The sequence below is a fragment of the Bosea sp. BIWAKO-01 genome (genome assembly GCF_001748145.1).
GTDB lineage: Bacteria > Pseudomonadota > Alphaproteobacteria > Rhizobiales > Beijerinckiaceae > Allobosea.
In genome coordinates this window covers 6506257-6562956 of record NZ_BCQA01000001.1, presented here as the reverse complement: position 1 = coordinate 6562956, position 56700 = coordinate 6506257, and the positions used below count along the sequence as shown (strand labels likewise).

At 65.7% G+C, this 56700-nt stretch carries 50 protein-coding genes and 2 pseudogenes (2 of these 52 cut by a window edge); 20 read left to right on the top strand and 32 right to left on the bottom strand.

Annotated features, from left to right (window positions below; genetic code table 11):
• From ada to BIWAKO_RS30430, 6 genes are all read right to left on the bottom strand, one after another.
• On the bottom strand, positions 1–158 hold the start of the coding sequence (ada, locus tag BIWAKO_RS30455; protein WP_084652038.1) for a bifunctional DNA-binding transcriptional regulator/O6-methylguanine-DNA methyltransferase Ada. The gene continues 949 nt to the left of window position 1, outside the view; the window shows 158 of its 1107 coding nt (coding positions 1–158); the start codon lies at positions 156–158; the stop codon falls past the left edge of the window.
• A 241-nt stretch (positions 159–399) separates the two neighbouring features.
• Entirely contained in the window at positions 400–849 is a 450-nt protein-coding gene (locus BIWAKO_RS30450) for an ester cyclase (RefSeq protein ID WP_069881827.1), read from the bottom strand.
• Positions 850–1222: 373 nt separating this feature from the next.
• Positions 1223–1939 (bottom strand): glutathione S-transferase, encoded by a 717-nt coding sequence (locus BIWAKO_RS30445; protein WP_069881826.1) that lies wholly within the window; start codon positions 1937–1939, stop codon positions 1223–1225.
• A gap of 225 nt (positions 1940–2164) precedes the next feature.
• Positions 2165–3004, bottom strand: a complete 840-nt coding sequence (locus tag BIWAKO_RS30440; protein WP_069881825.1) for an amino acid ABC transporter substrate-binding protein — start codon at positions 3002–3004, stop codon at positions 2165–2167.
• Between the two features lie 315 nt (positions 3005–3319).
• On the bottom strand, positions 3320–4489 hold the full coding sequence (locus BIWAKO_RS30435) for a YbfB/YjiJ family MFS transporter (protein ID WP_069881824.1): 1170 nt from the start codon (positions 4487–4489) through the stop codon (positions 3320–3322).
• Positions 4473–5390 carry a LysR family transcriptional regulator gene (locus BIWAKO_RS30430; protein WP_069881823.1) on the bottom strand — a complete coding sequence of 306 codons (918 nt, stop codon included), beginning with the start codon at positions 5388–5390 and terminating at the stop codon, positions 4473–4475. The genes BIWAKO_RS30435 and BIWAKO_RS30430 overlap by 17 nt, the downstream gene beginning before the upstream one ends.
• A gap of 88 nt (positions 5391–5478) precedes the next feature.
• On the opposite strand from BIWAKO_RS30430, the gene BIWAKO_RS30425 reads away from it, so the two are divergent.
• Together BIWAKO_RS30425 and BIWAKO_RS30420 are read left to right on the top strand one after the other, a co-directional pair.
• On the top strand, positions 5479–6546 hold the full coding sequence (locus BIWAKO_RS30425; protein ID WP_069881822.1) for an NAD(P)H-dependent flavin oxidoreductase: 1068 nt from the start codon (positions 5479–5481) through the stop codon (positions 6544–6546).
• A gap of 167 nt (positions 6547–6713) precedes the next feature.
• Entirely contained in the window at positions 6714–7391 is a 678-nt protein-coding gene (locus tag BIWAKO_RS30420; protein WP_069881821.1) for a formylglycine-generating enzyme family protein, read from the top strand.
• A 185-nt stretch (positions 7392–7576) separates the two neighbouring features.
• Here BIWAKO_RS30420 and BIWAKO_RS30415 read toward each other — a convergent pair whose 3' ends face one another.
• Positions 7577–8122: a cupin domain-containing protein gene (locus tag BIWAKO_RS30415; RefSeq protein ID WP_244523591.1), complete on the bottom strand. Its 546-nt coding sequence runs from the start codon at positions 8120–8122 to the stop codon at positions 7577–7579.
• A gap of 137 nt (positions 8123–8259) precedes the next feature.
• Between BIWAKO_RS30415 and hisD the strand changes: the two genes are divergently transcribed.
• The 5 genes from hisD (at position 8260) to BIWAKO_RS30390 (ending at position 14013) form a co-directional block, all read left to right on the top strand.
• Positions 8260–9567: a histidinol dehydrogenase gene (hisD, locus tag BIWAKO_RS30410; RefSeq protein ID WP_069881819.1), complete on the top strand. Its 1308-nt coding sequence runs from the start codon at positions 8260–8262 to the stop codon at positions 9565–9567.
• 125 nt (positions 9568–9692) lie between these two features.
• Positions 9693–10745, top strand: a complete 1053-nt coding sequence (locus tag BIWAKO_RS30405; protein ID WP_069881818.1) for an ABC transporter substrate-binding protein — start codon at positions 9693–9695, stop codon at positions 10743–10745.
• Between the two features lie 204 nt (positions 10746–10949).
• Entirely contained in the window at positions 10950–12014 is a 1065-nt protein-coding gene (locus BIWAKO_RS30400; RefSeq protein WP_069882938.1) for an ABC transporter ATP-binding protein, read from the top strand.
• Positions 12011–13180, top strand: a complete 1170-nt coding sequence (locus BIWAKO_RS30395; protein ID WP_069881817.1) for an ABC transporter permease — start codon at positions 12011–12013, stop codon at positions 13178–13180. The genes BIWAKO_RS30400 and BIWAKO_RS30395 overlap by 4 nt, the downstream gene beginning before the upstream one ends.
• Entirely contained in the window at positions 13177–14013 is an 837-nt protein-coding gene (locus tag BIWAKO_RS30390) for an ABC transporter permease (protein ID WP_069881816.1), read from the top strand. The genes BIWAKO_RS30395 and BIWAKO_RS30390 overlap by 4 nt, the downstream gene beginning before the upstream one ends.
• Positions 14014–14096: 83 nt before the next feature.
• Here the strand turns inward: BIWAKO_RS30390 and BIWAKO_RS30385 are convergent, their stop codons facing one another.
• Complete coding sequence (locus tag BIWAKO_RS30385) at positions 14097–15020, bottom strand: LysR family transcriptional regulator (protein ID WP_069881815.1); 924 nt, start codon at positions 15018–15020, stop codon at positions 14097–14099.
• A gap of 425 nt (positions 15021–15445) precedes the next feature.
• Here BIWAKO_RS30385 and BIWAKO_RS30375 point away from each other — a divergent pair, with 425 nt between their 5' ends.
• The 5 genes from BIWAKO_RS30375 to BIWAKO_RS30355 all read left to right on the top strand — a co-directional run bounded on the left by BIWAKO_RS30375 (position 15446) and on the right by BIWAKO_RS30355 (position 21591).
• Positions 15446–16900: an NAD(P)H-dependent oxidoreductase gene (locus tag BIWAKO_RS30375; RefSeq protein ID WP_069881813.1), complete on the top strand. Its 1455-nt coding sequence runs from the start codon at positions 15446–15448 to the stop codon at positions 16898–16900.
• On the top strand, positions 16900–17568 hold the full coding sequence (locus BIWAKO_RS30370; RefSeq protein ID WP_069881812.1) for an aspartate/glutamate racemase family protein: 669 nt from the start codon (positions 16900–16902) through the stop codon (positions 17566–17568). The genes BIWAKO_RS30375 and BIWAKO_RS30370 overlap by 1 nt, the downstream gene beginning before the upstream one ends.
• Before the next feature lie 138 nt (positions 17569–17706).
• Entirely contained in the window at positions 17707–18804 is a 1098-nt protein-coding gene (locus tag BIWAKO_RS30365) for an ABC transporter substrate-binding protein (protein ID WP_244523590.1), read from the top strand.
• Between the two features lie 37 nt (positions 18805–18841).
• The gene (locus BIWAKO_RS30360; protein WP_069881810.1) at positions 18842–20524 is read left to right on the top strand and encodes an ABC transporter permease; all 1683 of its coding nucleotides are present in this window, start codon (positions 18842–18844) and stop codon (positions 20522–20524) included.
• Entirely contained in the window at positions 20521–21591 is a 1071-nt protein-coding gene (locus BIWAKO_RS30355; protein ID WP_069881809.1) for an ABC transporter ATP-binding protein, read from the top strand. The genes BIWAKO_RS30360 and BIWAKO_RS30355 overlap by 4 nt, the downstream gene beginning before the upstream one ends.
• A 63-nt stretch (positions 21592–21654) precedes the next feature.
• On the opposite strand, the gene BIWAKO_RS30350 is transcribed toward BIWAKO_RS30355, so the two are convergent.
• The 12 genes and pseudogenes from BIWAKO_RS30350 to BIWAKO_RS30300 form a co-directional block, all read right to left on the bottom strand.
• Positions 21655–22557: a ribokinase gene (locus BIWAKO_RS30350; RefSeq protein WP_069881808.1), complete on the bottom strand. Its 903-nt coding sequence runs from the start codon at positions 22555–22557 to the stop codon at positions 21655–21657.
• A 12-nt stretch (positions 22558–22569) separates the two neighbouring features.
• Positions 22570–23016 carry a ribose 5-phosphate isomerase B gene (gene rpiB, locus BIWAKO_RS30345; protein ID WP_069881807.1) on the bottom strand — a complete coding sequence of 149 codons (447 nt, stop codon included), beginning with the start codon at positions 23014–23016 and terminating at the stop codon, positions 22570–22572.
• Between the two features lie 66 nt (positions 23017–23082).
• Positions 23083–23850 carry a transporter substrate-binding domain-containing protein gene (locus BIWAKO_RS30340; protein ID WP_069882937.1) on the bottom strand — a complete coding sequence of 256 codons (768 nt, stop codon included), beginning with the start codon at positions 23848–23850 and terminating at the stop codon, positions 23083–23085.
• Positions 23851–23901: 51 nt separating this feature from the next.
• The gene (locus tag BIWAKO_RS30335) at positions 23902–24639 is read right to left on the bottom strand and encodes an amino acid ABC transporter ATP-binding protein (protein ID WP_244523589.1); all 738 of its coding nucleotides are present in this window, start codon (positions 24637–24639) and stop codon (positions 23902–23904) included.
• Positions 24640–24656: 17 nt separating this feature from the next.
• The gene (locus tag BIWAKO_RS30330) at positions 24657–25325 is read right to left on the bottom strand and encodes an amino acid ABC transporter permease (RefSeq protein WP_069882936.1); all 669 of its coding nucleotides are present in this window, start codon (positions 25323–25325) and stop codon (positions 24657–24659) included.
• A gap of 5 nt (positions 25326–25330) precedes the next feature.
• The gene (locus BIWAKO_RS30325) at positions 25331–26014 is read right to left on the bottom strand and encodes an amino acid ABC transporter permease (RefSeq protein ID WP_069881805.1); all 684 of its coding nucleotides are present in this window, start codon (positions 26012–26014) and stop codon (positions 25331–25333) included.
• Between the two features lie 14 nt (positions 26015–26028).
• Positions 26029–26922, bottom strand: coding sequence for an NAD(P)-dependent oxidoreductase (locus BIWAKO_RS30320; RefSeq protein WP_069881804.1), 894 nt, complete (start codon positions 26920–26922; stop codon positions 26029–26031).
• A gap of 25 nt (positions 26923–26947) precedes the next feature.
• Positions 26948–27688: a FadR/GntR family transcriptional regulator gene (locus BIWAKO_RS30315; RefSeq protein ID WP_069881803.1), complete on the bottom strand. Its 741-nt coding sequence runs from the start codon at positions 27686–27688 to the stop codon at positions 26948–26950.
• Between the two features lie 531 nt (positions 27689–28219).
• Positions 28220–32107, bottom strand: a complete 3888-nt coding sequence (locus BIWAKO_RS36920; RefSeq protein ID WP_069881802.1) for an autotransporter outer membrane beta-barrel domain-containing protein — start codon at positions 32105–32107, stop codon at positions 28220–28222.
• 1 nt (position 32108) lies between these two features.
• Positions 32109–33146, bottom strand: a pseudogene (locus BIWAKO_RS37590) (autotransporter-associated beta strand repeat-containing protein); the annotation flags it as partial.
• Between the two features lie 2767 nt (positions 33147–35913).
• Positions 35914–37494 carry a DUF6212 domain-containing protein gene (locus BIWAKO_RS30305; RefSeq protein ID WP_069881801.1) on the bottom strand — a complete coding sequence of 527 codons (1581 nt, stop codon included), beginning with the start codon at positions 37492–37494 and terminating at the stop codon, positions 35914–35916.
• Positions 37494–39674 carry a glycosyltransferase family 2 protein gene (locus tag BIWAKO_RS30300; protein ID WP_084652032.1) on the bottom strand — a complete coding sequence of 727 codons (2181 nt, stop codon included), beginning with the start codon at positions 39672–39674 and terminating at the stop codon, positions 37494–37496. The genes BIWAKO_RS30305 and BIWAKO_RS30300 overlap by 1 nt, the downstream gene beginning before the upstream one ends.
• A 533-nt stretch (positions 39675–40207) precedes the next feature.
• Between BIWAKO_RS30300 and BIWAKO_RS30290 the strand changes: the two genes are divergently transcribed.
• From BIWAKO_RS30290 to BIWAKO_RS30280, 3 genes are all read left to right on the top strand, one after another.
• Positions 40208–41182 (top strand): NAD-dependent epimerase/dehydratase family protein, encoded by a 975-nt coding sequence (locus BIWAKO_RS30290; RefSeq protein WP_069881798.1) that lies wholly within the window; start codon positions 40208–40210, stop codon positions 41180–41182.
• Positions 41183–41356: 174 nt separating this feature from the next.
• Positions 41357–42934: a D-alanyl-D-alanine carboxypeptidase/D-alanyl-D-alanine endopeptidase gene (gene dacB, locus BIWAKO_RS30285; RefSeq protein ID WP_069881797.1), complete on the top strand. Its 1578-nt coding sequence runs from the start codon at positions 41357–41359 to the stop codon at positions 42932–42934.
• A gap of 17 nt (positions 42935–42951) precedes the next feature.
• Positions 42952–43911 (top strand): alpha/beta fold hydrolase, encoded by a 960-nt coding sequence (locus tag BIWAKO_RS30280; RefSeq protein WP_069882935.1) that lies wholly within the window; start codon positions 42952–42954, stop codon positions 43909–43911.
• Between the two features lie 298 nt (positions 43912–44209).
• On the opposite strand, the gene BIWAKO_RS30275 is transcribed toward BIWAKO_RS30280, so the two are convergent.
• The 3 genes from BIWAKO_RS30275 to BIWAKO_RS30265 form a co-directional block, all read right to left on the bottom strand.
• Complete coding sequence (locus BIWAKO_RS30275; RefSeq protein ID WP_371332121.1) at positions 44210–44494, bottom strand: acyl carrier protein; 285 nt, start codon at positions 44492–44494, stop codon at positions 44210–44212.
• Positions 44495–44662: 168 nt separating this feature from the next.
• Positions 44663–45673, bottom strand: a complete 1011-nt coding sequence (locus BIWAKO_RS30270) for a thioesterase domain-containing protein (RefSeq protein ID WP_084652028.1) — start codon at positions 45671–45673, stop codon at positions 44663–44665.
• A gap of 296 nt (positions 45674–45969) precedes the next feature.
• The gene (locus tag BIWAKO_RS30265) at positions 45970–46590 is read right to left on the bottom strand and encodes a dihydrofolate reductase family protein (RefSeq protein ID WP_084652026.1); all 621 of its coding nucleotides are present in this window, start codon (positions 46588–46590) and stop codon (positions 45970–45972) included.
• Positions 46591–46638: 48 nt separating this feature from the next.
• On the opposite strand from BIWAKO_RS30265, the gene BIWAKO_RS30260 reads away from it, so the two are divergent.
• Complete coding sequence (locus BIWAKO_RS30260) at positions 46639–47196, top strand: TetR/AcrR family transcriptional regulator (protein WP_069881794.1); 558 nt, start codon at positions 46639–46641, stop codon at positions 47194–47196.
• Between the two features lie 84 nt (positions 47197–47280).
• Here BIWAKO_RS30260 and BIWAKO_RS30255 read toward each other — a convergent pair whose 3' ends face one another.
• The gene (locus tag BIWAKO_RS30255) at positions 47281–47727 is read right to left on the bottom strand and encodes a VOC family protein (protein ID WP_069881793.1); all 447 of its coding nucleotides are present in this window, start codon (positions 47725–47727) and stop codon (positions 47281–47283) included.
• Between the two features lie 198 nt (positions 47728–47925).
• Entirely contained in the window at positions 47926–48579 is a 654-nt protein-coding gene (locus BIWAKO_RS30250; protein WP_069881792.1) for a glutathione S-transferase family protein, read from the bottom strand.
• A 321-nt stretch (positions 48580–48900) separates the two neighbouring features.
• Here BIWAKO_RS30250 and BIWAKO_RS30245 point away from each other — a divergent pair, with 321 nt between their 5' ends.
• Complete coding sequence (locus BIWAKO_RS30245; RefSeq protein WP_069881791.1) at positions 48901–49188, top strand: hypothetical protein; 288 nt, start codon at positions 48901–48903, stop codon at positions 49186–49188.
• Between the two features lie 153 nt (positions 49189–49341).
• Here the strand turns inward: BIWAKO_RS30245 and BIWAKO_RS34565 are convergent, their stop codons facing one another.
• From BIWAKO_RS34565 to BIWAKO_RS30225, 5 genes are all read right to left on the bottom strand, one after another.
• Positions 49342–49563 carry a hypothetical protein gene (locus BIWAKO_RS34565; protein ID WP_074471640.1) on the bottom strand — a complete coding sequence of 74 codons (222 nt, stop codon included), beginning with the start codon at positions 49561–49563 and terminating at the stop codon, positions 49342–49344.
• 87 nt (positions 49564–49650) lie between these two features.
• Positions 49651–50376 carry an outer membrane protein gene (locus BIWAKO_RS30240; RefSeq protein WP_141740295.1) on the bottom strand — a complete coding sequence of 242 codons (726 nt, stop codon included), beginning with the start codon at positions 50374–50376 and terminating at the stop codon, positions 49651–49653.
• Between the two features lie 129 nt (positions 50377–50505).
• A complete protein-coding gene (locus BIWAKO_RS30235) occupies positions 50506–50727 on the bottom strand; it encodes a hypothetical protein (protein ID WP_069881789.1) in 222 nt (73 codons plus the stop codon).
• 170 nt (positions 50728–50897) lie between these two features.
• Complete coding sequence (locus BIWAKO_RS30230) at positions 50898–51254, bottom strand: HdeA/HdeB family chaperone (protein WP_069881788.1); 357 nt, start codon at positions 51252–51254, stop codon at positions 50898–50900.
• Positions 51255–51434: 180 nt separating this feature from the next.
• Positions 51435–52880 (bottom strand): DUF1254 domain-containing protein, encoded by a 1446-nt coding sequence (locus tag BIWAKO_RS30225; RefSeq protein ID WP_069882934.1) that lies wholly within the window; start codon positions 52878–52880, stop codon positions 51435–51437.
• Between the two features lie 156 nt (positions 52881–53036).
• Between BIWAKO_RS30225 and BIWAKO_RS30220 the strand changes: the two genes are divergently transcribed.
• From BIWAKO_RS30220 to BIWAKO_RS36190, 3 genes and pseudogenes are all read left to right on the top strand, one after another.
• The gene (locus BIWAKO_RS30220) at positions 53037–53645 is read left to right on the top strand and encodes an AraC family transcriptional regulator ligand-binding domain-containing protein (RefSeq protein ID WP_069881787.1); all 609 of its coding nucleotides are present in this window, start codon (positions 53037–53039) and stop codon (positions 53643–53645) included.
• 33 nt (positions 53646–53678) lie between these two features.
• A pseudogene (locus BIWAKO_RS30210) lies at positions 53679–54772 on the top strand (IS3 family transposase); the annotation flags it as partial.
• Positions 54764–55255, top strand: coding sequence for an IclR family transcriptional regulator (locus tag BIWAKO_RS36190; RefSeq protein WP_176733481.1), 492 nt, complete (start codon positions 54764–54766; stop codon positions 55253–55255). The pseudogene BIWAKO_RS30210 and the gene BIWAKO_RS36190, both read left to right, overlap by 9 nt.
• A 129-nt stretch (positions 55256–55384) precedes the next feature.
• On the opposite strand, the gene argE is transcribed toward BIWAKO_RS36190, so the two are convergent.
• Positions 55385–56497 (bottom strand): acetylornithine deacetylase, encoded by a 1113-nt coding sequence (argE, locus tag BIWAKO_RS30205; protein ID WP_069881786.1) that lies wholly within the window; start codon positions 56495–56497, stop codon positions 55385–55387.
• 53 nt (positions 56498–56550) lie between these two features.
• Positions 56551–56700, bottom strand: partial view of a DMT family transporter gene (locus tag BIWAKO_RS30200; RefSeq protein ID WP_069881785.1) — the end only. It continues 786 nt past the right edge of the window; 150 of the gene's 936 nt are visible here — the last part of the coding sequence; its start codon lies beyond the right edge, outside the window; the stop codon is at positions 56551–56553.

Sequence of the window (56700 nt, the reverse complement as noted above, 5' to 3'; positions counted from 1 at the left end):
CGGCAATACACCCCTGTCGTCGAGACGCTGTACCAGAGCTGCCCGTCCGCGGTCTTGTCGCGGGCGACGATGCGCGCCCAACGCGGATCGTCGGTGACCGAGCGGGGCAGGGCGCGATGCCTGGGCGTGAGCTTTGCTAATAGGGTCATTGTCGTCATCTCGGAACATCCTGGCCCGACCGTGCTCCTGATCGACCTTCGCGACACTCCGATCCTTGCTCTCAAATCGGGTGTCTCCCACCCGATTCCTGCGATGGCTGCGCCGCGGCCGATCCGGGACCCAAGAAGAAACCCGAGCGTCCAAGGACAAGGCAAGGAGGCCCGCACGGTCATGTGCAGGCCTCCCGGTGGGTGTTGCGGATGACCTGCCGTGCCGCTCGCAGGCACGGCATGATCGCGATCAGGCCGTCTTGATGAGGCCGAGCTGCATCATCGCGGTGAGACCATCGTCCAGGCCGACCTCCTCGACGATCCTGCCGTCGATGACCTTCAGCACCGTGGTGCCGGTGAAGCGCATCGTGCGGCCGGTAGCGGCGGGCAGCCCGCCGAGCAGGAAATCGCTGAATGCAGGGCCGGTGTGCGTGCCGCCCCCTTCCCACTGGCCGACGACATAATCGCCTTCCGCGATCAGGTCCGCAGTGCCCCAGAAGTTGAGGTCCGGAAACGCGGCCCGGAAGTCGGTCATGAACGCCTTGATGTCGGCGCGGCCGCGGCGGGGTTCGTGCAGCGAATACTTCAGAAGCATATCGGGCGCAGCGATCTGATCGATAACCGCGAGATTGACGTCTTTGCCCCAGAATTCGGTGAACCAGCGGCCGACGACGGCCTTGTTGTCATCTTCTTTGCTCATTGGAAAACATCCTTGCATCAGCTTTCTGGCGGTCAGCGATGTCGCTCGTCGACCTGAGCAAAGGGATACGGGGGGCGAGACCGGGCAAAACTCCGATTCATGACGTCGAATCCAAACAACGGAATGAGGGGACTCCAAAGCCTTGCCTGCCGAGGGCATTGCGCGATCACGTCACGACCCCGTCGGGCGCCGGGCAGGCAACCTGACTCAGGGCGCGCAAAATGCCCGGCCTGGAGCCGGCCAGCCTCATCTCGCGTTCGCGTTGCAGGACTGCGCGCTTGTGCCGTTGCCTTTGCCATTCCGGGAATTTGGCGCTCCAGAGAGCTCGCGCGCCTTCCGCTCTTCCGAAGCAGGCGTGACGCTTCAATCCGTGTCAGCGATGCACGGTTTCGCCCGCGACCTTGCGCAGAGCCGCTCCGATCTGACCGCCGCAATAGGTTTCGTCGCCATAGTCCCTGCGGGCCTTTTCGGCCAATGCGGCCAAGGGGGGCAGGGCGGAGACGCGGCGCGCGAGCCCGCTCGTGAGCGGCGCGGTCTCCTCGAAGATCGATGCGATGACGGGGAAGCGATCGGCCAGCGTCGTCCACAAGGTTGCGGTCACGACATCGGCGATCCCCGGTGCCTTGCCGCCGAGGAGAAAACCAGCCTCTGCCGTCAGCCCGTGCCGACGCCCGGTCTCCTCCCAGAATGACATCCATTTCTCCAGCCGCGGCACGAATTCGCGCCAGCGCTCCTGCGTCCACATCGACTGGCCGCCCTGCAACGTGATTTCGTCGATGACGTCATTGGCGTCGTTGACGATCTTCAGGGTCAAAGCCCGCAAGGACGGGGTGTCCGGCATGAGGCCGAGCGTCTCGCCGAGATAGAGAATGATGGCGGGCATCTGCGCGAGGGCGAAGCCGTTCGCGGTGTCGATCAGCAGCGGCGGCCCCATGAACGGGACCGGCATCTGCTCGACCGGTTCGTCCATGAGCCTTGCGATCTCGCCGTCGCCGGCTTCGCGCCAGGTCTTGCCGGCCCATGCCAGCACCGCCCGCACGAACTGCCCGCGGAACGGGACCGACCAGTAATAGAGCGTGTAATCCTGCATCGGGCCGGCCTCCTTCGCTGTGCCTGTCGCATGGCGGACAACGCGCGGGATGCGGCCTCGGTTCGGCCGTGCGGGGGAGCGCTCCGGTATCGCAAGCGATCGCGACGCCGGCACAGCCGGTGATCTGCGCATGGTCCTGGCGTTGTCCCGCCTGTACCCGATTCACCTAAGGGGCAGGATGCCGCCTTTCCTGGGCGCAGGCGCTTTGCCGGTTCGCCCATCCGCTCATTTCGGCACGCCATTGATGACGAAGAGGGCGCGGATGAACTGATCCGGCGGGAAGCTTCCGAAGCTGCGGGCATAGATCTGCTTCACGCGATCGGTGCGGTAGAGTTCCGCCAGCGTGGCATCGACAAGCAGGCGCAGCTTTTCATCGCCGCGCGGCAGGGCCAGGGCATAGGTCTCGAAGGTGAAATACTGGTCGGAGAGCTTCATGCCGGAGCGGTTCTCGCTGTTGAGCAGGTGATAGCTCAGGATACCGCGGTCAGCGAAATAGGCGTCGATCTTTCCCGCCGCCAGGCTGCGGACCCCGTCGGGATGAGCCACCATCGGAACGATCTCGGCCTCGATCCCGAGTTGCGTCAAGGTCGCCCTCAGGACCTCCTCGGTCGTCGTGCCCCGGAGCACGCCGACCTTCTTGCCGCGCAGGTCCTCGAGCCGCGTCAGTTCATTCGTCCGGTGCAGGACGCCGGCGCCATCGATGAAGGTCGGGAGCGAGAAATCGACCATGGCGCGGCGCGACATGGTCATCGATGTCGGATCGCAGAGAATATCGATCTTCCCGTCACGCAACGCTTCCAGCCGAGCCGTGGACGAGACCTCGACATAGTCGATCTTGAGCGCAGGCAGACCCTGCGCCTTCTTCACGCCGGCGGCGACTTCGCGGCAGAGATCGACGATATAGCCGGAGGGTTCGCCGCTGGTCGTACGATAGGAATACGGGGGCGCATCGACGCGGAAGCCGAGCCGCAATGTCCCGGTCTCGCGGGCTCGTGCCAGGGTGTCCGCCGCCAGGCTTGCCGTCGATGTCGCTACGCAGAGAAATGCGATCAGAAAAGCTTGCATAGTCGCGTTCCGCCCTTTGGTCATGGCGCACACTAAGCTGGCCGGATGGATCGAAGAACGTCGTTTCCGGCGGCCGAGGCTTGCGATGCGTGCGTATCGCTCCTCGTATTATTGCCGGGTCTTCTTGCCGATGAGTGCTCCATCGAGGATGCGCCGCGCCTCATGACAATCCAGCAGAACGACCTCGCCGGCATCACCATGTTATGCAGCTTGTCACGCAGCGGCAAGAATGCCTGTTCTCGATCCCCGGGGGGATCGCAAGAGCCGGGTCGGGACCGTGACGCGATCCGAGAGATGATCGCCCCGGCGGCGCAGTCAGACTGGATGCGATCGCGCCTTGTTGCGGGGAAGATCCGCGCACAGAACGGCGCCGGCAACCAGCGATGCGGCGGCGATGCTCAGGGAGATGTCGAACGCCTGCGTCCTGGCATAGATCGCATTGGCCATGAGCGGGCCGACAATCTGCCCGATGCCGAAGGCGGCGGTCATCAGCGCCAGCATATTGAAACGGACCACTGCGGCCACCTTGCGCGCGGCCGGCATGGCGATCGTCGCCGTGCCCATGAAGGTCCCGCCGACGAGCAATGCGCTCAGCAGGTAGGCTGCGGGCGTGTGCAGCACAGGCAGCGCGACGCCGATCGCTTGAACCACCAGATTGCTGGCCAGGCTGCGACGCGTGCCGAAGCGCTCGTGCATGGCATGCCAGAAGAAGCAGGACGGCACGGCGCCAAGCCCGAAGACCGCCCAGATATGCACGGGATCGGTGGCGGTGAGGACCTGTCCGACCAGAAGGGGGAGATAGGTCGCGGTGATGATGTAGCCGAACCCGGCCAGCCCATAGATCACGATCAGCCTCAGGGGCGCGAGCAGCTGCGCGCCATCGGCTTGCCCGCGCACCGAAAGGGGCTGGGGCGCAGGCGCCGATGCCCGGTCGGCGCGCCGCTGCAGGATCACGGCAGCAGCCGCGAGAGCCCCCGCTGCAACGGCAAGGGTGAGCCAGATTGCCCGGCTGGTCAGCGCGTTGAGATGCGCAAGGGCGATCAGCTCCGCCGACAGCACAATGCCGATGCCGACGCCGGCGAAGAGGGCGGGTGCTCCCTGATGATGCTTGCGATCATGGATCAGCCAATGGGAGGCGGCCACCATGGCAAACGCGCTCGAGATGCCGGCAAGGCCGCGCACGCTGACGATCGCCCATTCCGGCAATGGCAGGGCGAGCGCGCCGAGCAGGGCGACGGTCGAAATGACGGCGAGAGCACAAAGCCTCCGGCTCGGGATGCCGGTCACGACCGCGCTCAGCAAGGCGCCGGCCAGATATCCGGCATAATTGGCTGCGGCCGCATAGGAACCGCCCTGCACGGAGATGGCGTGATCGGAAATCATCAGCGGATAGAGGCCGGTGAAGGCGAACCGGCCAAAGCCCATGCCGATCACGAGCACGAGCGCGGCCGCGATCGTGGCCTCTCGTTCATGGGTTCCCGGCATCGGCCCGAACCTCGATGGCCCCAGCCTCGATGTCGGAGAAACCGGCAAGCAGGTCGCGGAATGCGGTGAAGGCGGGCGTCGAAAATCCCGGCCGGCAGGCAAGATAGGTATCGACCCGCATCAGCGCCTTCTCCTCGACGGCACCTGTGTGACGGAGAAGATCGAGCACGGAGCGGGGCATGATGCTGAAACAGGAGCCCGCGGCCGTGCAGGCGAACATGGCGTGATAGGAGCGGACCTCATGGATCGAGAAACGCCCCTTCACCGTGCCGAAGCCGGTCAGCCATTCCTCGGCGAGCATGCGGTAGGTGCAGCCCGGCGCAAAGGCGGCGAGCGCCTTGGGCTTGAGGTCTGCTGCGTGCCGCACCTCGGGATGCCCCGGCGGAAGCACGAGCACGAGGTCCTCGCGGAAGACCGGCACAGTGTCGAGATCCTGCGGGCCGAGCCACCACTCGCCTGATGGGACAGCGATCAGTGCGGCATCGATGCGATGGGCAAGGAGAGAGTCGATCAGCTGCCTGGTCGGCGCCGTCGACAGGTCGATCGTGACCTCGGGCCAGCGTTGGTTGAAGCGGGCCAGCGGCACGGGCAGTCGGCTTGCGACGGTGCATTCCATCGAGCCGATGCGCAGCACGCCGGCAGGCCCCGCCGGATTGACGACCTGAATGGCTTCATCGGCCAGGTTCAGGATCCGGTCCGCATAGTCGAGATAGGTCCGGCCTGCCGCGGTCAGCGTCATGCCCTTCCGCTCGCGCAGGAACAGCGGCACGCCGACCGCCTCCTCGATCTGCTGGATGCGGGTCGTGACATTCGAAGGCACACGCCCAAGCAGCTCGGCGGCCCGGGTCACGCTCTGCTCCTTGGCGACGGTCCGGAAGACCGCGAGCGCGGCGAAATCCATCAAAATTCTCCATTAAGAAATCAATTGACATCAACATTCTCTTTTTGAGAATTTAAGTCAACGATGTTGCGGAGCGCAGGAGGCCGGGATGTTGAGCAAGCTGGGCGTTGAGGTGCCGATCGTGCAGGCGCCGATGGCGGGTGTTTCGACCCCTGCCCTTGCTGCCGCCGTGTCCAATGCGGGAGGGCTCGGCTCGATCGGTGTCGGTGCGACGGATGCCGCAGGCGCCGGCGCGATGATCGCTGATCTGAGAGCGCGGACCGAGCGCGCGTTCAACGTCAATGTCTTCGTGCACGGCCCGGCACAGCCGGATCCGGAGCGTGAGAAGGCATGGCTGCACTGGCTGGCACCGCTCTTTTCGGAGTTTGGCGTCGCGCCTCCGACGACGCTGCGCACGATCTACAAGAGCTTCGCCGATGATGCCGACATGCTCTCGATGCTGGTCGAGGCGAGGCCGCCGGTCGTCAGTTTCCATTTCGGCCTGCCGTCGCAGCAAGCCATTCAGCGCTTGAAGGGCGCGGGCACGACGCTCCTCGCCACGGCGACCAACCTCGAAGAGGCAAGGCAGATCGAGGCGGCCGGGATCGACGCGATCGTCGCACAGGGCATCGAGGCCGGCGGGCATCGCGGCGTGTTCGATCCGGCCGCTCCCGATGATGCGCTGGGAACTGTCGCCCTGACGCGCCTCCTGGTGGCGAACAGCACGCTGCCGGTCATCGCCGCCGGCGGCATCATGGATGGAGCCGGCATTGCTGCCGCACTCACCCTCGGTGCTGTCGCCGCCCAGCTCGGCACGGCTTTCATCGCCTGTCCGGAATCGGCGGCCGATGATGCCTATCGTGCGGCGCTCGCAGGCCCCGGCGCCTATCACACCCGGCTGACAGCGCTGATCTCGGGCCGGCCGGCGCGCTGCCTCGCCAATCGCTTTACGGAGCTTCAGCAAAGCGTCGCAGGCCGGCTGCCGCCGGATTACCCGATCGCCTATGACGCCGGAAAGGCCCTCCATGCCGCCGCAAAGGCCAGGGGCGAACACGGTTTCGGCGCCCAATGGGCCGGGCAGGGCGCTCCGCTCGCCCGTGCCATGCCGGCGGCCGAGCTCGTCGCTACATTGCTGCGCGAGTTGAAGGCGGCGCCCTTCCCACCCCAGGGGCAATGACGGGCCGCTGCCATCTGCCTGAAAAGCGGATTGCGGATATCGGGAAAGCCGCTGCGGCCGCAAGGCCCGAGTGGTTTGCGGAAGATCGGGCCATCAAGCAGATTGTCGCGCGCCGCAATGGCTGACGAGAGATCGTGGACGAGTTTCGGGAATCGCTAAGCCTTCGGATGCTCACGATCCCGGCCGGCATCGTGGCGCTGAGGGACGACCGCACCCAGCGGCGCTGGGATGTCGCGCTGGAATCCTTCAGGATTGGAGCCGCCCCGGTGACGCAGGCCCTCTACGCCGAGGTCACGGGGAGTTGGCCTTCATCCCATGTGGACGCCAGATGCCCTGTAGAAAGCGTCTCCTGGCTCGACGCGGTTGCGTTCTGCAATCAACTGTCCGGAAAACGGGGCCTCACTGCGGCCTATGTCATCCACGACGACGCGCAAGGCGCTGATCTCCTCGCCGATGCCGACGGATATCGCCTTCCCACTGAGGCAGAGTGGGAACACGCCTGCCGTGCGGGAACGCGCGGGCCGCGCTATGGCCACCTCGGCGATATCGCCTGGTTCGCCGATAACTCGGGCGAGCGACCCCAGCCCGTTGGCGGCAAGCAATCCAATGCCTGGGGTCTCTACGATATGCTCGGCAACGTATGGGAGTGGTGCTCCGACCAGTACGACCCTCAGATCTACGGCGCCTACCGCATCTTCCGTGGCGGCGGTTGGGCAGACCGCGAAAGAGGTTGCCTGGCAACCAATCGCCGTCGAAGCCACCCCACCTTCCGGGTCGACGATCTGGGCTTCCGCCTCTGCGCAAACGCTGGAGTGTCGGGAACAGACGGGCGGATGGGCAGCTAAAGCATCGGCCCGAAAAGCGGATTGCGGTTTTCGGGGCAAAGCCGATGCAAAGACAAAACGTTAGATCATCGGACAGGATACGATATCCGGTCCGATGATCCAGGGGCGAGAGCGAAATCTGGCCAGCCCAATGATAACGCCTGCTTTGGGACCATACCCGTCCGTTGCCCGCACGGTTCCGGGGATCAATAGGTTGGGGGCGTGATGGCGCTGACGATCTCGCTCGGTTCGCTCGAGGCGTTCCGGAACCGATGCGGCTCCCGGCTGTCGAAATAATAACCATCGCCGGGCTGCAGGATCGATGACCGGCCCGCGACGGTGACCTCGACCGCGCCGCGGATGACGAGGCCGCCTTCCTGGGCCGAATGGGAGAAGGCCTCGCCCGTATCGGCGCCGGGCGCGTAGGTCTCGTGCAGCATCAGCATCGAGCGGTTGGGAAAGCCGGTTCCGATGACGCGGTAGGAGATCGCGTCGGCCCGGCCGATTTCCGTCATTTCGGCCGCACGGCAGAAGGGATTTGGCGGCGAGATCGCATGAAAATCCAGAAAGAAGCCCGACATGGTCGTGCCGAGCGCGTCGAGCACGGCATGCAGCGTGTCGAGCGAAGGGCTGATCAGGTCGCGCTCGATCAGCGAAATCGACGAGTGGGAAATCCCTGAACGCAAGGCGACGGCCCGGACGCTGAGCTGGCGGCGCAGGCGAAGCTCCCTCAAACGGTCGCCGATCTTCATGGGGAGGCCTCCTTCACGCGGGGGCCGCATCTGAGCCCAGCTGGTGAATATCTTCAACGCCCCTGCTGGCCTCCTTGCCTTGTCGCCGCGTGGCGCAGAAGCTTGCCGCTCTCTCCCGCTCACCGGAAGCAGCCTGCATGTCCAAATCCGATCCCGCCCAGGAAGCCCGGATCACGCGCATCAAGGCGCCGCAGCGCAGCGCCTGGAGCGACAACACCCCGGTCGAGACCACGGTGAAGGCGGTTCTGGAGGCCGTGCGGCGGGATGGCGACGCGGCCCTGCGGCACTATTCCCGCGAATTCGACAAGCTCGAGATCGACGCCTTCGAAGTCACGCCCGCCGAGCGCGCCGCCGCGCTGGACGGGTTGGAGACACAGACCCGCGCCGACACCGAGTTCGCGATCGAGCGCGTGCGGGCCTTTGCCGAGGCGCAGCGCCAGACCCTGCTGCCCCTGGAGATCGAGCCGCTGCCCGGCCTGCATCTCGGCCACCGCATCATCCCCATCGCCCGCGTCGGCGCCTATGTGCCGGGCGGGCGCTATCCGCTGCTCTCGGCGCCGATCATGACGATCGTGCCGGCCAAGGTCGCCGGCTGCGACGAGGTCATCGCCTGCCTGCCGCCCGGTGCCCATCCCGCGATGATCGCCGGCTGTCATCTCTCCGGCGCCGACCGGATCTTTCGCGTCGGCGGTGCGCAGGCGATCGCCGCGATGGCCTTCGGCACGGGGACCATTCCGGCGGTCGACAAGATCGTCGGCCCGGGCAACGCCTATGTGAATGAGGCCAAGCGGCAGGTCTTCGGGCTGGTCGGCATCGACCAGCTCGCCGGGCCGAGCGAGATCTTCGTCGTCGCCGACGAGACCGGCGATGCGGTGACGATCGCGGTCGACCTCCTGGCGCAAGCCGAGCATGACGTGCGCACCCGCGTCGGCCTGATCACCACGGACCGCGCCCTGGCGGACAAGGTGCTCGTCGAGATCGAGCGGCAGCTCGGCAACCTTTCGACCGCGCCGGTCGCCGCCGCCGCCTGGCGCGACTATGGCGAGATCGTCGTCTGCGCCGATGAGGCCGCGATGCTGGCCTATTCCGACCATATCGCCGCGGAGCATCTCGAGGTGCATACCCGCGACCCGCATGCGACGGCGGCGAAGCTGCGCAATTTCGGCTCGATCTTCATCGGAGTCGCAGCCAGCGTGGTCTATTCCGACAAATGCTGCGGCACGAACCACACGCTGCCGACCATGGCGGCCGGGCGCTATACCGGCGGCCTCTGGGTCGGCTCCTATCTCAAGACCTGCACGCATCAATGGCTCGACGAGCGCGGCGTGGCGGCCGTCGCCCCGCCGGCCATGCGCCAGAGCGCCAGCGAAGGCCTGGAAGGGCACCGGCGAGCGGCGGCGCTGCGGCTCGCGCCGGCGCAGCTCCTGAGCGAGATCGGAGCCTGATCGGCGCGAAGTTTTTCGGGAAGCCCCTCTATCGCACCGCGATAAACGGGGCTCCAATAGGGGCAACGACGATCCCAACCGCGAGGGGCGGGGGGATCGCTGCAGCAGAAGCAGGGAGAAGATCCATGACGTTTCTGAAGTCCATACTCGGCAGCACCGCGCTCGCGGCGGGGCTCGTCATCGCCGGCCTCGGCGCGGCGTCGGCCCGCGATCTCACCGTCGTATCCTGGGGCGGCAACTACCAGGACGCGCAGCGCAAGATCTATTTCAAGCCCTTCGCGGAAAAGGCCGGCAAGCCGGTCCTCGACGAATCCTGGGATGGTGGCGTCGGCGTCATCCAGGCCAAGGTGAAGGCGGGTACGCCGAACTGGGACGCCGTGCAGGTCGAGGCCGATGAACTCGCCATCGGCTGCGCCGACGGCCTCTACGAGAAGCTCGACTGGGGCAAGCTCGGCGGCAAGGACAAGTTCCTGCCGAGTGCGGTCAGCGATTGCGGCGTCGGGGCCATCGTCTGGTCGACGCTGCTCTCCTACGATTCCGAGAAGCTGAAGACGGCGCCGACCTCCTGGAAGGACTTCTGGGACACCAAGACCTTTCCGGGCAAGCGCGCCCTGCGCCGGGGCCCGAAATACGCGCTCGAATTCGCGCTGATGGCCGATGGCGTCGCGCCGAAGGACGTCTACAAGACGCTGCGCGAGAAGGGCGGCGTCGACCGCGCCTTCAAGAAGCTCGACGAGATCAAGTCCGATATCGTCTGGTGGGAATCGGGCGCGCAGCCGCTGCAGCTGCTGAAATCCGGCCAGGTCGTGATGACCTCGGCCTATAACGGCCGCATCAGCGGCATCAACAAGACCGAGGGCACCAAGTTCAAGACCGTCTGGCCGGGCTCGATCTACGCCGTCGACAGCTGGGTGATCCTGAAGGGAAGCCCGAACAAGGACCAGGCGATGGACTTCATCGCCTTCGCCAGCCTGCCGGAGAACCAGTCCAAACTGCCGCAGGACATCGCCTATGGCCTGCCCAGCAAGGCTGCCGCAGCCGCCGTCCCGGCCGATCTCGCCGTGGATCTGCCGACCGCGCCGCAAAATCTCGAGAATGCGATCGCGATCGATGTCGACTACTGGAACGACAATATCGAGGACCTGACCAAGCGCTTCAACGCCTGGGTCGGCAAATAGGGCCGGCAAATCGGGCGGTAAGCGAGGGCGGCCACCGGCCGCCTTCGCCTGGCCGCTTGTCATGCGACGCGTCCCGGGCACGCCAGATCGTGTCCGGGGCCGCCCCCGTCATCCGCCCGGCATGGCGCCGTCTCCGACCGGTGCCTCGTCGCGGCCGCGACGGCTTCGCCTCATCCTCACGGGAAGATTGATCATTTGCGAGATCTGGATCCGTTCATTCATTTCGAGGCCATCAGCAAGGTATTCGGCACGGTCACGGTGGTTGACGCCCTCGACTTCCATGTCGCGCGGGGCGAGTTCGTCAGCCTTCTCGGCCCCTCGGGCTCGGGCAAGACGACGCTCCTGATGATGCTCGCCGGTTTCGAGGCGCCGTCCGGGGGGCGCATCCATGTCGACGGGCGGCGCGTCGAGCATCTGCCGCCGCACAAGCGCGAGATGGGCGTCGTCTTCCAGAATTACGCGCTCTTCCCGCATATGACGATCGCCGAGAATGTCGGCTTTCCCCTCAAGATGCGCGGCGTCGCCAGGGCGGAGCGTGAGGCAAGGGTGAAGCGCGCGCTCGATCTGGTGCGCCTGGGCCATCTCGCCGACCGCCGGCCCTCGCAGCTCTCCGGCGGCCAGCAGCAGCGCATCGCGCTCTCGCGGGCCCTGGTCTACGAGCCCAAGGTCGTGCTGATGGACGAGCCGCTGAGCGCGCTCGACAAGCAGTTGCGCGAGCATATGCAGCTCGAGATCCGTGGGCTGCATCGCGAACTCGGGCTGACCGTGATCTTCGTGACCCATGATCAGGGCGAGGCTCTGACCATGTCGGACCGTGTCGCGGTGCTGAACCGCGGCAAGATCGAGCAGTTCGATACGCCCTCGGGTCTCTATGACAGGCCGCAGACACGCTTCGTCGCCGAGTTCATCGGCGAGACCAATCTGCTGGCGGGGCGGGTCTCGCAGCGCCAGGGCGAGGCCGCGACGGTTGCGCTCGCCTCCGGCGGGAGCGTGAGCTGCGACAGGGCAGGGCCGTTTGAACCCGGCAGCGAGGTCATGGTCTCGGTCCGCCCCGAAATGCTGCATCTCGTGCAGGACGCTGCTGCCGCGAACGCCTTGCGGGTGACGGTCGAAGACCATGTCTACCATGGCGACCATATCCGCCTGCATCTCGCCTTCGGGGAGAGCCGCCTCATTGCCCGGGCCGGGCGTCGCGATGCGGCCCCGCCGATCGACAGCACGGCCTTCGCCAGCTTCGCGCCCGGCGATTGTTCGCTGGTGGCGCCATGAGCGCGCGCTTCAAGGCCCTGCTCCTGATCCTGCCGCTGGTGCTCTTCCTCGGCTTCTTCTTTCTCTGGCCGCTCTGGATGATGATCTCTACGGCGGTGCAGGGCGGCACGGTGCGCCTGGCCTTTCCGCAGACGGCGACTGCGATCGCAAGCTGGGATGGCGGGGGCCCGCCGCCGGCGTCCTTGCAGGCGGCGCTCATTCGGGACTTGCGGACGGACACGCCGCAGGAGCGCTTCGGCGATGCGGTCCGCACGCTGAACAGCCAGCAGGCCGGTTTCCGCACGCTGCTGCCCCGGACGGCGCGGGCCGTGCGCGAGGCCGGCGAAACCGATGTGGTCGATCTGGCCGCTGTCGACCCGCGCTGGAACGAGCAGGGCTATTGGCTGGCGCTGAAGCGCAGCATGCCGGCCTATACCGATGCCAATCTGCTGGCGGCGGTCGACCTCAAGCGCAATGACGAGGCGCGGATCGAGCCCGTCGAAGCCGATTTCGCCGTCAACCGCGCGATCATGCTGCGCACCTTCGTCATTGCCGGCCAGGTCACGCTGCTCTGCGCGGCGATCGGCTTGCCCTTCGCGATGCTGGCGGCGAGCGTGTCGGGCTGGAAGCGCAATGCGCTGCTCATCGCCGTGCTGCTGCCGCTCTGGACATCGCTGCTGGTGCGCACGGCAGCCTGGCTGATCCTGCTGCAGGATAACGGGCTCATCAACCAGACGCTGCGTGCGCTCGGGCTGATCGAGACGCCGCTCTCGCTGATCTACAACCGCACCGGCGTGTTGATCGCCATGACGCATGTCCTGCTGCCGCTGATGGTGCTTCCGATCTATGCGAGCCTGATCGCGATCCCGCGCAACCTGATGCCGGCCGCCGCGGCGCTGGGCGCCGCCCCGCTGCAGGCCTTCCGCCATGTCCTGCTGCCGCTCGCGATGCCTGGTCTGCTCTCAGGCTCGCTGCTCGTCTTCATGGTGGCGCTCGGTTACTACATCACGCCTGCCCTGACCGGTGGAGCCGGCGACCAGATGATCAGCTCGGTTATCGCCTTCTACGCCACCGGAACGGCGAACTGGGGCATGGCGGGCGCGCTTGGCCTCTTCCTGCTGGTGCCGACGACCGTGCTCTACATCCTCTACGGCCGGCTTTCGCGCACGCCGCTGGTGCAGACATGAGCGGCGTGACCCGCCCCGGCGGCACGGCTTTCAATGCTGTGCGGCTCGCCTTCGCGGCGCTTGCCGTCGCCTTCCTGCTGCTGCCGCTCGTCGCGATCCTGCCGCTCGCCTTCACCGACAGCGTCTTCCTGGTCTATCCGATCAGCGGCCCCTCGCTGCGCTGGTTCGGCGCGCTGGCCGAAAGCCAGGCCTGGACCCGGGCGATCGTCAATTCGCTGATCATCGGCACGGGCGCGACGGTCGTCGCAACGGTGGTCGGAACGCTGGCGGCGCTTGGGCTCCGGCGCGAGCTCCTGCCGTTCTCAGGCCTGCTGCGCTCGGTCTTCCTGCTGCCGATGGTGGTGCCGGCGGTCGTGCTCGGCGTCGGCATGCAGATCCTCTACGCCCGCATGGGGCTGGCCTCGAGCTATCTCGGCGTCATCATTGCGCATGCGGTGCTGTGCGTGCCCTTCGTTCTCGTCAATGTCGCGAGCGCGCTGGCCAGCATCGACCCGGCACTCGAGCGTGCCGCGGCCAGTCTCGGCGCCTCGCCGGTCAAGGTCTTCCGCGGCGTGACGCTGCCGCTTGCCATGCCCGGCATCCTGACCGGCGCGGTCTTTGCCTTCGCGACCTCGCTCGACGAGGTGGTGATCACGCTCTTCGTCGCGGGCCCCAACCAGACCACGCTCGCCCGTCAGATGTTCTCCTCGCTGCGCGAAAACATCAGTCCGGCGATCGCGGCCGCGGCCTTCATCATCATGATCCTGACCTTCGCCCTGCTGCTGGCCGTGAAGGGCGCCTCGCTCTTCACCGCGCTGCGCAGGAAGCAAAGGGCTGAGCCGAGCGAGGCTTGAGACCCGGCCCCGGCGCCCAGGCGGGCGTCGAGGCCGGGCATCACGGGCAATCGTCCGGCAGCGCCTGGCGGAGTTGCCGCGCGTCACGCATTGCCGTGAAAATCGGTCATCTTGCGGACATCGTGCACGATCTTGTCGGCGAGACTCTGCGCCGCGGGCGACAGCTTCTGCTTGCGCAGCGTGATCAGCGCCATGCTGCGCGTAATGCTCGGTTCTGTCAGTTTCAGCACCGCCGTTGCCTTGAGACTGGCACTATCAAGCCGGGATGCGGGCTGCACGGCGACGCCCAGGCCAGCCTCGGCCATCGCGATGACCGTCTCGGACTGGATGAACTGGTATCGTGTGGGCACCTCCAGTCCGAGATTCTGCATGGCCTCGTCGAGGAGCCTGCGCACCGCGGTCTCCCGGGTCTGCACGAGCATCGGAAGTTGCGACAGTTCGGTCAGGGTGATGCTGTCGCGCGGGCGATCGAGAAAATGGTGCGGCACCAGGGCCTGGAGCGGCTCGACCATGATCGTCGTGAAGTCGAACGTCGTGTCCTCGTCCTCGGGCCCGATCGCGAAGTCGACTTCCTTCTGCCGCAGGGCCTCGTAGAGATCCCGCGATGTCAGCTCCCGGACCGTGACGGCGATGCCGGGGTAAGCCCGCACGAACTCGGTCAGCACCGGGGGCAGGTGAATGGAAGCCATGTGCGAAGAGCAGGCCAGGGATAACTGGCCACGCTTGGCGTCGCTCTCCTCGCGGATCCGGCGCAGGCCGAGATTGATCTCGTAAAAGGCCTTTCGCGTGCTGTCGCGGAGATGACTCCCCTCCACGGTCAGCTTCACGCTGCGCGTCGTCCGCTCGAAAAGGGTCACGCCGAGCTGCGCCTCGATCTGCATGATCTGGGCGCATACGGCCGAGTGCGAGCGGTTGAGCGTCTCCGCGGCGACCCGGAAGCTGCCCTTTTCCGCAACCACCAGGAAGGTCTGAAGCACCTTCATGTTGATGCCGCCGATGACGTCCATTGCGACGCTCTCCTGCTGGTCTGAAATCCTGACCAATCAGTAGGATTTTGCGAATTGTTTTACCAGCGGGGAACGCTACGCTCCTTGGGCTGCGAAGCGATTTTCGGATGAAGCCGGCTTGAAGAAATGGCTCGGCACATCCGGCAGGGAGGACAGGATGGGATCGAGGAAGAACGCGAGGGATCGCCGGGCGCGCGTTGCGCTCGCAGTCCGGCCGGCTGCGGCAAACGCGGTGTTTTCGTACAGGGCCGCGTCGCGCCGCCCATCTTTGCACTGAGCGCCGCCCCTGGCCTGCATTCCCCGGTGGGTGAGCGGGCGCAGCCGGACGCCGTTCAGCACAACCCCCGAACACACCTCAAGGGCCGGCCCCTGATCATCCCTGTGATTGCAGCCGACTTCCCTCAACGCACGCGGATATTGCCCCTATGGTCTATCATCACCTCTATTCGAAATTCGCCAGGGACGGCCAGGTGCGGGCCGGCGTCATCGGCGCCGGCAACTATGGCACCGCCATCGTCACGCAGGATCCCCATACCCCGCGTCTCTCGGTTGTCATCGTTGCGGATATTTCGCTGGACGCAGCCAGGGGCGCGTATCTGAAGGCCGGCTTCGAGCCCGCGACCATTGCCTATGCCGACAGTGTCGAGGCTGCGCAGAGCGCGATCGAGGCCGGCAAGCGGGTCTACACCGACAAGCCCCTGATCGTGGTCGATCTGCCTTCGGTCGACGTGGTCTGCGAAAGCACCGGAATTGCCGAGGCGAGCGTCGTCTATGCGCTGAGAGCGATCGAAAATCGCAAGCACGTCGCCATGATCACCAAGGATTGCGACGTCACCGTCGGCCCGATGCTGAAGAAGCTCGCCCGCGAGGCGGGGGTCGTCTACACGCCGGTGGACGGCGACCAGCACGGCCTGTTCATCCAGTTCTATGAATGGGCCAAATCCGTGGGCCTGACGGTCATCAGTGGGGGCAAGGCCACGGATGGAGAGTTCATCTACGACGATGAAACGGGTGTCGCGCGCGTCGTCACCGACAAGCCGATACATTCACCCTATCAGGCCTCGTTCGTCGTCGACCCCGAAGATCGCCAATATCTGCAGATGATCCCCCAGGGGCTCACGCAGGACTATGTCGCGCGACGCACGGCAATATTGAATAAACTGCCGCAGCCTGGCTCCTACGATCTTTGCGAGATGACGATCGCCGCAAACTATACCGGCCTGTCTCCGGCGGTCGATACGCTCATTCATGCGCCGTTGCGCATCACGGAAATTCCGGTCGCCTATTGCGAGCAGGAGCATGGCGGCCTGTTCGATCGCGCCGGCAAGATCGACCTCGCCACCTGCCTGCGGGCCCCCACGGAGTCGGGCCTCGGCGGCGGCGTCTTTCTGGTCGTGCGCTGCGACAACGCCTATTCGAACCACGTCCTGACGACGAAGGGGCAGATCGCCAATTACGACGACACTGCCGCAGTGATCTACCGGCCCTATCATCTGTGCGGCGTCGAGACGTCGACCTCGATCCTGATGGCCGGCCTGCTTGGCATCGATACCGGCTCGGACGACTACCTGCCGCGCTACGATCTGGTGAAAATCGCCGCGCGCGACATTCAGGCGGGCGAAGTCTTCGGCAACGATCACAGCCCGCAGCTGGTCGCGCGCATTGTGCCCGCACAGCCCGTCGCGCCCGGCAATCTGGCGTGCTCGCATCTGCTCGTCGGGAACCGCGCCTTGGTGGATATCCCGGCCGGGACGGCGATAACCTATGACATGGTCGAGGAGCCCGCAGGCTCGCCGCTCTGGGGCCTGAGGCGGCGGCAGGACCAGACCTTTCTGACGCAGGAACCGGCCGTTGCCGCCCCAAGATTGGAAAAGGTCTGATGGCGGCTTCCCCCCGGATCGTCCTGTTCCACGCGACGCCGGTGGCGATCGAGCCGGTCATGGGGGCAATGGCGCGCCTGTGGCCGGAGGCGGAGCCCGTGAATCTGCTGGACGACAGCCTGACGACCGATCGTGCCAGGGATGGGGCGGATCTGTCTGAAGGGCTGACGGAGCGCTTCGTCGATTTCGGCCGCTATGCCCGCCGCATCGGCGCCGATGGCATCCTTGTCACCTGCTCGGCCTTCGGCCCGGCGATCGAGCGCATGGCGCAGACGCTACCTATTCCGGTGGTGAAGCCCAACGAGGCGATGTTCCGCCAGGCCATCGCCACCGGCGGCCGCATCGGAATGCTGGCGACCTTTGCGCCCGCCGTCTCGACCATGACCCGCGAGTTCGAGGCCTTCGTGTCGGAGGCGCGGGCTGCGGCAACCCTCGATACGATCGTCGTCGACGACGCCATCTCACGTCTCAACAGGGGCGACGCCGACAGCCATAATCGCCTGGTTGCCGAACGCGCGCGCGATCTGGGCGGCCACGACGCGATCATGCTGGCGCATTTTTCGACCTCGCGCGCGGCCGTCGCGGTGCGCGCGGTCGTCGATATTCCCGTGCTGTCGGCCCCTGACGCGGCCGTTGCCCGAATGCGCGCGTTAGTCACAAGGGGCTGATGCCGTTTCGGGCATCCAAGCCTCATTCCGATGAAGACCGAATCCAAGCAGCGCTACCCCGAGACCAAGACCTGATATCCCGCAGATCAATCATGGGGCTCCGATCAACGAGGGCTCCCGACCAAGGAGGAGATGGAGATGCCCGGCTTTTTGAAGACGACCTGTGCCGCGGTGGCCCTGGCTGCTTTCGCGGCAACAGGGGCGCTGGCTCAATCGGCGTCGACGACCTATCCGGCCGCCTATGCGGACATGGTGGCGGCGGCGAAGAAGGAGGGGAAGGTCGTCGTCTACTCGCCGACCGATTCCGGGCAGGCCAACGCGCTGATCAGTGCGTTCCAGAAGAAATATCCGGGCGTCACGATCGACTATAACGACCTCTCGAACACGGCGATCTACAACCGCGTGGTCAGCGAGTTCGCGGCAAGGCAGGTCGGCGGCGACGTGGTCTGGTCGGTCGGCCTCGATCTCCAGGTGCGGCTCGTCGAGGATGGCTTGGCGGAAAGCTATGCGTCGCCCGAGGCTCAGAACCTGCCCGGTTTCGCGAAGTACAAGGACGCCGCCTATCTGACGTCGATCGAGCCGGGCGTGATCCTCTACAACAAGAAGCTCGTGCCGGCAGCGATGGTGCCGAAGAACCTGGCCGACCTGACGCGGCTCATGAAGGAAAACAAGGAGGTCTTCCGGGGCAAGGTCGCAAGCTGGGACCCGGAGAAGTCGGGGCAGGGCTATGTCGCCATGCAGGACGACATGCGCCACAATCCCGGCTTCTGGAGCTTGATGTCCGCCTTTGGCGAGGCCGGCGGCAAGATCTACTCCAATTCCGGCCAGATGCGCGAGAAGGTGGTTTCCGGAGAGGAGATCATCGCCTTCTACGTCAATGGCGCCTACGCGACCGAATGGGTGAAGGCCAATCCGACGCTGGGCATCATCTATTCCGACGAGCGCACGAGCGCTGTCTCGCGTGCGGCGCTGATCGCCAAGAACGCGCCGCATCCCAATGCGGCCAGGCTCCTGATCGACTTCATGCTCTCCCAGGAGGGGCAGAAGGTGATGGGTGAATCCGGACTTCCCTCTGTCCGCAGCGATGTCGAGGGCGTGCCCAATTTCAAGAGCCTGAACGAGCTCGCGAATGGCAAGCTGCAGCCGATCGCGCTCGATGCGGCGCTGCTCGAGAATCTCGATAAGACCAAGCGCGCGGATTTCTTCACCCGCTGGAAGCAGGCGATGCGCCGCTGAGCGGCGCCATCACGCCAAGGCAGATAAGGACTACTTCATGCGTGCCAGGGGCGATGCCTTGGGTTTTCGCGGGATCACGATCGGCCTGCTCGGATTGCTGGTTCTCGCCCCTGTCGGGCTCATCATCTACCAGAGCGTTCTCGACGGTCCGTTCTTCTACGCGACTGCGGGATTCAGCTTCTCGTCCTATGCCTATGTCTTCGCCGACCCGGATTTCTATCGGGCGCTGTGGACGACGCTCGCCTTCGCTGTCGGCCTCGTCGTCATTGCGGTGCCGCTCGGGGCGGCGCTCGCCTTCCTGCTGACGCGCACCGACATCAAGGGGCGTGCCTGGATCGAGCCCGTCGTGCTGGTGCCGATGTTCCTGTCGGCCCTGGTCCTCGGCTTCGGCTACACCGTGTCGGTCGGGCCCTCGGGCTTCGTCTCGCTCGCGGTGCAGGATGTCCTGGGCTTCGTGCCCTGGAATATCTACGGGCTGCCTTCGCTCATCGTCATCGGCGGCCTGAGCCATGTGCCTTATGTCTATCTCTATGTCTCATCGGCGATGCGGAACCTTCCGGCCGATCTGGAGGAGGCGGCGCGCACGATGGGCGCCGGCCTGCCGCGGATCGCGCTGGAGGTGACGCTGCCGCTGGTCCTGCCTGCGCTGGTCTACAGCGCGGCTTTGAACTTCCTGCTTGCCTTCGAGAGCTTCGGCCTGCCGCTCGTCCTCGCCGATCCCAGCGGCGTCCTGGTCCTGACGACCTATCTCTACAAGCTCACGACGCTGCTCGGCGTGCCCTCCTATCATCTGATGGCGGCGGTCGCTGTGCTGCTGCTGATCGTCACCTTGCCGCTTGTCGCGGTCCAGCGCCGCCTCCTCGACCGCTCGCGCCGCTATGCCACGGTCGGTGGCAAGGGCGGCCGGCCGACGCGGATCAAGCTCGGGCGCGCCGGCCAGATCGTCGCTCTCTCCCTGATCGGGCTGTGGCTGCTGATCTCGGTTGTCCTGCCCATCAGCGGGATTGCCGTTCGCGCCTTCGTCGACTCCTGGGGGCAGGGCGTGGATCTGCTGGAGCACCTGACGCTGGCGAATTTCCAGCAGCTGTTCCGGATCTCCAGCCTGTCGCGCGGCCTCGTCAACACCGGGCTGATCGCGGTTGTCGGCGGTGCGATCGCGGTTGCGGTCTATCTCGTCGTGGCATTGGCCGGACATCGGAACACGAGCTTTGCCGCGGTGGCGCTCGACTACATGGTCCTCCTGCCACGGGCCCTGCCTGGGCTCGTCATCGGCCTCGCATTCTTCTGGCTGTTCCTGTTCGTGCCATTTCTGTCGCCACTGCGCGCGACGCTGGTGAGCCTGCTCGTCGCTTATGTCGTGGTCGGCCTGTCCTATGGCCTGCGCCTGATCCAGAGCACGCTGCTCCAGGTCTCGCCCGAGCTCGAGGAAGCGGCCCGCACCAGCGGGGCGAACCTGCGGCGCACCTGGACCGAGGTGGTGATCCCGATCGTCCGTCCCGGCCTCTTCGGCGCCTGGGCGATGATCATGATCATCTTCCTGCGTGAATACGCGACGGGCGTCTATCTCATGACCAGCGGAACCGAGGTGATCGGGTCGCTGATCGTCTCCCTTCTGGCCAGCGGCGATCTCGCCACGATCGCCGCCCTGTCCCTGATCAGCGTCACCTTCACGGCCCTTGGCCTGGCGGTGGCCTTCCGCTTCGGAGCCTATGCCAAATGACGGATCTGCGCGTCGAGAACATCGAATTGAGTCTCGGGGCGACCCCGGTTCTCAAGGGCGCGACCTTCGAGGGGCGTCGCGGCGAGATCGTCGCCTTGCTGGGCGCCTCCGGCAGCGGCAAGACCACGCTGCTGCGGTCGATCGCGGGGCTCGAACACCCGTCGAAAGGGCGCATCACCATCGGGGGAAAACCTGTCCTCGATGTCGAGCGCCGCTTCAGCCTGCCGCCGGAGCAGCGCGATATCGGGCTCGTCTTCCAGTCCTATGCGCTTTGGCCGCATCGCACGGTGGCGGAGAATGTCGCCTTCGGCCTGAAGCTTCGCGGCGTTGCGGCGGCAGATATCGGCCGGCGTGTCGCCGACATGCTCGGGCGGCTCGGGCTCGGACATCTGGGCGAGCGCTATCCGTTCCAGCTGTCGGGTGGACAGCAGCAGCGCGTCGCGATCTGCCGGGCGCTGGTCTACGAGCCGCGCGCGATTCTGCTCGACGAGCCCCTGTCCAATCTCGATGCGAAGCTGCGTGACGAGGCCCGCTATTTCATCCGCAAGCTGATCCTCGACCTCCAGCTCTGTGCCGTCATCGTGACGCATGACCAGAGCGAGGCGCTGGCGATGTCCGACAGGGTGATCCTGCTCAAGGACGGCGCCATCCTTCAGGAGGGAACGCCGATCGATATCTATGAGAACCCGCGCAACCGCTATGTCGCGGAGTTCCTCGGCGCGAACAACCTGCTTCATGGCGAGGCGCGGACCGGGCCCGGCGGGGTGACGTCCATTCATGGCGCAGGCTGGCATCTGGCCGGCTCCGCGCAGGACGGGGTGACCGCTCATGCCGCGGTCGCGGTCGTCCGCGTCGACAAGGTGCGGGTCGTCGATGGCCCCGGCCAGAACCGCGTTCCGGTCGAGATCGAAGCCAGCATCTATCTCGGGCAGCACTGGGAATACCGGATGTCGCTGGGCGGGGCGCATCTGCGCGCCTTCGGGCCGCACCCCATCGCTCCCGGGTCTGCCTGGTGCGAGTTCCCGCCCGAGAGCGTGTGGATCTTCGCCGACCGCGCGTCGGCCTGACCCGACGAAGCGGAGCCATTGGCTCCGCCTCTCGCCTCTACCTCGCGAGGTCTCCGGGTCTTGTCAGACCAGAGCGACAGCGTCGCGCACGGGCATTCCGCCTTGCGCGCCGGCCGAGAGGCAGGAGAGCGCGGCGGCCTTGCAGCCGAAACGAAGGGCATCGGAGAGGCGGTGGCCTTCGTGCTGGGCAACCGCAATCGCCCCGACGAAGGTGTCGCCCGCGCCCGTGGTGTCGACTGGCACGATGGCGGGCGCAGGTGCTTCAAAGACCTGTCCATCGGCCGTATAGGCGAAGGCGCCGCGTGCACCTGCGGTGACGATGCAGGTTGTGGCCGAGCGCGTCGCGAGCTGCGCGATGTCCTCGGCGGCGAGGCCCACGATCTTGGCGATGTCCCTGGCTTCATGCTCGTTCACGACGAGACTATCGCTCGCCTCCAGCAGCGCCGTGGCCTTGTCGCGTGTCATCCCGGGAGGAACCGGGGCGCAGTTCCAGATGACGCGGCCACCGGCCTTGCGGGTGCGGCGCGCCATCTCGAGCGAGTCCGGGAAGGGCACTTCCATTTGCAGCACGAGAACGGTTGCGCTCCCGAGCATGGTGTCCGGCACATCGCCTGCGGACAACGCGCCATTGGCGCCGCTCGCGACGGTGATCGCATTTTCCGCCTGTGCATCGACCGAGATGAAGGCGCAGCCGGTCGGCGTATCGCAGACACGGACCAGCTCCGTCGATACGCCGTTGCGAGCGAGGTTTTCGATCGAATCCCGCCCGAAGGCGTCGGCGCCGACGCAAGCCGCCATGGCCACGGTCCCCGGCGCCGAGAGGCGCGCCGCAGCCACCGCCTGATTGGCGCCCTTGCCGCCGAAATGCTGCTCATGGGAGCGGGCGAGCACCGTCATGCCCGGCCCCGCTATGGTGGCGACCCTTGCCACCAGATCCACGTTGATGGAGCCAAAGACCAGGATCATCGGCGGGCTCGCTCAGCCTTCCGCGTCCATCGCGTGCAGCTTGTCGACGCGGCGGCGGAAATCCTCGTCGGTGGAGAACTCTGCCGCCAGATAGGCGTCGATGAGGTCGCTCGCCAGCCACGGCCCGATGATCTTCGCGCCGATGCACATGACGTTGACGTCGTCATGCTCGACGCTCTGATGGGCCGAGTGAACATCATGGCAGACGGCGGCGCGGATGCCCTTCATCTTGTTGGCCGCGATCGAGGCGCCGACGCCGGTGCCGCAGACCATGATGCCGCGCTCGGCCTCGCCGGACGTGACCTTTCGCGCCACCTCGCGTGCGATATCGGGGAAATCGACCGGCTGGTCATCGAAGGAGCCGACATCGAGCACATCGTGCCCGAGCGTCCTGATATGGTCGATGACGTGCTTTTTGAGAGACCAGCCGGCGTGGTCCGAGCCAATGACGAGGCGCATGGAGAGTATCCTTGTTTCGAAGTGGGAGCCGGCGGCCGCAAGCGCGCACCGCCGGCCTGTCTGACGTCAGCCCCGCATATTCTCGGGCAGTTCGGTGCCGTGGAACTTCTTGTAGATGGCGTTGAGCTTGCCGTTCTTGAGGTTCTCCTGAACCCAGGCATCGAGCTTTTCGAGCAGCTTCGGCTCACCCTTCTTCACGCCGATGGCGAGGTCGAAATTGGTGATCGAGACCTTCGGCTCGAAGACGCGGGCCGGCGCCTTGACGCCGATCTGGCTGACGATCGTCGCTGAGGTCGCGATGCAGTCGGCCTGCCCGGAGATCGCTGCCGTGACCATGGTCGCATCGTCGTCAAAGCGCGCGAGCTTGAGGTCGCGCTCCTTCATGTTGGTGAGCGTGGTGTCCTGCGTGGTGCCGCGCGAGACGCCGATCGTCTTGCCCTTGAGATCGTCCCAGCTCTTGACCTGATCGGACTTCAGGCAGCCGACCACCGATTGCAGGGCGGCATAGGGCTTCGAGAAGTCGATCACCTTGGCGCGTTCCGGCGTGACCGACAGCGTCGAGATGATGATGTCGGCCTTGTTGGTCTGCACATTGGGAATACGGGTCGCGCCGGTCGTCTGCACGAATTCGAGCTGCAGGCCCCAGTCCTTGGCGAGGAGTTCGGCGGTTTCGACATCCGAGCCCGTCGGCTTCATCGCACCGTCGATCATGCCCGACGGCGGGATCGCCAGATCCGTCGCGATGCGGATCTTCTTCGCCTTCATGATGTCGTCGAGCACATCGGCGCGAGTGCCGTGCCCGGACAGCGTTGCCAGCCCAGCCGCGAGCAGCATGGTGGCGATTGCGTTGCGTTTCATCCCTGGATCTCCCTTGCCTTGGATTTTTTAAAAGCCCGTTCCGACGAACTGGGCGAGTTCCGGCGTTGCCGGGGCGGCAAGGATCGAGGCTGTTCCCGTCTCGTGAACCTTGCCGGCGTGCATGAACACCACCTTGTCGGCGATGCCCCTGGCAAATCCCATCTCGTGCGTGACCATCACCATGGTCATGCCGTCCGCAGCGAGCGCTTCAATGACCTTCAGCACTTCCCCGGTCAGTTCGGGGTCGAGCGCCGAGGTCACTTCGTCGAACAGCATCACCTTGGGCTGCATGGCGAGCGAGCGCGCGATCGCCGCGCGCTGCTGCTGGCCGCCGGAGAGCTGTTCGGGATAGGCGTGGAGCTTTTCCGCCAGGCCGACCTGCGCCAGCACCGCAGCCGCGCGTTCGCGTGCCTCGGCCTTGGCCATCCGCTTCACCGAGACCGGCGCCAGCGTGATGTTCTGCTCGATCGTCAGATGCGGAAAGAGATTGTAGCTCTGGAAGACGATGCCGACATCCTGGCGCAGTGCGCGCAGATCGATGTCGGGGGCATCGACACGGTGGCCGCAGACATGGATCTCGCCGCTATCGATCGTCTCGAAGCGGTCGATGCAGCGCAGCGCGGTGCTCTTGCCGGAGCCGGAACGGCCGATCAGGACGAGCACATCGCCGCGCGCCACCGAAAAATCGACGCCATCCAGCACCTTGAGGCTGCCGAAGCTCTTGTGAACATCTTTCAGGGAAACGACCGGGCTGTCCTGGGTCATCTGCGTCTCCTGCCTGGTCATGCCGGCATCAGTTTCGTGCGAGCATTGCCCATGCGTCGCTCCAGGCGACGGCTGAGCGCCGAGATCGGGAAACAGAGGGCGAAATAGATCACCGCGATGATCGCGTAGATCAGGAAGGGCTCGAACAGCGAGTTGTTGATGATCTGGCCGGCGCGGGCGAGTTCGACGAAGCCGACGACCGAGGCCAGCGAGGTGTTCTTGATGATCTGCACCATGAAGCCGACCGTCGGCGGCGTCGCGATCCGCATCGCCTGCGGCAGGATGACCTTGATCATCCGCTGCGTCCGGCTCAGGCCGAGGCCCTCGGCCGCCTCCCATTGCGGCTTCGGCACGGACTGGATGCAGCCGCGCCAGATCTCGCCGAAATAGGCGCCGACATAGATCGTCAGCGAGGCGCTGGCCGCCATCAGCGCCGAGATCGAGAAGCCCAGCGCCGAAAGACCGAAATAGCCCAGGAACATGATCACCAGCAGCGGTGTGCCCTGGATCAGCTGGACATAGCCGCCGCTGAGCAGCCGGATCGTGCGGCTCGGCGACACCCGCGCGAGCGCGATCAGGAAACCGAGCAGACCGCCGCCGATCAGCGCGATCGTGGACAGGCCGATCGTCCACAGCGCGCCATGGCCGAGGAACAGCAGGTGATTGGCGTTGAGAGACCCACCCATCGCCGTCACAACGCCGTGCCGAGGCGCCGGCGGCGCGGAAACAGTGCAAGCCCCAGTGCCCAGAAACCGGCCCTCAGTAGGAGCGAGAGCACGACATAGGCGATCGCGACCAGGATATAGGTCTCGAAGGCGCGATAGGTGTCCGACTGGATGTAGTTGGCGACGGCGGTCAGCTCTTCCGCCGAGATCTGCGAGGTCACGGACGAGGCCAGCATCAGCAGCACGAACTGGCTGGTCAGTGCCGGATAGACCTTCTCGGTGGCCGGCAGCAGGATGACATGCCAGTAGATCTGGAAGCGCGACAGGGCCAGGCCCTCGGCCGCCTCGATCTGACCGACGGGGATGGATTCGAAGCCCGCGCGCATAATTTCCGCGGTATAGGCGCCGACATTGATCGCGAGTGCGGCCGCCGCGACGGAAAAGGCCGAGAACTTGAAGCCGACGCTGGCGAGGCCGAAATAGACAAGGAAGATCTGGACCAGCAACGGCGTATTGCGGATCGCCTCGACATAGAGCGTGCAGGCCCGCGCGATCAGGCGGTTTCCGCTGTTGCGGCCCACCGCGCAGAAGGTGCCGATGACCGCGCCGAACAGGATCGCGAGAGCGGCGAGCTTCAGCGTCATGATCGCGCCGTCCCAGAACAGGGGCCAGCGCTCCAGAACGACGGAAAAATCGAGGTTCAGGCCCATACCCGCCGCCCGCCTCAGTCTCTGTTCGTCATGCGGTCATAGACGCGGAAGAGCGCCTGGTTGCCATTGGCGCCTTCGCCATGGGCGCGGGCTTCGATGTACTGGCTGGTGACCAGCGCGGTTCCGGGCAGGGGAACCGATAGGGCCTGGGCCTGCTCCTGGACGAGCCTGAGGTCCTTCAGCATCAGGTCGATGCGGAAGCCTGCACCGACATCGCCGGAGATCATGGCCGGGCCGAGCTTTTCGAGCATCCAGGACGCGGCGGAGCCGCCGAGCAGGACATTGCGGAGCTGTTCGAGATCGACGCCCGAGGCCCGGCCAAGCGCGATCGCCTCGCAGATCGCCTGGATATTGATGCCGCAGATCAGCTGATTGCAGAGCTTGACCGCCTGGCCGGCTCCCGGCGCACCGACATGCGTGATCGTCGTGCCCATCGCCCTGAAATAGGGCTCGGCACGGGCAAAGGCCTCGGCCTCGCCGCCCGCCATGATCGAGAGCGCCGCGTTCTTGGCGCCGATCGGCCCGCCCGATACCGGCGCATCGATGAAATCGGTGCCCGCCGCCTTGAGATCGGCATGGATGCGCCGCACGGCGACCGGCGAGATCGTGCTCATGTCAACGACGAGCCGGCCGGCCGGCGGTGAGGCGAGCAGCCCTTGCGCGCCGTAGACGACCTCCTCGACCTGCGGCGTGTCGGGCAGCATCGTGATGGCGATATCCGCGTTTGCGGCGGCCTGCGCCGGGCTTGTCGCCGCGATGGCACCGGCGGAGACGAGCTCTTCGACGGCGCTGCCGACGATATCGAAGGCCGTGACGCTGTGCCCGGCCGCGAGGAGATTGCGCGCCATCTCCCGCCCCATCGTGCCGAGGCCGATGAAACCGACGTGCCCCTTGTCGTTTCGTCCCATAGCGCTTCTCTTCTTGTGCAGGGTTTCAGCCGGTGGCCGGTTCGGCTCTGTCGCCGTCGCCCAGCGCCGCGCGGCGCCGGTATTCGTCGCCGATGGCGAAATGCCGTCGCAAGGTGACTTCGGCGCGATCGGGATCGCGCGCGACAATGGCGTCGAAGACCCTCTTATGGTCGTCGATCAGATAGGTCTTCATCGAGCCGAACATCTGCACCAGCTCGCGCCGGCTGCGATGCGAGCGGGCGAGCAAGGTCGACATCGAGTCGTGCAGGACGGCGAGCGTCTGCGAGCGCGAGGCCAGCACGATCGCCCGGTGGAAATCGTAATCGGCGAGGCTCCCGGCCTCGGCCTCGTCGATCGTCGCTCCGATGCGGACGAGGGCGCGCTGCAGGCGCTCGAAATCGGCGATCATCGCGCGCTCGCAGGCCAGGCGGATCGCCTGGCACTCGATCGCGATGCGCGCCTCCATGACATCGTCGATGAGGTCGGCCTGCTGGGCCAGCGCCAGCGCGAAGAAATCCTTCAGCATCGAGATGTCGGGACGTTTGACGATCGTGCCGATGCGATCGCGGATCTCGACAATGCCGAGCATATGCAGGGCCCGGAGCGCCTCGCGCACGATCGGCCGGCTGACGCCGAGTTGCACGGCGAGTTCGCGCTCGGCGATCAACCTGTCGCCGGGCTTGAGTGTGCTGTCGAGAAGCTGTTCGCGCAGAAACGCAAAAACCTTCTCGAACCCTTTCGGGTCTTCTGCAGCCTGAGCGTCCATCCCAAGATCACTTGTTTTTTGTTCTGGTCAGACCAATACGATGACCAGAGACGCGCGTCAATGCCGGGCCCTGCGTCGCCTGCGGAACGGGGCACGGAAGAGGCGAGGGGGCAGGGGGGCGGGTGGGGGCGGCGAGCCTTCGCGCCGGGAAAAGCGCCGGGGCGTCGAGATGAAGAGGCCCGTCGCCGGGCGGCCGGAGAGGCCCGGGCAACGGCATGACCGGTTTATGGGAATGGACGCGCCAAACGACCCGGCGAGAGGGTGCCCGCGCTCAGGCGCGACGGGACGGCGAGGGGCCGTTCCAGATCCCTTGGCCCGGCGGCTCTTCTACGGGGTGGTTCGCGGCAAGGCGCCAGACGTCGCGACTGTCTTGATTGGGTACTGTGCTGAGCTTGCCCGGAGCTTCCCGATCGCGCCGCGTCCAGAGATCACGGCGTTCCCCCGAAGCGGTCTTCGAAGGAGCGCCATTCCAATGTGCCGGGAACAGATCGCGGGCCGGCGGCAGAAGCGATCAATTCCGAATGGGCCACCTCAGAAGCTGACCCTGAGCTGTGCGGAGCCGCCGAGGCGGTTCGTGCTGCCGGAGAGTTCGCCGTCGAGGCGGGCGCCGAGCGTGACGGAGGGGCTGAGTTTGAAGTCGAGCCCGGCGGCGAGCAGCGCGCTGTTGCGGGCGGGTTTCGCGCCCTCGACCGCAAACCCTGCGCCGGTCAGCCCGGCAATCGAGGCGGAGAGGCCGGCATCGCGCTGGTAGTAATGTGCCCAGCTCGCCCGGACATAGCCGGCGACGGGCAGCCCGTTGATGCCGCTGGCATAGTCGAGCTGCAGGCCGAGCTCGCTGCGCGAGGTGATGTCGTTGCGCTTCGCCAGGGTGAGTGCGCCGGCATTGGCCCCGGCCCAGTTCGCCTCGGTCAGGGCCGGGCTGCGCGCCTGGATCGCCTGCAGTGCCGCCAGCGGCGAGAGCGTCAGGCCGTTCCAGTCCAGCACGGCGGCGCTCGCCTGCAATCGGCCGCTCCAGGCGGTCGTCGCATAGGACGAGGAGAGCGCGCTGCCGAGCACGGGGATCGCGCGCTTGATCTCGTTCTCGAGCCGGCCATAGCCGAAGGCGGCGGCAAGATTGAGCGGGCCGAGCCGGGTCGTGCCGTAGAGGCCGGCCTGGAAGACATCGGCCTCGGCCTTGCCGAGACCGCCGGACAGCGAGGACCGGGCGCTGCCGCCGGAGACCGCAAAACCCGCGACCGTGCCGGGCATGATCCTGACATCGGCGCCGACGGCGAGATGGGCATCGTCGAGATCACGCTTGGCCGAGCCGATGCGCGCGCTGCCGTCGCTGCGGCCGACCGAGCCGAAGGCCGCGCCCCAGACGGTGTAGGGCGGCGGATCGAGGAGAGTCGGAGCGGTCGGTGCGTCGGCACCCTTGCGGACGAGGCCGGAGAAGGAGGCTTCGCCGGGCGCAGGCCCTGCGCCACGGCCGGCCGCGAAGGGATCGAGCATGACGCGCAGGAACTGGTCGGCGGCCGAGACCGCCATCGCAGGCGCCGCCGTATGCGCCTCGCCCGAAAGCTGGTTCACCGCGCCGGGGATCGCGGCTGCCGGCAGGTTGTAGATGCCGAACAGCGAAGACGGGTTTGCTCCGCCCGCGACCGCCCGGTCGAGACCGGCGGCGACCGCATGGGCGTTCAGCGGCGTGGTGACGCCGAGCGTGGTGATCGGCTTGGGGGTCAATGTCAGGAGCACGTCATTGGCGGTGTAGCTCACAGCCGTGGTGACGCCGTCGCCGAAGGACGAGGTGACATCGGTCGTGCCGAAGGTGCCGCTGCGGCCGCCCGCCGCCGAAAGCAGCGTGTAGGGCGTGGTGAAGGCATAGGGACCACCCAGCGGGACGATCCGCAGCGCACCGGCAAGGGCTGCCGTGCCGGTAACGGTGACGCGGTCGGAGATCGCACCCTGGACCTCGGCGATATAGGTCGAGCCTGCTCCCAGCGTCAGGTTGCCATTGACCGTGATCGTGCCCGGCGAGTTGCCCGGCGCCAGCGTGCCGTAGGTCGTGGTGCCGGGGACCTGGCCGGAGCCGCCAAGCGTGGCGCCAACTGCAACGGTCAGGCTTGAGGACGAGGCGATCGAGCCGTTCACCACCAGGGTGCCGCGCGCGACGAAGGTCGCGCCGGTAAAGTCGCTGGTGCCGGACACTGTCGTCGTACCGGCGAAGTCCTGCCGGATATCGCCCGAGCCCGAGAACCTGCCCGCGAAGGTCCCGCCGGTGTTGTCGCTGGTCGTCAGCGTCTGGCCGGCGGCAATGGCGACGACCGAGCCGACATCGCCGACAAGGGCCCCGATCGTCTCGCTCTGGGCGATGTCGAACGTCGCGCCGCTGGCGATCCTCACGCGCCCGGCATCGCTGATCGCGGCGCCACCCGTCACCATCAACGTGCCGGCAAGAATCGTCGTCGTGCCGGTATACGTGTTGCTGCCGGACAGGGTGAAAGTGCCCGTGCCAGTCTTGGTGAGCCCGCCCGCGCCGCCGATCGTGCCGGAGAAGGTCGTCGAAGCGTTGTTTGCACCCGTGGCCAGCGTTGCTGCCCCCGTCGTGACCGAGCCGGCTCCGGCAAGCGAGGCGATGCTCTGGCTGAACCCGGCAAGGTCGAGGAGCGCGCCTGTGCTCACGCTGAAGGCCGAGCCGGCAGAGAATGCCCCGGTCGCGCCGGCGCGCAGGGTCCCGGTCGAGACCAGGGTTGCGCCGGTGTAGTTCGTCGCGCCGCCGAGGGTGAAGTCACCGTTGCCGGTCTTGATCAGGCCGCCGCTTCCCGAAATCGCGCCGGAAAATGCGGTCGTCTGGTTGGTGGAACCCAGCGTCAGCGTCGCCGACCCCAAGCTCACGGCGCCTGCCCCGGCCAGCGAGGCGATGCTCTGGTTGAAGCCGGCAAGGTCGAGCGTCGCGCCGGCATTGACGGTGAAGGCCGATGCCGACGCGAAGGCGCCGGCCGCGCCAGCCTGGAGTGTGCCGGCCTGAACCAGCGTCGCGCCGGTATATGTGTTCGTGCCGGAAAGCAGGAGCCTGCCGCAACCGGCCTTGGTGAAGCTGGTGCCGACACCGTCGACCAGATTGGAGGCGATCGTGGTGGTGGCGCCGGCCGAAACGTTGATCGTGCCGCCGCCGGCGACCGCGAAGCTCAGTGAGCCGCCGCTGAGCACATAACCGTCGCTGTTGAACTGCAGCGTGTCGAAGCCCTGCGTGCCCGACACCGTGACCGCACCGGCCGTGCCCTGGAACACGCCGACGGAGCCCAGCCAGGGCGCGTTGATGCCGGCATGGCCGGGCGCACCGGTCCAGTTCGCATTGCCCGCGTTCCAGGTACCGGCGCCGCCATCGACCGTGCCGTTGCCGAGCTGGTCGCCGCCGTCCCAGAACTGCATCGTCTGCCCCGAGCCGATCACCGCGAGGTTGACCTGCGTGGGCGCGCCCGAGGCCGCGTTGTAGAGCGTGCCGACAGCCCCAGCGACCGTGGGCGCCGTCAGCGCCAGCGTGTCGAAGCTGCCGCTGATCGTGCCGCCGCCCGTGACATCGAACAGCCGGTAGTAGCCGGCCGAGGCGACATTGGCCGTCAGCGTGCCACCGAGCGTAAGATTGCCGCCTGCGCCGATGCCGTTGACGATGATCCGGTCATTGCCGGGGCCGCCGACCACGCCGGCATTGTTCAACGCGAACACGGTGTTCGAGCCGCTGTTCAGCGCCAGCGACCCGACCGTCAGCGTGCCCGCGGCATTGCTGGCCGACAGCGTGCCGCCGGAGGCGACCGTCACCGCCCCGCCGATCACGCCCGAGCCCCCGAGCGTCGCGCCCGTGCCGACCGTGACCGCGGCTGACGCGAGCGAGCCATTCACCAGCAGCTTGCCGCCGTTGACCTGGGTCGCGCCACTATAGGTGTTCGTGCCTGACAGCGTCATGGTCCCGCTGCCTATCTTGACGAGGCTGACTGCGCCGGAACCGGCCATCGCGCCGGAATAGGTCGTGCTGGTGTTGTCGCCACCGACAGTCAGTTGACGCGCGCCAACCGTCACGCTGCCGGCGCCCGCCAGCGAACCGATCCTCTCGTCATGATTGGCGATGCGGAAGGACGCCCCCGCTGCGACCGTCACGGCACTCAGACCGCCGATGCCGGCGCCCGCGCCGCTGACGAGCAGCTCGCCCGCCATCACCCTGGTGGCGCCGCTATACATGCTCAGGCCGGTGAGGGTCAGCGTGTGGGAGCCCAGCTTGGTCAGCCCGCCAGTGCCGGTGATGGCGCCGGAAAACGTGCTGTCGGCTCCCTGATTGAAGGCCAGGATACCGCTGTTGGCGACGTTGGCGGCCGTCGAGAGCGACCCCGACAGGCCGTCGCCGACCCTGCAGCGTGCCCTGGGTAATGACCGTCGCGCCGCCATAGGTGTTGGCGCCGGTCAGAACAAGCGTGCCTGTACCGCGCTGTTCCAGGCTGCCGGTGCCGGAGATGGTTCCCGCGAAGGTCGCGATATCGGAGCGGTTGAAGGCCACGGTGCCGGCGGGATTTGCGGGGAAATTGGTCTGGATATCGCCCAGCACCGAGCTCGAGGTCCCGCCATCGCCGATGATCAGGGTCGCGCCGGTAACGAAGCTGCCGCCCGTATAGGTGTTCTCGCCCGTCAGGGTCAGGCTGCCGCCGCCATCGACACCCAGTTGCCCTGCACCGGACATGACGCCGGCATAGGTGCTCGCATTGGTTCGGAAGAACATCACGCCCTCCCCACCACCCGTCGGCGCGTTGTTGACGATATCTCCGGCGATCGATCCCGTTGTCGTACCGAAGCCGACATAGAGTGTGCCGGCTGAAACGGTGGTCAGGCCGGTATAGGTGTTGTTGGCGGTGAGCTTGAGGGCGCCTGTGCCGTACTTCGTTAGTGTGCCCGTTCCGGAGATCACGCCGCTGAGGGTCAATCCGCTGGGCGTGACTGTGTTCGCGTTGACGATCAGGGCGCCGGCATTCGCCACGGTGCCGCTCAGGGTCGGGTTGCCGCCGACATTCATCTGCAGCGTACCAGCCGAGATCGTCGTCGCGCCGCTGTAGCTATTGAGGCCGGACAGGGTCAGCGTGCTGGCGCCGAGCTTGGTCAACGAGCCCGTGCCGGAGATATTGCCGGCGAATGCCAGGTCGCTACTGGGACTGAAGACCAACGCGCCGCTATTGGCCACGTTGCCGAGGATAGAGCCGGTGCCGGTGATCTGCAGCGTGCCTGCCGTGATGCTGGTATTGCCGGTATAGGTATTGCTGCCGCCGAGCGCCAAGGTGCCGGCCCCGGTCTTGTCGAGCCCGGCGCTGCCGGCGATGACCGACTGGATCGTGGCTGTCGCGCCCGCGGCCACCTCGACGATCGGCTTGGCAGCGCTGATGCTGGCCAAGGTGAGGGGGCCGCCGCCGATCGTATAGCCGTCGGTGAGGAAATGCATCGGATAGGCTGTGACGCCGCCGGCATCGACCGTCACCGTACCGGGCGCGCCCTGGAAGAAGGCTTCGTAGCCACCCCAGGCCTTTGAGGCCGTGCCGGCGGCATTGGTCCAGTTGGTGGTCGACGCGTTCCAGGTGCCGCTGCCGCCATTGACCGTGCCGTTCGGCGTGGTCTGTGCGCCGTTCCAGTAGCCGGTATTGGGCGCGACCACGAGGTTGATCACGGATGCTTGCGAGGTGGCGTCGATATCATAGGTGAATTGGATCGGGGCGGTGCCGATGACCATCGTATTGTTGACCAGCGCGCCACCGACGGTGAACAGGCGATAGCTGCCCGCCGCAAGCGCATTGCCGGAATTGGTGATGTTCAGCGTGCCGTCGAGCACGAGAGTGTTGCCGACCGTCACCAGCTCCGTAGAGTTCCCGGCCCGGGTGACGGTCATGTCGAGGACAGAACTGGTCGAAAGGGTGAGGTTGTCGATCACGGCGGCGTTGGTGGTGGTGGTCGCCAGCGTCCCGCCATTGGCGATGGTCACCGTGCCATGAACGCGGCTCAACGCCGCGACGGAGAGCGCCGAGCCGCTCGCGACGGAGACGTTGCCCGTCATCTCGGCGAGACCGGCCATGGCCAGCGTGCCCTGCTGCACCACCCAGTTGCTGGGCCCGGTATAGATGCCGTTCAGCGTCCAGGCCGAACTGCCGGACTTGATGAAGGAGGAAAACCCATTGAAGCTGGTGGCACTGGTGCCGAGGCGGGCCAGATCGAAGGCACTGTTGGTGGCACCCCCGAGGATGAGCGTGCCGCCCGTCCCGTTGACCTTGGCGCCGCCGTTGAGGGCGTAGCCCGCCCGTAATTCCAGCGTGTTGTTGTTGCCGTTGAACTGGACGGAGGGGGCGAGCGTACCGCCACTGCCGCCCCCGGTGATCGTTCCGCTGGTGATGACGAGGTTGTTGTCGCCAGAGACGAGCACGCCGGCGGTGCCGGCTGCACCGGCGCTACCGCCGGTGATGGAGCCGGCATTGTTCAGCGTGTTGTAGTTGCCGCTGATCAGCACGCCGGCCGCGCCGTTGTCGATGCCGTTTGCGGCGTTCGCAACCGCGCGGCTGGCGCCGGTGATCGTCCCCAGATTGGTATTGGTCAGCACGGTGCCGTTGGCGGGCGATGTGCCGCTGCCGCTCAGCAGGACGCCGACCCCGCTGGCGCCGCCCAGTGACGCGGAAGAACTGGTGTCGTACCCCCCTTCGCCGCCACGGATCGTCCCGCTGTTGACGACGCCTCCTGCAGCCCCGGACATCACGAGGCCAGCGCCGCCGGCTCCCGCAGCGCCGCCGGTTCCTCCCCACATGTCGTAGGTCGTGAAATTACCGCCCACGCCGCCGGTGACGACGTTCGCGTTGGTAAATGAGACCGAGGCACCGGACAGGATCACGCCTGCACCACCGTTACCGCCAGAGCCGCTGACGATGCCGAGATCGGGGTCGTTAGACCGGCCGGCTGCTCCACCGGCGCCGCCGGTGATTGCCGCCGAACCGAGCAGGGTCACGCTGCCGAAGCCGCTGATCAGGCCCGCCCCGCCAGCGCCGCCATTGCCAAGCTCCCCATTGAATCCAGCGACGGCGGGAACGCTCCCGCTGCCGCCGGCTCCACCGGTCACCGTCGCGGTATTTGAGATCGTGAGGCTTCCGGCGTTGACGATGACGCCTGCGCCGCCGCCGCCGCCGCCACCGAGGCCGCTGAACGGATTGACATAGGCGGTGCCGAGCCCGCCTGCAGCGCCGCCCGCGCCCGTCCCGCCCGCGCCGCCTTTGCTGCCTCCCCTGAAACCACCCGCGCCGCCCGTCGTTCCGCCATTGCCGCCCGCGACGCCCATGGAATTGTACTGGCTGCCGGCACCGCCGCTGCCACCGACTGTTGCCGACGAAACCGTCCCGCCCGTAGTGAGCACCTGGCCGGCGCCACCGCCGCCGCCGCCACCGCCGCCCTGAGACGACATGACGGTGCCCGAGCCGTCAGCGCCACTCCCACCCGTGGTCGAGAGCGTCTGGCCCAGCGCCGGCGCGATCGTCAGCACGCCTCCGGCGGCCGTCATCGCGAGCAGCAGGACCGGCGCAAGGCAGGAGGATGCGAGCAGGGCGCGGCGACGCTGCGCCATGCGATGCGTCGCCTCGCGCAGTACGGCAGGATGGCCCACGCGCGACGCAGCGCGAATGGCCAGGTGATCGACTTGTTCGCGTCTCAACCCGAATCCCCCGGATTCGGCCAGGCGGCGTGGCGCCGCAGGGAGAATCAGCGATAGCCTAGCAGGGCTCCTGTCCGAGCACGGTTAGCTCGCGCTCGCAAACCTTTGATTTTGCGTTTTATTTTGGGCATGTTGCCGCTGGGTAACAACCGGGAGCCCCGGCCGGATGCGCCGCCAAGGCGCCAGAGGCGTCGCGCCTCGACCGGTTCGTTTCGCCGGGGGACCCCCGGTCATTCCTCTTGTGCTTGACGGAACTCCGGCCGGCCGACCTTTGCATTCCTGCCGATCGCCGACGCTGCCAAAGGCCGCCAGGCGCGGGTGCAGCCGACCGCCGCTGGGAGCAGGAACAGGTTGGAGGCTATCCGCCACGGTGACGCTGCTCGAGCGGGCGATGTCAGGCGTATCGGCCGCAAGCATACGCTTCGTCGGCGATCGGCGCCGGCAGGCGCATCATCATAGGGGATGGCGGAGATCCTGCCGCTCAGGGCCTTGGCTCCCGCCGAGGGCGGGGCTGATGGAGCTTGCCACCTTACGTCAGGGCCGTTCGATCATCTGCGTCAGGCAGCACGGGCGCCATGCCCCAGGCTGATGCAGCATGAATCTCTGCTTCAAACCGACCAAAGACCACCCGGCCGTGCGGCGGGATCGGGCCGGGTTCAGGCAAACGCGTGAGCAGATGCAGGTCAACCGGTCTGTTCTGTACAAAGGGCAGCCGTGCAACGAGCCGCGACGGTGCAAGCGGCTCGTTCAGTTCTGTCCATTCGGTTGCTGCAAGGACATTCTGGCCGCTTTCTGCGTCGTCTGGACCGATCCCGTGCGGAGTGACGACCAGCCGGGCTCCGAGGCGGCGCGTCTGGCAGCGCTTGTCGTCGATCATGACCTCGCATGAAATCTCGATCAGCCCCGGCGTGGCAGGCAAGCTGATGACAGCCGCAGATGATGTCGTCTTCAGGGGACGCAGGAGGACCTTTCCCTGCTCCATGTAGCCGAACACAGGGTAAGCAGCAGACTGTTCCCTGGTCAGATGCACCTTGCCGACGACGGAGTCGGGGACCGGGATGATCGCTCCTGCTTCATGCCGGAATTTGCCATCATCCTGGGATGAGAGAGGCCGGATTCCCGGCAACCCGCCCCACAGCTTCATTGCAAGCATGGTCGCCGCGTCTCGCTCGTCCGGCTGCGCCAGGTTTTGCGGGGCAAGCCGGTATTCGTGCATGACACCGGCCGAACAGGTCGAAAGACGAGGCGCCACCTCGCCGCCAGTTGCCCAGACCTTGAGTGTCAGGGAGCGCGACGTGCAAGACGATGGGCTGGGCAGGCGCAGAGGAAGCCAGCCCCTGCAGAGCATATCGAAGGGAACGCGCCACTGCGCCAGAACCGTGCCCGCATCGGAGGCCTCGATCTCAGCGCACAGGCACCCGGCGCCTTGCCCGGGATCGGCGACGTGCAAATCGAGTCCGAGCCATCCCCTTGCGGAGGTGGGGAGCCGCTGCAACAGGCGCGGCTCTGCGGCTGTCGCGTCGGGCTCTGTGGAATGGGCGGGAACGTCGACATCTCCGCCGGGAAGGGGGCTGTTGAAGATGAGCTGCGGCCGCCCCATTCGCAGGGTGGCGACGAGTTCCTCGAGTTCCGGCGGAATGCGAACGTGATGGGTCCAGCTCTCCCGCAAGGCCGCCAGATCACGCATCAACAGCTGGTTGCTCTGCTGCAGCTTTCTCGTTTCACGCAAGGATCGCTCGAGTATGACTGCGTCGAGCTCTGCTCTGTGCCCCACAATGCACGGGACGGGCGTCTCTGTTCCCCCGGCCTTGGTCCACCATGCCTGCAAGACACGCAGAGAGCGTTCTTTGATCGGATCGGGGGCCCATAATGCCCATACATTCGTGGGCGGGATTTCCAGATTGCAAAGCGCTGACGGCAGCGCCTCTTCCGCCTGCCCATCGACAGTCAAGAGATAGTGGTCGCACTCGACCAGCTTGCAGCCATACCAGTGAAGTGCCGATGCCGGCATGGCGCGGGCGGCCGATGGTCCCGGGCCGCTCAGCACGATGATCTTGGGATCGGCGGAGTAGAGACGCCGTAGCAGGTTTTTTGTCGTTTGAAGGGCCATCAGACAGCCTGCCTGGATTTCGGTGCCGTTGCGGATTCAAGCAGTGGTTTGACGCCGAAGCCGTCACATTCCAGATCGGTGCTTCGATCGGCCCAATAACGCAGCTTTGCGCTTGGCATGCCGAAGGCCCGGCACAGGCGCAGGATTTCCGCGTTGCTGACGGCAATATGCGTGTAAGCCTGCTCGAACGCTGCACATGCATTCACGGCCTCGCTCGTTGCCTGATCCCCTTCGCCGTATCCGAGCAACGCCCATGTCTCCACTTTCAATCGACGCAACGCGCCCATCAATGTGTGTGAAACCCCGCCATCCACCGACACGGCGCGGTGATAGCCAGCCAAGGTGGAAATGGCGTCATCCGTATCCAGATGGTCGAAGCAGGGCATCGGCGTCCCCTGATAGCTCCGTGTCCACGCACGGGACAGCAGCTCCGGCAGGGGCAATGCAATGATCTGCGAAAAGCATTCTGCGCGGCCGGGAGCCAGCGCGAGTTCGCTTGCGATCGTTACGAGATGAGCCTCCCACCCCTCTTCGATGAGCGTCAGTGCCAGCCTTTCAGCGGTCGCGACGCTCTCGGACCGGCCCGAGGCCAGCACCAGAGCGGCAAGCGGCCTGGCATCGGACGATCCGCAAGGGAAGGCCGATGAGAGATTGAAGAGTTCCGGGTACAGATCGCGCGGCAGGGCCGCCTGGAGCCGGTACATGTTCGGCATCGCCGCCTTCCAATCGGCAGGGTTGGCCCCGGCTCCGGCAGTCGCGATATCCCGGCACAGCCGCGTAAAGCCCTCATCGATCGGCTCGAGATCAGCCGGCGCTGCCCTCACCGCGAGATCGAGTTCGATCGCATGCTGACGCTTGCCCGGTTGCCGGGGCAGGGTATGCAGATCGAGCGTGCGCAGCGATGCGTGCTCGACGAGAAACGATGCCTCGACTGCCAGGATATGCGTCTGGTCGGATGCGAGCCGGAACCTGTCCGTCTGCTCCTGGACAATCGTCCCGTCGCTCCAGGCCAGAAGGCGATCCTCCTGCGTTTGATCCCGAACTGAGCACGTGATGACGGTCGATCGGGCAAGCCCGCGCTCGAGCGTCCACAAGACGCCCGCCAGCAGCGATTGCGCGGCAAGCGCTTCGCAAAATGAGCTGCTCATGGCGACAAGCTGCCCGGGGCAGTGACCGTAGGCAGGGCGCAACCGGGCGCGCAGCAGACGGGTGATATAGTCGCTGACCGTCAGGGTCGTGACGTCGTTTTCCCCGGTGAAGCACCGAACCAGCCCTGTGTCGGGATGATAGATCGCATAACGCGACCGAGCCTCGGTCTCAAATGCCAGGACGTTGCGAATCCCGAACAGGCGCGGATGGCGGTTGCGGATATAGCGCAGGATCGGGGTGAAATCCCGTTCTGCCGCCACCAGCATGCTTTCTCCGCGGCGGCGGTAGGCAAAGCCCGCATCGGCCACGTGCATTCCGCGAAAGCCCCGCTCGAGGCCATGCAGCCAGAATTCCCAATCCTCGACGCCCTGGCGCATCTCCGTGTCAAAACGGAGCGGCGCGTCCAGCATGCGCCGCGAGACCATGCTGCCTGCCTCGCAGAAATTGCGGAACAGATGCTCCAGCGGCGAATAGGGCCCCGAGGTATCGGCGAATTCGGCGAAGCCGAATTTATCGACATCCGGATAGGCCCAGCCGATGCTCGCATCGGCCTTGCGCAAGGCGGTCAGAAGCCGCTGCAGGAGATGGGGGCCGATGCGGTTGTCGCAGTCGAGCAGGTAGACGGCCTCCAGATCCGGGAAGGCCGCCAGGGCGAAGTCAATTCCACTGTTGCGTGCGGCGCTCAAACCGCCATTGCGTTTGTGCAAATAGAAGATCCGCCCCGGGCAGGTCGCAGCAAAGGTTTGGCAGACCTCGTCTGTTTCAGGATGAGGGCATCCGTCATTCACAATGACAACGGCGAAATTGAAATCGGTGACCTGTGCCAACGCCGTATGCAGCGCCTCGGCGGTCAGCGAGGGTTGGCCATAAGCTGGGACAATGACAGCGACTTTGACATCGGCCCCATCGCTGGACGTAGCGTGCAATCTGTCACCCCTCGTTCGGCCAAGGAAACGGCATTGCCGGGCGCAATCGAGCGATAGAACGACTTCGCCGATCTGACCGGAATATGACGACGTCCTGCGGGCCATGATTGCCATCGAGGACGACTTCGCCTGTGTATTCCTTGCGATGTTCGTTCAGGCGCGAACCGATGCTTCAGTTGAATTCATGATCGCGCGATCGACTGCTGGAATGGCTTGGACGGATCGTCGCCTGCATCGCATGTCCCAAACGATCAGCTGCGCCGGACGGCTTTTGCGGGTGACCGATGCCGATCCTGCCTGGGCGCTCTGCGCGCCATCGCCGCCCCCGTCAGGTTCGCGCCGCCCATTGCGGACGCAGGGAAGCCGCTCGGAGCCGGAAACGTCCTGATCAGGCGCACCTCCCGACCGCCGTCGCGCGGAGTTTCGCTCATATTCATGCCATATTTATCCAAAGATCTGTCAGGGAAATTAGATTATCTCGATCGATAATCCAATCAAATAAGGTTTTATGGCGTCATGACATGGGATTGCTGTCGATTTTATTCGAATAAATTCATTCGTAAATTCGAAATAAAATCGCATCAATTTAAATATGCTCGATAGTTGCAATTTTTCTCTTGATGGTACGGCGAGTAGACATGCCAATAGACACTGCGGATGTTCCGAGGCTCGACGGCGCGCGATGCCTGATCATGGGAGGCGGCGGTTTTATCGGGGTCAACCTGGCCAACGCTCTGGCCCGTCAAGGCGCGGTCGTCCGGGCCTTCGGGCGCGCGCCGGCCGATCGGCAGGCGCTGGACGAGCGGGTTCATTGGAGCAGCGGCTCTTTCGAGGACCTCGCGGCGGTCACCGAAGCCGCGCGGGGGCAGGAGATCGTCTTCCATCTGCTGAGCGGTTCCGTGCCGGGAAGCCCCGGTCAAAGGCCAGCTTTCGATCTCGAGACGAATGTGCTGGGCTCGGTGCGCTTTCTGGATATCTGCAACGATGCCGCCGTCAGGAGGGTCGTCTTCGCCTCCTCCGGCGGCACGGTCTATGGCCCGGCCGACAGGCATCCGATCCCGGAAACCGCGCCCACCCATCCGATCTCGGCCTATGGCGTCGGCAAGCTTGCGATCGAAAAATACCTCGCCCTGTATCATCACCTCTACGGGCTCGAATATCTCTCCTTGCGCATCGCGAACGCCTACGGCCCGTTGCAATCGGCTCTGAAGCGCCAAGGTGTCGTTGCAGCGATGCTCAGTCACGCGCTCGCCGGCAAGCCGCTCGAAATCTGGGGCACGGGCGAGGTCGTGCGCGATTTCATTCATATCGACGACGTCGTCTCGGCCTTCCTCTGGGCCGCGACCTATGACGGCCCGCACCGCGTCATGAATGTCGGATCGGGGACAGGGCTCAGCATCAATCAGGTGGCGAGCGATATCGAGGCCATCACGGGCACTGTCAGCCGGTCGAGGATCTATCGCGCCGGCCGGGGCGCGGACGTGCCCGTCAACATCCTCGATATCTCGCTGATCACCCGGGAGACGCCTTGGCGACCCAGACGCAGCTGGCTTGATGGCCTGCGCAGCACCGCTGAATGGTTGGCGGCGAAGAGGCATGCGCCATTGATCTGATCCGATGCATGACGACGATCCGGCGTTGCATCGCGGACGGCCTCGCAGGCGCAACCAGCGACCGTAGACGGGCAGTCATCAGATTGGGATGCAAGGTCATGGCGATCGACCGCAACTTGCCCCTCAATGTCCATTGGTCTGAAGAGCCGAAGCGCATGATGGCAGGGACGGGCAATGACCGTGATCAGACATGTCGCGATCGCACTCCTGGCGGTGCTGTCGGTGGGGGGCGGAGCGACCGCTGATCCCGCGGCGGGGGTGTCCGGAGAGCTTCCGGTTTCCGTTGCCCAGGCCATAGGGCGCCTCCAGGCCAAGCCGACCTTTGCCCATATGAGTTGGGGCATCCAGCTCATCGATCTCGCGACCGGCAAGGTGTTGATCGATCAGGCGGCGAACAGGTCGCTGCTGCCAGCCTCGGTCATGAAGACCTATAGCGTTGCGACCGCCCTTGACCTCTATGGCGCCGACCACCGTTTCCGGACGCCGGTCTACAGGCTCGGCAATCTCAAGGGCGACGTGCTCGACGGAGATCTCGTCCTCGTCGCTTCCGGTGATTTCAGTTTCGGGCTCCGCGAGCAGCCTGACGGCAGGCTTGGCTTCACCAGCCTGCCGGAGGTCGACCACAACACCACCTATACCGGCTTCCCGGGCGGTGCCTATGTCAAGAACAGCGATCCGCTCGCAGCGCTCGATGCCCTGGCCGCGCAGGTCAAGGCTGCGGGTATCCGCGAAATCACCGGCGATGTGTTGATCGACGACCGGCTGTTCGAGACCTATCGGGGGTTCTTGTCCGGGCCGATCGCTCCGATCTGGGTCAACGAGAACGTCATCGACATCATGGTGACGCCGACGAAGCCCGGCGAGAAACCCAAGGTCGACTGGCGCCCCAGGAGCGCTGCCATCACCGTCGAGAACGACGTCACCACGGTTTCCGGCACGGCCGGGCCGCTTGAGGTGACGACACAAAGGGCAGGGGTGGTTCGGGTCAGCGGAAAGATCGCTTCGGATGGACCGTTGGTCCTGACGATTTCCCAGATCGCCGATCCCGCGGCCTTCGCGCGCACCGTCTTCATCGAGGCGCTCGTGCGGGCGGGGATCAAGGTCGCCGCGCCTGCGCTTGGCCCCGCCAGGCCGCTGCCGGACCCGGGCGGCTACCGCGATGCCGACCGGGTGGCGCAATACGTCTCGCCGCCGCTGTCCGAGTTCGTCAAGGTGATCCTGAAGGTGAGCTATAACCGCGGCGCCGACCTCATGGTCTGTCTTGCCGCGGTGAAGGCCGGAAGCCGCGATTGCGGCGAGGGGCTGGCCGAGGTGCTGAAGCTGCTCGCCAGGCATGGCGTTTCGTCAACCGGAACCTATGTCTTCGACGGCGCCGGAAGCAGCAATAACAGCCGCACGACGCCGTCGGATCTCGCGACCTTCCTCAAGAACATAACGGCCACGTCCTGGGGGAGCGCCATTCACGACGGCATGGCCGTGCTCGGTGTCGACGGCTCGCAGGCGCTGAATGGCGCGGGAACACCGGCGGCCGCGCATGTGCGGATCAAGGACGGCGATATGGTCGCCGGAAGCGCCGCCGGGCAACTCGTCGCGCTTGCCACCACCCAGACCGGATACATCGAGGCCAGGAGCGGACGCCGGCTTGCCTATAGCCTGATGGTCAACAACATCCCCTTCCTGTCGCTGCAGGACTACTCCGCCGCCCGGGCCGATGTGGCGGCCGTCGTCGTCGCGATCCAGCAGGGCTATTGAGGCGGCCGGAGATCGTCATGCCCACTGCAACACGCTCCCGCTCAGGCCTTAGTCTGGCCGCGGCGCTCATCCTCATCGCGACGGACGCGTCGGTTGCCGAGGGCTTCTCCGGCTCGGTCGAGATCGGCGCTGGCCGCAAGATCTACCTCGAATGCACTGGCGCCGGATCGCCGACGGTCGTGCTGATCTCGGGCAAGGGGAATGGCGCTGCCGACTGGAGCGAGACCCTCGATCCCGCGGACCCGGCCCACCAGGCCGATTATGACGCCGTGGCCTGGGGGAAGGGCAATCTTCGCAGGAGCGGCTCGGCGGTCTTTCCGATGGTGTCCCGCTTCACCCGCGTCTGCGCCTATGACCGGCCAGGGGTGAGGCTCGATGGATCGGATCAGTCCACGCCAGTCGCCCAGCCGCATCCGGCCGACCAGGCGGCTGACGATCTCCATCGGCTGCTGACGGCAGCGGGCGAACCCCGCCCTTACGTGCTGGTGCCCCATTCCTACGGAGGTCTGATCGCCACGCTCTTTGCACGGACTTGGCCCGATGAGGTGAGCGGGCTCGTCATGGTCGACACTGCGACACCCCTGATGCGCGAGGTGGCAAGCCCGAAGCATCTGGCAAAATGGGACGCGCTCAACAGGCAGTCCGCGCCGGCGGCTCCCGAAGCCATCACGCTCCTCGATGCCTTCGCCAAGATCGACGCTGCCCCTCGACTGCGCGAACTGCCGGCCATCGTGCTTGCCAGCGACAAGCCATGGCGACCGCCATCCTCCCCACCGGAGAGCGAGCCGGTCGGCGGTGTCTCCTTCGCGGACTGGAGGGCATCGCAGACCCTGCTCGCAACGTCACTCAACGCCAGGCTCGTCGCGAATACGAAGAGCGGCCACAACATCCATGCCTATTCGCCGCAGCTCGTGATCGATGCGATCCGCGAGGTCGTGGACGCCGCGCGCGCGGGCAAAGCACGGATCGGGCCCTGAAGAGTCCGTCAGCCTGCAGGTCCGCCCGGCCTCGTCGGCTCTGCCCGACAGTGCGAGGGAGTTGTATGATCGCTTTGAATGCTGGCGCGCCTCGCAGGGGGGGGCGGCGACCGTCCCCAGTATCTCGCCCGGCGTCACATGGATGGGCCAATTCGCTGGGGGAACGCCGCGACAACACAGCGCCTGCTGCCTCATCCGCGGTTTGCTCGCGCCTGCTTCGGCGCAATGCCCCGGCATGTCGAGTGTCCGCGCGAGGTCGCTCGCTCTGGCTCTGCCACGCCGCGACCCGATCTCCGGCTCAAAGCTCCGGTGCCGACTGCCCGTTCTTCTTGCGGGTGACGAAATGCGCGATCGCCTGGATGGAATCGAGATTCCTGGGCAGTATTTCGCTATCCTCGACGGTAATCCCGAATGTGTGCTCGATGAAGCCGACAACCTCGAGCACCCCGGTCGAGTCCATGATGCCGTTCTCGAGGAGCGAGGCGCTGGCCTCCAGGTCATCGGCATCGTCCAGGAAGAAATTTGCCGCCAGGAATGCGCGAATGGCCCCCGTGTAGATGTCGCTTGTCTTCTCGATGATCATCATTGACCTCGTGCTCAATTCAAAAAAGATCTCAATTCGTCGAAATCGACCTGCTGGTTCGGCGGGTGGGCCCAATCCAATGCTTGGATACGAGTTGGTGGCGAAGGAGCTGCGATCCCGTCCATGAAGGACGGCCTTCGGCGGCGAGCAGCGGGCGTGCCGGCGCGATCACATCGGCAATCTCCGCTCGCGTGGGTGGAGTGTCGTTGGCGAATAGCTCCGCGCCACGGCCTGCTCGATCAGGGGGCGGTTCGCCGAGAGATGGGGCTCCATGACGAGGTCGAGATGGCCGCCAGCGATCGGGATGACCTCCACGCCCGCCAGGGCGCTGTCCCAGCCGAGCTCCCTCGTCATTCCCTCCCGCTTGCAGCGGAACAGCGTGCCCGCGAGGGGCAATTGCTGCTTCGGCTCGCCCAGCCACGCGAAGAAGGCGCGCTGCCGCAAGACCTCCTGCAGCTCGAACTGGATCCTGAAGCAGGTCGCATTGAACCGCTCCTTCGTATAGCGCTCGAGCATCCCCGCCAGACGCGCTTCGTGGCCCATCGCGGCCGTCCCCTTCGCAAGGGCGCGGCAGGCCACCCGGGAGACCGCCACGCGATTGCTTCGGAGCCGATGGAACGTGCGGGTGATGAGCTCCCGATACGTGCTCCGTTCGCCCTCCAGGCTCGTATCCAGCAAGCCCAGGAACCTGACCGATCGCCCGGCGCCGAGCAGCCGCCGCGCAACTTCGTAAGCGACGACGCCACCAAGCGAATGGCCGAGAAGGCGAACATCGCCCGAGGGCTGGGCCCGGCCAATCTGCTGCATCGCGTCGGCGGCCATGGCGGCGAGCGTGTTCTGTCCGTTCAATATCAGCCGCAGACCGGGGTATTTGATCGGAACCACCCTTGTGACCTTGCTCATATCCGCGGCAAAGGCCGCCAGGCTCGGGCCGTAACCGACCGACCCCGGGAGCAGGAACAGGATGGGAGGGCTATCCGTCGCGGTGACGCTGCTCAGGGGGGCGACCGCGGGCGTGCCGGCAGTGTTCTTCCCCATGAGTTCGTCTTGACGAAGAGGAAGAAAATCGCGATTCGAAGTGTCGTCAGAGACGTATTGTCCGTTGGAAACGCCGGCGCGCTTTGCATCTTTCCGGGCTTCTCGACCTGACGCCGGTGCTTGAAATGACTCCGAAACCATGGCCAGCCCCGCCTAAGGTTAGAGTCATTTATCGGATGCCACCAGACCCGCTTCATCATGCGTTTGAATGATAGCGGGGCCCGATCGAGGCCGCGCTCCGTTTCAGCGCACTTCGCGGGCTCGCGCAGAACGCGGTTAGACAGGTCTTTCCGGCTTCTGTTCGGAATTTGTTCTGTAGAGCGAGATCAGATGCTCTTCGAGGATTCCATCATTATTTGCATCGTGTTGGGCGATTGTGCTCATGCCAATCCAGCGCAAAAACGTCTTTGCGGAAAGGTGATGTAGAAGGAGCGGCGTCAGGTGTGACGGTCGCCAGAAACCCTTGCCGGTGCGTCGGGTTCCTGGTCGACCGCGGGTGCATCGGTGTTTGCGATCTGGCCTCGGCGGTGCGTCTGGAACCGGTAGTGCAGCCGCACGCAGCCCTTGTCGAGCGCCTGCGCGCTGATGAGCGTCGGGCTCGCCCGAAAGCCGGTGAGTGGAAAGAGCGGCCGGCCGCCACCGAGCATTTCCGGGATGACGTAGATCTCGATCTCGTCGAGCGCGCCGCGCTCGAGGAAGGCCATCTGCAACTGCCCGCCGCCCAGCATCCAGACGTCTCCGTCGTCCAGCCCGCGAAGCTCGTGGATCAGCGCATCGACGTCGCTGCGGACCTCCAGCGGACCCTTCGAATCGTCGATCGCCCGCGACGTGACGACGATGACGCGCTTGTCCCCATAGGCCCAGGGGGAAGCGTCTCCCGCTATGAAATCATAGGTGCTTCGCCCCATCACCACGGTGCGCATCCGCTTGAGGAAGGTGCGATAGTCGTGCTCGCCGAGTTCCATGTCGCCGTATTTGAACAGCCAGTCGAGATTGTCGTCCTCGGTGGCGATCCGCCCATCGAGGCTGGTGGCGATATATCCCAGAATCCTGGCCAAGGCGGCTTCTCCGTTGAATAATAAACGAACGTACGTTTATATATCGTCATGGCAAGACGCAAAACGATCCCTGACGAGCAGGTGCTCGAGACACTCCTCGCAACGATGCTGGAGACCGGCCCCGACGCTCTCACCTTCGCCCGCGCGGCGAAGGCCTGCAGCCTCTCACCGGCGACGCTGGTGCAGCGCTATGGCAACCGCGAGGCCCTGGTTCAGGCTATTCTCCTGCACGCCTGGGACCGGCTCGATGCTGAGACCGAGGCAGCGGACGCGGAAGAGCCACAGACGCCTGAAGGCGCGATCGAGCTTCTGATCCGCCTGATGCCGCCCGAAGCCCCGGAACGCGATGCCACCAATGGCCTGCTGCTGCTGAGGGAAGATATCCGCAATCCCGCGCTGCGCGCCCGCGGCGCTGCCTGGGGCCGCCGCCTCGCCGAAGTGCTCGGCCGCCGCCTCTCGAAGGACCGGACGCGGGGCGAGCGCTTGGGGTGGCAGATGGCGAGCCTCTGGCAGGGCGCGCATACATGGTGGGCCTTCACGCGCGACGCACCGGCGGAACAGGCGATCCGACGCGTGTTGGAGGAGTGGGTCAGAAGGGTGAAATGACCACCGGCCCCGCCAGGCGAGGTCTGCGGACGCTGGCCGGCACCAGATCTCCGTTATGTCCTGGCTGTCGACGCGCAGGGAGGCTCAGCCCTGCGGCGGCTTCCAGCCGGCCGATGGAATGGTGTTGATCATCCAGGGCACGCCGAACCTGTCGACGAGCGAGCCGAAACCGGGCGACCAGAAGGTCTCGCCGAACGGCATGACGGCCTTGCCGCCTTCCGACAATTGCTCGAACCAGCGCTGGGACTTGGCCTTGTCGTCGCTGTGCAGGGTGACGTCGAAGCCATTCTTGGGCTTGTCGATATTGGGAGCCCATTTGACGTCCATGTCGGCGCCCATCAAGGCCTGGTCGCCGACCTCGAGCCAGCAATGCATCAGCCAGGCCTTGTACTTCTCGTCGGTGATCGGCATCCCCGCAGGCGCGTCGCCATAGGGGATGGCGGCCGTGATCTTGCCGCCCAGGACGTTGGCGTAGAATGCGAAGGCCTCGCGGCACTGGCCCTGAAAGCTCAGGCTGGTCACGATCTTCATGGTCGTCTCCTGTCTGATTGCAGCATCGACGCGCGCCCAGCCGTAATCCCGGTCAACGCGTCATGGTGGATGATGCGCAGCATCTGCGTCATCCCCATGGCTTCGCAGCGCAACATCTTCGGCGGGGCTGAAGCCGGTCCGCCAATGTCCCCGCCGGAGCGGCAGACGGCGGAAGGCGACCAGCAGGGGGGCTCTCCATCAGCCGGGCGGCTGGGCGGCGGTGAAGACCGCCAGCTGATCCGCGAAGGCGCGCCGATAGGCGGGCCGGGCTTCGCCGCGGGCGACATAGGCGGAGAGGTTCGGATACTCCTCCAGGATGCCCGAGCCGTGCAACCGGCGCAGCACCGTCACCATCATCAGGTCGCCGGCGCTGAACGCATGGTCGAGCCAATCGGCGTCGCCAAGCTGCAGCGAAAGCTCGCCGAGCCGGACACGGACCCGATCCTCGAGGACAGGCAGGCGCGCCTCGTACCAGGGCTTGTCGCGTTCCAGGAGCACCGCCATGCTGCGCTCGACGATCGGTGGCTCGACCGTGGCGAGCGCGGCGAACATCCAGGCGATCGCGCGTGCACGGGCGTTCGCGCCGACGGGCAGCAAGCCTGCCTGACGCTCCGCGATATGGAGCACGATCGCTCCCGACTCGAACAAGGCGATATCGCCGTCCTCGTAGGTCGGAATCTGCCCGAACGGGTGAAGCGCGCGATGCGCGGGTTCCTTCATCGCAGGAAAGGAAAGCAGGCGAACGTCGTAGTGCTGGTCCACTTCTTCGAGCGCCCAGCGAACCCGCATGTCACGCGCCAATCCCCTGCCGCGATCGGGGGAGCGTTCAAAGGCGGTGATGGTGATGGTCATCAGCAAGGCTCCGGCTGGTTGGACGGTGCACGCCGCCCCATACTAGGCGTCGAGGGGCCGTTCGCCACCCCTGCATGGCGTCGCCTGGCCGGACGCGGCATCGCCTTGGACCGTGCCGAACACGAGGCTTGCCGTATTTTCGGACGGAATTCTCCCGCCTGGGTTGCGGCGATGGCAGTCGGCGGATTCGTTGGCCACGATGCCGGAGCGCCGGCTCCGGCGAGCCCTCGCGATCGCCTTTGCGATGCTTGCGCTCCACGCGCCGAGCCCATTCCGGAACAAAACAGGGTCCGGAGGCTTCCTCTCCCACAGGAGGAAACCATGCAAAAGCCCCGCGAAAATCCTGCGCTGCTCGAGGACGAGCGCGCAACGCTAAGCCCGACCGAAAGTCCGATCGAGGCGGACCCGGCGACCACAGGCCGTCGCGTCGGCGACCGCACCAATATCCATGACGAAGGCAGCGACGCCAACGACACGCCGGATGGTCTGACGGAATCCGAAGAGGCCGTGCGGCAGGCGGCCGAAGATGTTCCGACGGGAGGCTCCTTGGCCGGCAGGACGGAGTCAGTGCCGGTTTTCGATCGCGCTGGGCTTCCCCCGAAGCTGTGATGGCACCCAGGATCTGCTTGTGCTGACGACCGGAGGTTCCCCGTGGACTTTCAGGCGCCAGGCTTCGCATGGCCTGGCGCCGTGGGGCAGGGCGCGGTCGAAGCCGGATCGCCCGCTAGCGCGAGCTCCGTTCCCCCATGCCGCAACTTGTTATCAGCGACACACACGCCGGCCGTTGATGATCGTACAGCCGCGGCGCGCCGGAGTGACGACCACGGCGCGTGGGGCGACGGGGCGCCGCACCGCGACCGCACCGTTGGGCCCGGCACAACCAGCCCGGACGACCCCGCGTGCGCAAACCACGGCGCTGGCCTCAGTCGGGGCGAGGGCGGCGGCCAGAGCCAGGGCGCCCAAGCCGAAAATGGCATATTTCATGTCGTAGCCCCGTTTCGGAACTGGAGGGAGGATGGATCTCCGACGGCCTGCACGCAGCCTGCCCCGGAGGATCAGTCGTCGAGCAGGTCAGAACTTGTAGAGCAGCCGCCCGACAACCTGATTGGTGCTCAATTGCTGCTTGAAGCCGACAATCCCGAGCCCGCCGACGCCAACCGGGTAGGTGTAGGTGTTCTCCTCGAACTGGGAGTAGCGATATTCGAGGCCGGCGATCCAGTTATTGGTGATGGCGTATTCTGTGCCGGCTCCGAGCGTCCAGCCAAACCGGGTGCTGTCGCCTGCGCCATAGGAATAGCCGGTGCCGGTCACCGTCGACTGAGGCGCGGCCAGGGCGAGGCCGCCGGTTGCGTAGATCATGAACCGGTCGAAGGCATAGCCGACCCGCAGCCTGGCCGAGCCGACCCAGTTGGTATGGGCGGTGATGACATCACCGGTCAGCGCGGTGAACCGCTGCTTGCCGGTGATCAGGGCCGCGCCGTCGATCTCGCCACCCAGCACAAGCTGGCCGATCTGGTAGTTGTAGCCCAGCAGCAGGCCGACCGCGGCGCCGTCCCGGTTCAGGCTCGGCAATGCGGCAACCGCAGCCCGCCCGGCGATCACTGCGCCCGGTGTCAGCTCCGTTCTCGTCTGCGCCCAGCCGGCATTCGCACCGACGTAGAAACCGGTCCAGGTGAAGGCGGGCGCCAGGGGAATGGCGGGTTCGACCCGCCGCGACGGCAGATCGGCCGCCTGCGCGGCGAGCGAGAACAATGCGAAAGCAAGCCCGGCACCGAATATTGTACGTGAGTTAGACATCGTCAGCGCGCCCTTCGTGACTATGAGATCGATTGCATGCACCGACCCGCACGGTGATTGGGGTACGCAGCGGCCCTTGCCGCAAACGTCCCGGATCACACGGGCGAGGGGAGAAATGGTGGGATGGTCTTAGTTGCCTACGGCAGAGCCGAGCAGATAGTCCTTCTGCAACGCCTGATCCGAAGATGGATAAAGCGCCTGGCATTCCGACCAGTAGAAGGTCTTGGGCTGCCGGTTGGCGGGATCCGCGCAGATTGCGGTAAGCTCTGCCTGCCGTGATTGCGACGTCTGGCATCCTGCCAGGACCAGTCCCAACGATAACCCAATCCCAGCCAGGATAGCCTTGTTCATCACGTCCTCTGTTGCCTGCGATACTGGCGCTTGCCAGTTCGATTGGGAGGCGGATGCCCCGTCAGGACGCCCGCCCAGATCGCTTTGGAAGAGGCGGGGTGGGCCGGGCCTCGCGTCATCGGTCCGGTCGCTGGCCAGTTGCCGGCCAGCGATCTCCGCCCCCAGGGCGCCTATTTCATCTGGATGCCCAGCTTGGCGCGCTCATCCTTGAACACGACTGCCAGCGCCTCGATGATCTTCCTGTCCGGATTGGCCTTGCAGTAGACGATGAGCTCGTGCTCGACGACCTTGCCCTTCTTCAGGTCGAGAAAATGCTTCTTGGCGAGGCCGTTATACCAGCCGCTATACCAGGCCGAGAGCGCGTCGGCGTCCTCCTGGAAGGTTCCGGCCAGTTGTGCGCAGGTCAGGGCCTGGACGTCGATGAAACCGTTGGCATCGACATAGCTCGTCAGCGGAACCTGGGCCGTCGCGGCGTTCGAGGTCGCGCAGACGAGCGATAGCGCCATGGCGGCGAGAATTTTGGACATGAGGATCTCCTGGCTTGCTAGGAAACGGGGATAACCGTCTGGAAACACGAGCCGATCAGGTCGGCGGCGTGTGGGTGCCTTGGGGGAGCGCGTCTCCTGCCGGCGCGATTGGCGGACGGCAGAAGAACCGGCGAGGGGGCCGCAGCGCGGCTGCGATGGAGAGGCGCAAGCTCTCGTCGTCTACGAGACCCGCTTCACACCCGGTGGCCGCCAAGTCCCTTCGCCCGCCGGCAGGATCGAGGGCGGCGTCGGCTTCGGCCAATAGAGGCGCATCACGAGATAGATCGTGTCATTCGGTGCCGGCAGCCAATTGGCTTGCCTATCGGCGCCGGGGCTGTCCTTCTGGAGGTACAGCGTCAGCGAGCCGTCAGCGTCCTTCTTCATCGCCGACAGCATCGGAGAGTTGATGAGGTAGCGATTGATCGGGTTCGTGACGAGGAGCTGGCTCTTGCCGTTATACATCGTCACGGACCAGAACGCGTTGACCGGCGGCAACTGACCGGCTGGGAAGGTGATGGTGTATGCGTGCTTGCTGCCGTCGAGCGGCTCGCCGGCGGCATCCACCCGGGTATAGGGATACATGGCTTCCGCGGCATCGTTGCCCAGCAAACCGCCCTTGGCGGCGCCGGCCCGCATCAGCCAATCGCCGTTATAGAAGGCCTCGTCGCCGAAGAACGCGCCGACATTCCAGCCGTTGATGGTCTTGTTGCCCTGGGTCAGCCAGGTGCTGACCTTGTCGTCGCCCTGCTTCATGGCGATCAGGATGGCCGCCTTGTGCTCGAGCGACAGATCCTTGAATGCGAAGGTCTTGCCGGGACCGACCCCGATCCTCGCAAGTTTCGCACGAACCGCCTTGTCGCGCGCCGTCTCGGGGACGAATTGCAGGGCAGCGTCGAGGTACTCGAAGAAATTGTCCTTGATCCCGGCCGTGGTGGCGGGGACGAAGGCGATCTTCGGTGCGGCTGGCGGAGCGGGTTGCTTGAGGAAGGTCGAAAGCGGGCGCGCCTTGTAGCCGACCTGGACCTTTTCGACATTCGGCATGTCGCCGGGGCTGAAGAGCTGAGTGCGGATCAGTGCGAGTGTGAACGGTGTCGTCGATCGGAAGACCTGTTTGATTCCGGCCGGCTTTTCGCCCTTCCAGTCGGGGCCGACCACCAGATAGTCGCCAGGCTCCGTACCCGTGGCGCGCGTGCCGATATAGCCGTAATTATAGGTGTTTCCGTCGACGAGCTGGACCGAGTAGTAGCGCTCCCTCTCGATCGCCGGCACCGAAATGACCATCGGTTCGGCACGCAGATCCAGCCAGATCGTCGAGTATGGGGTGTCGCTATTGGGCGTGATGATGGCCGTGTCCGCCGGGGTCGAGACATGGTGCTGGTTGTCGATTTCGTTGAACGGCGCCTTGAACTGGCCCGAGTTCCTATTCACGGCAAATTCCTGCATGACCGCATAGTTCATCACCAGCGGCAGGCCGTAGATGAAGCCTTCTTCGGCGATGTCCTTGGCCTCGAACACGTTGGGCCATTCGGGGTTGGTCTGCGCCAGGACGGAGCTCGACTTCGTCGCTGCGGCGGCGGCGAATGCTGCCATCGCAGCAGAGCCAAGCAGATCGCGTTTCGTCAGCATCGGAACAGCTTCCTTCTGAGACGCACAGGCCATGACGACGGCCAAATCCGGTATTCCCGTTTGCCCGTGGCACTTATCCTGTGCGACAAAACAGTAATCGGGTGTTGAGACCACTCATTTTGCGCCAATCTTGCGGTATTCCGGAGTGACCAGCGCGTGTCTGAAATCCCGGTCATCTCCAGCCATATCCTGCACGGCCTGCCGGCATTCCTGCGTCATGAGCTCGGGGAGAGGGCGCTTCTGCGGGCGAACCGTGCGGCAGGCTTCGATATCGAGCTGACCGAGGGCCGCAATTGCTTCATCCCGCACGCCGCAGTGCTCGGCTTCGTGAATGCCGCCGCGAGAGCCGCCGGCGAGCCCAATCTCGGGCTCCTGATGACCCCCATAATGAACGCCGGCAACTATGGCTGTTTCGGGCGCTACGTCCTGGGGGCCGACACGCTCGGTCATTCCATCGAGCGGGCTATTGCGGCCCTTGGCTATCATAGCACCGCTGACCGGATGTGGCTCACTTCTGCCGGAGACGAGGCGCGCTACAGCTATGTCTTTGCGCTTGCCGGCCATGCTGGCTACGAGATGATCGCCGGTGCGGCGGCCGGCGTTCTGCTCAGCATCATCAGGGCGTATGTGCCGTTCGACTGGCGGCCGCTGCGCATCGAGCTCAATATCGAGAGGCCGCGACAGGCCGGCCTGTTCGAAGATCTTTTCCATTGCCCGGTCGTGTTCAACGCAGTGGTCTGCCCCCTGAAAAGTGGCCCTCCCTGAAGTAGGCTTTCGAGCCTTTGGAGGATGCCCGTGATGCCGCAGAAGAAACATAAGCCTGAAGAGATCGTCGCGAAGCTACGTCAGGTCGACGTGCTGTTGTCCCAGGGGCGCCCAGTCGCGGAAGCGATCCGAACGATCAGTGTGACGGCGTTCACCTATTACCGTTGGCGCAAGGAGTTTGGCGGCCTGAAGTCCGACCAGGTGAAACGGCTCAAGGATCTGGAGAAGGAAAACGAGCGGCTACGGAAGGCTGTCTCGGATCTGACGCTTGAGAAGCTCATTCTCAAGGAGGCTGCCTCGGGAAACTTCTGAGCCCCTCCCGCCGCCGACGCTGCATCGACCACGCCATCATGAAGTTTGGCGTGTCGGAGCGGCTGGCGTGCCGGGTCCTGGGGCAGCATCGGTCTACGCAACGCAGGGTGCCGGTGGGACGGAGCGACGAGGCAGCGCTGACAGCCGACATCGTCGAGCTTGCGACCCAGTATGGCCGCTATGGCTATCGCCGGATCGCAGCGATGCTGCGTTCGTCAGGCTGGGCCGTGAACGTCAAACGTGTCGAGAGGATCTGGCGGCGCGAAGGGCTCAAGGTCCCTGCAAAGCAACCGAAGAAGGGCCGCTTATGGTTGAACGATGGATCCTGCGTTCGGCTACGACCGGAGTGTCCCAACCATGTCTGGTCCTACGACTTTGTGGAGGATCGCACCCACGATGGCCGCAAGTTCCGCATGTTGAACGTGATCGACGAGTTTACCCGGGAATGCATCGCGATCCGGAAGCTCAAGTCCACCGATGTCATTGACGTCTTGTCGGACCTCTTCGTCCTGCGCGGCGTGCCGGGGAATGTTCGTTCGGACAATGGTCCCGAGTTCGCCGCCAAAGCGGTGCGGGAGTGGATCACAGCGGTCGGCGCGAAGACGGCCTTCATCGAGCCAGGCTCGCCTTGGGAGAACGGCTATTGCGAGAGCTTCAACTCCAAGCTTCGCGACGAGCTCCTCAACGGCGAGATCTTCTACAGCCTCGCCGAGGCAAAAGCCGTCATCGAAAGCTGGCGAAAGCACTACAACACCGTGCGGCCCCACTCATCGCTCGGATACAGGGCTCCGGTACCGGCCGCCATTATGCCTCCGCCAAATCCATCTCAGACATGGCCGCAAAGCCGACCATGCATTAGACTGAAACCGGGCCACCCAATGGGGGCAGACCAGCATGTCCTGGCGAGCGACGTGGGCGTGGGCACGAACATGCCGGCCTTCTGCACGGCGCCGGGCATCGCCATGCTCTCGCGCATGCCTCTGGCCGCAGCCAGGGCCATCCTGCAGCAGAGCGACCTGAAGGCCTATACGCCCTCGACGACCTGCACTCTCGAAGCCTTGCTGGAGAAACTCGAAATCTCGGCTGCGCAAGGTTATGCGACGGCGTTCGAGGAATTCTATCATGGCGATCTCTCTATCGCCGCCCCGGTGCTCGATGCGAAGGCGCAGCCGCTTTGCGCCCTCAATATCAGCGTGTCGAGCACGCGCTACACGCCGGAGGAGGCGAGAACCCGCTTCGCGCCGCTCGTCATGGCCGCCGCGGCATCCGTTTCCCAAAGTGTCGCCACCTTGAGATGACGATCGCTTGGGATGTGCTCGGCATCAAGGTCATGGCAGCTTTGATCGAACGCGCCGGTCGCGTGATCGAATAGCGTGCCGGCGCCCGGTTGCCTGCACCAGTGAACCGGCATCGCAGGCGCGGCCCCTTCAGGAGTGACGGCGACAGGCCCAGCCCGCGAGCCGGGCCATGAAGGCATCGGCAGCCTCGAGCTGTGCGCACGCGATCCATTCGTCGGGCTGGTGCGCCTGCGCGATCGAGCCCGGCCCGCACACCACAGCGGAGATGCCGGCCGCCTGGAAGAAACCGGCCTCCGTGCCGAAGGGCATCGCGAAGGGCGGGCCGATGCCGCCGAGCGCGGCGGCGACAGCGAGCGCCGGTTCGGTGCCGGCGCTGGCCAGAGGCGGAACATGGACCTGCCTTCGCGTCGACTGGCGGATGTCGGGCGGCGTTGCGCGGGCGAGATAGGCGCCGACCAGCCGCTCGGTCTCCTCGGCATCCTCAGGCGTGACCGGCCGAAACTCCCAGAGCAGTTCGCAGGCAGACGGCACGATGTTGATCGCCGAGCCGCCCTCGATCCGGCCGAGATTGACGGTCGTGCGGTCGATGGCCCCGGCGCGGTGCCCGACCGCCCTGAGGAAGCCGGCGAAATCGGCCGCGGGGTAGATCGCGCTCGCCCCTGCGCTCGGATCGCTCGAATGCGCCGCCTTGCCCTCGAAACGCGTGCGGAATCCGAGAAAGCCGCGATGGCGGTCTCCGAGCCGCATCAGCGTCGGCTCGCCGATGATGGCGAGCTCCGGCCTCTCCTCATGGGCGAGCAGATCGGCGATCAGGCCGGGCACGCCGAGACAGCCAACCTCCTCGTCATAGGACAGCGCGATATGGACTGGCCGGGCGAGATCGGTGGCCGCAAAACTCTCCGCCGCAGCAAGGCAGGCCGCGATGAAGCCCTTCATGTCGACGGCGCCGCGACCATGGAGCTTGCCGTCGCGCTCGCTCAGCCGGAACGGGTCGGAGGACCAGCTCTGGTCGTCGACCGGAACCGTGTCGGTATGCCCGGAAAGGACGACGCCTCCCGGCGCACAGGGGCCGAAGCTCGCGAGGATATTGGCCTTGCCTCGCCCCTCGTCATGGCTCAGCCGGACTCGGGCGCCGATGCCGTCGAGCCGGTCGGCGACGCGCCCGACGAGCGCCAGGTTCGAGCGGCTCGATGTCGTGTCGAAGCCGACCAGTTCCGCGAGCAGGGCGATCGTCGCAGTCATCGCCGTTCACGCCACCTGCTCGTGATCGGCGAAATCCCCCTGCGCAAACACGGTCATGATCTGGCTTCTCCGGGGCGTCGGGATACGGAAGGACGGCCGCCAGCCGCGGCGAGGCCGAAACCGCCGAGGATCAGGGCCGCGCCAACGAGATGGAACGGCTGCACGGGCTCGCCGAGCAGCAGGAAGGCGAGCGCGGCGGTGAA

Bases quoted from the DNA above. Each gene is read 5' to 3' on its own strand.
- BIWAKO_RS30450 (WP_069881827.1), bottom strand. From the start codon at position 849: ATGAGCAAAGAAGATGACAACAAGGCCGTCGTCGGCCGCTGGTTCACC.
- BIWAKO_RS30445 (WP_069881826.1), bottom strand. From the start codon at position 1,939: ATGCAGGATTACACGCTCTATTACTGGTCGGTCCCGTTCCGCGGGCAG.
- BIWAKO_RS30440 (WP_069881825.1), bottom strand. From the start codon at position 3,004: ATGCAAGCTTTTCTGATCGCATTTCTCTGCGTAGCGACATCGACGGCA.
- BIWAKO_RS30435 (WP_069881824.1), bottom strand. From the start codon at position 4,489: ATGCCGGGAACCCATGAACGAGAGGCCACGATCGCGGCCGCGCTCGTG.
- BIWAKO_RS30430 (WP_069881823.1), bottom strand. From the start codon at position 5,390: ATGGATTTCGCCGCGCTCGCGGTCTTCCGGACCGTCGCCAAGGAGCAG.
- BIWAKO_RS30425 (WP_069881822.1), top strand. From the start codon at position 5,479: ATGTTGAGCAAGCTGGGCGTTGAGGTGCCGATCGTGCAGGCGCCGATG.
- BIWAKO_RS30420 (WP_069881821.1), top strand. From the start codon at position 6,714: ATGCTCACGATCCCGGCCGGCATCGTGGCGCTGAGGGACGACCGCACC.
- BIWAKO_RS30415 (WP_244523591.1), bottom strand. From the start codon at position 8,122: ATGAAGATCGGCGACCGTTTGAGGGAGCTTCGCCTGCGCCGCCAGCTC.
- hisD (WP_069881819.1), top strand. From the start codon at position 8,260: ATGTCCAAATCCGATCCCGCCCAGGAAGCCCGGATCACGCGCATCAAG.
- BIWAKO_RS30405 (WP_069881818.1), top strand. From the start codon at position 9,693: ATGACGTTTCTGAAGTCCATACTCGGCAGCACCGCGCTCGCGGCGGGG.
- BIWAKO_RS30395 (WP_069881817.1), top strand. From the start codon at position 12,011: ATGAGCGCGCGCTTCAAGGCCCTGCTCCTGATCCTGCCGCTGGTGCTC.
- BIWAKO_RS30390 (WP_069881816.1), top strand. From the start codon at position 13,177: ATGAGCGGCGTGACCCGCCCCGGCGGCACGGCTTTCAATGCTGTGCGG.
- BIWAKO_RS30385 (WP_069881815.1), bottom strand. From the start codon at position 15,020: ATGGACGTCATCGGCGGCATCAACATGAAGGTGCTTCAGACCTTCCTG.
- BIWAKO_RS30375 (WP_069881813.1), top strand. From the start codon at position 15,446: ATGGTCTATCATCACCTCTATTCGAAATTCGCCAGGGACGGCCAGGTG.
- BIWAKO_RS30370 (WP_069881812.1), top strand. From the start codon at position 16,900: ATGGCGGCTTCCCCCCGGATCGTCCTGTTCCACGCGACGCCGGTGGCG.
- BIWAKO_RS30365 (WP_244523590.1), top strand. From the start codon at position 17,707: ATGCCCGGCTTTTTGAAGACGACCTGTGCCGCGGTGGCCCTGGCTGCT.
- BIWAKO_RS30360 (WP_069881810.1), top strand. From the start codon at position 18,842: ATGCGTGCCAGGGGCGATGCCTTGGGTTTTCGCGGGATCACGATCGGC.
- BIWAKO_RS30355 (WP_069881809.1), top strand. From the start codon at position 20,521: ATGACGGATCTGCGCGTCGAGAACATCGAATTGAGTCTCGGGGCGACC.
- BIWAKO_RS30350 (WP_069881808.1), bottom strand. From the start codon at position 22,557: ATGATCCTGGTCTTTGGCTCCATCAACGTGGATCTGGTGGCAAGGGTC.
- rpiB (WP_069881807.1), bottom strand. From the start codon at position 23,016: ATGCGCCTCGTCATTGGCTCGGACCACGCCGGCTGGTCTCTCAAAAAG.
- BIWAKO_RS30340 (WP_069882937.1), bottom strand. From the start codon at position 23,850: ATGCTGCTCGCGGCTGGGCTGGCAACGCTGTCCGGGCACGGCACTCGC.
- BIWAKO_RS30335 (WP_244523589.1), bottom strand. From the start codon at position 24,639: ATGACCCAGGACAGCCCGGTCGTTTCCCTGAAAGATGTTCACAAGAGC.
- BIWAKO_RS30330 (WP_069882936.1), bottom strand. From the start codon at position 25,325: ATGGGTGGGTCTCTCAACGCCAATCACCTGCTGTTCCTCGGCCATGGC.
- BIWAKO_RS30325 (WP_069881805.1), bottom strand. From the start codon at position 26,014: ATGGGCCTGAACCTCGATTTTTCCGTCGTTCTGGAGCGCTGGCCCCTG.
- BIWAKO_RS30320 (WP_069881804.1), bottom strand. From the start codon at position 26,922: ATGGGACGAAACGACAAGGGGCACGTCGGTTTCATCGGCCTCGGCACG.
- BIWAKO_RS30315 (WP_069881803.1), bottom strand. From the start codon at position 27,688: ATGGACGCTCAGGCTGCAGAAGACCCGAAAGGGTTCGAGAAGGTTTTT.
- BIWAKO_RS36920 (WP_069881802.1), bottom strand. From the start codon at position 32,107: ATGGCGGCGCGACGGTCATTACCCAGGGCACGCTGCAGGGTCGGCGAC.
- BIWAKO_RS30305 (WP_069881801.1), bottom strand. From the start codon at position 37,494: ATGGCCCTTCAAACGACAAAAAACCTGCTACGGCGTCTCTACTCCGCC.
- BIWAKO_RS30300 (WP_084652032.1), bottom strand. From the start codon at position 39,674: ATGGCCCGCAGGACGTCGTCATATTCCGGTCAGATCGGCGAAGTCGTT.
- BIWAKO_RS30290 (WP_069881798.1), top strand. From the start codon at position 40,208: ATGCCAATAGACACTGCGGATGTTCCGAGGCTCGACGGCGCGCGATGC.
- dacB (WP_069881797.1), top strand. From the start codon at position 41,357: ATGACCGTGATCAGACATGTCGCGATCGCACTCCTGGCGGTGCTGTCG.
- BIWAKO_RS30280 (WP_069882935.1), top strand. From the start codon at position 42,952: ATGCCCACTGCAACACGCTCCCGCTCAGGCCTTAGTCTGGCCGCGGCG.
- BIWAKO_RS30275 (WP_371332121.1), bottom strand. From the start codon at position 44,494: ATGATCATCGAGAAGACAAGCGACATCTACACGGGGGCCATTCGCGCA.
- BIWAKO_RS30270 (WP_084652028.1), bottom strand. From the start codon at position 45,673: ATGGTTTCGGAGTCATTTCAAGCACCGGCGTCAGGTCGAGAAGCCCGG.
- BIWAKO_RS30260 (WP_069881794.1), top strand. From the start codon at position 46,639: ATGGCAAGACGCAAAACGATCCCTGACGAGCAGGTGCTCGAGACACTC.
- BIWAKO_RS30255 (WP_069881793.1), bottom strand. From the start codon at position 47,727: ATGAAGATCGTGACCAGCCTGAGCTTTCAGGGCCAGTGCCGCGAGGCC.
- BIWAKO_RS30250 (WP_069881792.1), bottom strand. From the start codon at position 48,579: ATGACCATCACCATCACCGCCTTTGAACGCTCCCCCGATCGCGGCAGG.
- BIWAKO_RS30245 (WP_069881791.1), top strand. From the start codon at position 48,901: ATGCAAAAGCCCCGCGAAAATCCTGCGCTGCTCGAGGACGAGCGCGCA.
- BIWAKO_RS34565 (WP_074471640.1), bottom strand. From the start codon at position 49,563: ATGAAATATGCCATTTTCGGCTTGGGCGCCCTGGCTCTGGCCGCCGCC.
- BIWAKO_RS30240 (WP_141740295.1), bottom strand. From the start codon at position 50,376: ATGTCTAACTCACGTACAATATTCGGTGCCGGGCTTGCTTTCGCATTG.
- BIWAKO_RS30235 (WP_069881789.1), bottom strand. From the start codon at position 50,727: ATGAACAAGGCTATCCTGGCTGGGATTGGGTTATCGTTGGGACTGGTC.
- BIWAKO_RS30230 (WP_069881788.1), bottom strand. From the start codon at position 51,254: ATGTCCAAAATTCTCGCCGCCATGGCGCTATCGCTCGTCTGCGCGACC.
- BIWAKO_RS30225 (WP_069882934.1), bottom strand. From the start codon at position 52,880: ATGCTGACGAAACGCGATCTGCTTGGCTCTGCTGCGATGGCAGCATTC.
- BIWAKO_RS36190 (WP_176733481.1), top strand. From the start codon at position 54,764: ATGCCTCCGCCAAATCCATCTCAGACATGGCCGCAAAGCCGACCATGC.
- argE (WP_069881786.1), bottom strand. From the start codon at position 56,497: ATGACTGCGACGATCGCCCTGCTCGCGGAACTGGTCGGCTTCGACACG.